Source organism: Streptomyces sp. NPDC046859 (assembly GCF_040645135.1).
In the GTDB taxonomy this organism is placed as follows: Bacteria; Actinomycetota; Actinomycetes; order Streptomycetales; family Streptomycetaceae; genus Streptomyces.
The window spans coordinates 111,941-167,072 of the sequence record NZ_JBEYXR010000013.1 but is presented as its reverse complement, the minus strand read 5'-3'; the positions used below and the strand labels follow the sequence as shown (position 1 = coordinate 167,072).

The following is a 55,132-nucleotide window of genomic DNA, read 5'->3' as shown; positions in this document are numbered from 1 at the left end:
TGGGCGCGGCAGGGCCCCGGCGGCTCTCTTCAGGGCCGCCCCTCAGCCGCCCTGGAGGGCCCGGAGGGGCTTGAGGGGCTTGAGGGGCTGGTGGGGCGATGCCGGGCCGGCGGGCCGTTCACGCCGCCTTGACGGAGCCACCTTCGCTCGGTACCCAGATCTCAGGGCCCTTTTCGGCTGGCCCCCGTGGAGGTGGCGTATGGCGGCATCGACCAGGCACGAGACGCGGGCCCTGCTCCGCGCGCACCTGTCGGCCGCCTCCTCCTACCGACATCTGACCCGGCACTGCCCGATCTGCCACCGGCTGCTGCGGCTGGCCCTCGACAGCGCGTCCGGCACCCCCGGGGCGTCCGACACGCCCGGTGCCCTCCGGCCGGCCGCGGACGAGGCGACCCCGGAGGAGACGCCGTCCCCGGCCTGACCACGACCGTCCTCAACTCCGGTCGCGCCAGCGGCTTCTGGAAGGTGTCACTCCCTTTAACGCACATACGCCAGAGGCAACAAGCACCCCGGCGTGTGACGGGTGTCACCGCATGAGTTTCCGGGAGCCCGCCACTTACACCCCGCCTACAAACGGTCAATTTAATATGTGCAATTGCACCAGGTTCCGTGGGTCGCGCCGGCCACCCGGTGCGACCGTCCGGGCCCGGCCGCACCGGCGATCCGACAGCGGTCCCCAGACTTCGACAAGGCCACGCACAGCCTCACGGACGGGCGCGCGAGGGCGCACAAAAAAGATCGCGCTGGACCCGGCGGAGTCCAGCGCGATCTACGACGCACCCTTGTTGCGTGCCTGAAGTGCTCTGACGGCTTGGGCGAGGGCTCTGTTGGGGCAGAACCCGCGTCGCTTGGAGCTAGGTCCGGGCGCTGCGGCGAGTTGGGGGAACCGCCGGTTTGCCCGGTTCTGCGAGAGTTCAGGCCTCGCTGCGCTGCTGCGGAATACCCGCGAGCAGAGCGCGGACCTCAGCCTCGCGGTAACGGCGGTGACCGCCGAGCGTACGGATGGAAGTGAGCTTCCCGGCCTTCGCCCACCGCGTGACCGCCTTGGGGTCGACGCGGAACATCGTGGCGACCTCAGCCGGGGTCAGCAGCGGCTCGGCATCAGGGGTGCGAGCGGTCATGAGCGGCCTCCTCGGGAGAACCGAACCTTCTCGGTTCTTTCCTCTAAATTCTGCACCTTGACCCGCGTTGCCCGAAATGGCGGACGCGAGTCGAGTCGGTTATAGGACGAACGGCTTGTCCTCGGCACTACAACTACACCATCTGTCCAGCCGCGTCGGCCAAACCGATGGAATTGCCCCTCCAGGTGTTCATCAGCGACGGAAGCCGATGGACCATGCCATAGCGGACAGTCACGCCACTGTGACGATCAGTCACAGTGGCGTGCAGGAGTCTCATGACCCCCCAAAGCGTGCAATGTCGAGACGGAGACCTCCCCGGACTCCTTGTCCTATTTTGGCACGAGGAGGGGTTAGGGACGCAAGAGCCGTGTACGTGCGGTCCGTCACGCTTGGACGAGTTGGCTGGATCCAGAGGTATACGCCCGGATCGCGCCTTACGTCCCTCGTTGACGAGACATCAGGTACCTCAGACCGAGCACGAAACCCCAAAACGGGCGGATCGTCAAACGCCAGTTCGTTACATACGGGATGCCACTCGTCACCCCGTGGCCTGAGCTGTGCGCTGGGTCACACTCCCCCGCGCGCGGGGGAGTTCAGTTGGCGGACCGCCGGTCCCGTACCGACCGCCAGCGCTCCACGAGACGCCCGTACGCCTCCCCGGCCGCCGCGCCGTCGCCCCGCCGCAGCGCCTCGATGCCCTCCGCCACGTCCGCGGCCGAGTGGTCGTCCTCCAGCTCACCGGCCGGCAGCGTGTGCACCAGGCCGCCGTAGTCCAGTTCCACCAGCGAACGCGGGTGGAACTCCTCCAGCCAGCGCCCCACGTCCAGCAGGCCGTCGAGGAGCGGGCCCTCGTCGATGCTCTCCTTCAGCGTCCGCAGGCCCCGCGCCACCCGGCGCCGCGCCTCCACCATCGGCGTCTGGTACCGCAGCATCGGGGGCACGTCGCCGGAGCCCTTGTCGAAGCGCCGCTCCCCGTCCGACACCAGGACGAACCAGTGCAGCGGCACCTGCCACGTCGAGGTACGGATCCACGGCCGCGCGTCCGGGTTGCGGGCCAGCCAGCGCTCGTAGTCCTGGGCCGCCTGCCGCCGTACGACCTCCGGCAGGACCGCGTCCAGCACCGGCTCGGGCAGCTCGTCGCCGATTTCCCCCAGCGCCTGCCAGCCGCGCAGCCGGGTGCGCCACGGGCACACGCACACCACCCCGTCCACCTCCAGCACGAAGGCGTCACTGCTCTCGTGGACGGGCACCGGCACGGGCGGCGTGGGCAGCAAGTCGGCCAGGGAGCGGCGCAGTTCGTCCTGGTACGAGGGACGGTCGGGGCGGCGGGCGTAACGGGCCCAGTGACCGCGTTCCGGCTCGGGGAAGGCGGCCAGTGGCTCGTACACCCTCAGGTACGTCGCATACGGGACGATCACCGAGGACACCTTGGGCACGCCTGCTCCCTCCCCCGCCGTCTGCCAGGAAAACCTGTGGACCCCGCCTGGGACGGAGCGGGAAATCCATGCAAATCGTCGCACGGCTGTACTCCGGGAGGAGGTGATCCCCCGCGCCGCGGGTTCACGGGGCGTCCGGAGGTCTAATCTCATGCTCGAGCACCCGCCACCGTCCCCCATCGCGCCACAAGCGCGGGGGACCGCGAGGGGGCTCCGCTCCGATCGCCGCCCGTACTCAGGAGTCACCACAGTGACCGACGTAACACACGGCGTCCTGCACACCCTGTTCCACTCGGACCAGGGGGGTCACGAGCAAGTTGTGCTCTGTCAGGACCGCGCCAGCGGCCTCAAGGCCGTCATCGCCATCCACTCCACCGCTCTGGGCCCCGCCCTCGGCGGTACGCGCTTCTACCCGTACGCGACCGAGGAGGAGGCCGTCGCCGACGCCCTGAACCTCGCGCGCGGGATGTCGTACAAGAACGCCATGGCCGGGCTCGACCACGGCGGCGGGAAGGCCGTGATCATCGGTGATCCGGCCCGGATCAAGACGGAGGAGCTGCTGCTGGCCTACGGCCGGTCCGTGGCCTCCCTGGGCGGCCGCTACGTCACCGCGTGCGACGTCGGCACCTATGTGGCCGACATGGATGTGGTGGCGCGCGAGAACCGCTGGACGACCGGGCGCTCCCCGGAGAACGGCGGCGCCGGCGACTCCTCGGTGCTCACCGCCTTCGGCGTCTACCAGGGCATGCGCGCCTCCGCGCAGCACCGCTGGGGCGACCCCTCGCTGCGGGACCGCACGGTCGGCGTCGCGGGCGTCGGCAAGGTGGGCCACATCCTGGTCGAGCACCTGGTGGCCGAGGGCGCCAAGGTCGTGATCACGGACGTGCGGGAGGAAGCCGTCGGCCGGATCGTCGCGGCCCACCCGGACTCGGTGAGGGCCGTCGCCGACACCGCGACCCTGATCCGCGTCGAGGACCTCGACATCTACGCGCCCTGCGCGCTCGGCGGGGCCCTGAACGACGACACCGTGCCGGTGCTGACCGCCGGGATCGTGTGCGGCGCCGCCAACAACCAGCTCGCCCATCCGGGTGTCGAGAAGGACCTCGCCGACCGCGGAATCCTCTACGCGCCCGACTACGTGGTGAACGCCGGCGGGGTCATCCAGGTCGCCGACGAGCTGCACGGGTTCGACTTCGACCGCTGCAAGGTGAAGGCGGCGAAGATCTTCGACACCACGCTGGCGATATTCGCACGTGCGAAGGATGACGGGATTCCGCCGGCGGCCGCGGCCGACCGGATCGCCGAGCAGCGGATCGCGGAGGCCGGCGCGGGCCGCTGATCCGGCGTACCCGGGAGGGCCGGGGTCCGCCGGCACGGCCACGGGCGGTACCCGCCGGTGGGCAGTTGGAGAGAACTCTCACTTCTACCGGCGGGTCGACCGCTCATAAGTGGTTAAAATCGCGGTTGACCAGCGAGGACAGGGCACCTCGAAGGTCCTGGGCAGACGCGCGTGCTGCGGGCGACGTACCGTATGGGCGCGGGCTCAGGTACCGTGGAAGCCCTACGGATCGGCCTCTCCATGGAGAGTCCGTTCCGGATCATGAACGCGTGTCAGACTCTGGGGCCGTCGAGCCCCGTCACCGAGGGGGTCGAGCCATGGGGCGCGGCCGGGCCAAGGCCAAGCAGACGAAGGTCGCCCGCCAGCTGAAGTACAACAGCGGTGGGACGGATCTTTCACGTCTGGCCAGTGAACTGGGCGCATCGACTTCGAGCCAGCCGCCGAACGGCGAGCCGTTCGAGGACGATGAGGACGACGAGGACGATCTTTACTCTCGGTACGCCGACCTCTACGAGGACGACGACGAGGACGAAGACGACGGTCCCTCTTCACAACACCGTCGCGGCGCTTGACCATGCACTGAGCACTCACCCGGTCGGTGGCTCTGCCACCGGCCGGGTTCTGTGCTGTCCTCGGGTCGGGACCGCTCAGACCGCGTAGTCGCCGACCAGCTCCGCGCCGGTCGGGTGCTCGCCGCGGTCCGTGATCTCGCCGGTCACCCATGCGTCGACGCCGCGGTCGCTCAGCGTGGCCAGGGCCGCGTCGACCGAGTCCGGCGGCACGATCGCCATCATGCCGACGCCCATGTTCAGCGTCTTCTCCAGCTCCAGGCGCTCGACCCGGCCGGTCCTGCCGACGAGGTCGAAGACGGGCGCCGGGGTCCAGGTGGACCGGTCGACGACCGCGTGGAGCCCGTCGGGGATCACCCGGGCCAGGTTGGCCGCCAGACCGCCACCGGTGATGTGGCTGAAGGCGTGCACCTCGGTGGTCCGGGTCAGCGCCAGGCAGTCCAGCGAGTAGATCTTCGTGGGCTCCAGCAGTTCCTCGCCGAGCGTGCGGCCGAACTCCTCGATCCGGGCGTCCAGCGCGAGACCGGCCTGGTCCAGCAGGACGTGCCGCACCAGCGAGTACCCGTTCGAGTGAAGGCCGGAAGCCGCCATGGCGATCACGGCGTCACCCTTACGGATGCGATCCGCGCCGAGCAGCCGGTCGGCCTCCACGACGCCCGTACCGGCGCCGGCGACGTCGAAGTCGTCCTCGCCCAGCAGGCCCGGGTGCTCGGCCGTCTCACCGCCGACCAGGGCGCACCCGGCCAGCACACAGCCCTCGGCGATGCCCTTGACGATCGAGGCGACCCGTTCGGGGTGGACCTTGCCGACGCAGATGTAGTCGGTCATGAACAGCGGCTCGGCGCCGCACACCACGATGTCGTCCATGACCATGGCGACCAGGTCGTGCCCGATCGTGTCGTAGACGCCCATCCGGCGCGCGATGTCGACCTTGGTGCCGACGCCGTCCGTGGCGGACGCGAGGAGGGGACGCTCGTACCGCTTGAGGGCGGAGGCGTCGAAGAGCCCGGCGAAGCCGCCGAGGCCGCCGAGGACCTCGGGGCGCTGGGCCTTCTTCACCCACTCCTTCATCAGCTCGACCGCGCGGTCGCCCGCCTCGATGTCGACGCCCGCCGCCGCGTAGGAAGCACCGCCGGTGGCCGTCGCCGGAGGCGACTGATCTGACACAGGAGACATTGCCTGGGATCTTTCGGTTGGGAACTACGGGGCTTACGGGCGACGGATCGCGTCGGCGGCAGCCGTGGCGGCCGTACCGGCCGCGAGCTCGGTCTCCAGGAGCTGCTTGCCGAGCAGCTCGGGGTCCGGGAGGTCCATCGGGTACTCGCCGTCGAAGCAGGCGCGGCACAGGTTCGGCTTGGCGATGGTGGTCGCCTCGATCATGCCGTCGATGGAGATGTACGACAGGGAGTCGGCGCCCAGGGACGTGCCGATCTCCTCGATCGTCATGCCGTTGGCGATGAGCTCGGCGCGGGTGGCGAAGTCGATGCCGAAGAAGCACGGCCACTTCACCGGCGGCGAGGAGATCCGGATGTGGACCTCGGCGGCGCCCGCCTCGCGGAGCATGCGGACCAGGGCGCGCTGGGTGTTGCCGCGCACGATCGAGTCGTCGACGACGACCAGGCGCTTGCCCTTGATGACTTCCTTGAGCGGGTTCAGCTTCAGGCGGATGCCGAGCTGGCGGATCGTCTGCGAGGGCTGGATGAAGGTCCGCCCGACGTAGGCGTTCTTCACCAGGCCCGCGCCGAACGGGATGCCGCTCGCCTCCGCGTAGCCGATGGCGGCCGGGGTGCCGGACTCCGGGGTCGCTATGACCAGGTCGGCCTCGACCGGGGCCTCCTTCGCCAGCCTGCGGCCCATCTCCACGCGGGAGAGGTACACGTTGCGGCCGGCGATGTCGGTGTCGGGACGGGCCAGGTACACGTACTCGAAGACACAGCCCTTGGGCTTCGCTTCCGCGAATCGGGAGGTGCGCAGGCCGTTCTCGTCGATGGCGACGAACTCGCCCGGCTCGATCTCGCGGACGTAGCTGGCGCCGACGATGTCGAGGGCCGCGCTCTCGGAGGCGGCGACCCAGCCGCGCTCCAGGCGGCCGAGGACCAGCGGGCGGATGCCCTGCGGGTCACGGGCGGCGTAGAGGGTGTGCTCGTCCATGAAGACGAGGCTGAAGGCGCCCTGCACCTGCGGAAGGACCTCGTGGGCCGCCTCCTCGATGGTGAGCGGCTTGCCGTCCTCGTCGACCTGGGCCGCGAGCAGCGCGGTCAGCAGGTCGGTGTCGTTGGTGGCCGCGACGCGCGGGGACCGGCCGCCCTCCTGCTTGGGCAGGTCGGCGACCATCTCGGCGAGCTGGGCGGTGTTGACGAGGTTGCCGTTGTGGCCGAGCGCGATGGAGCCGTGCCCGGTGGCACGGAACGTCGGCTGGGCGTTCTCCCACACGGAGGCGCCGGTGGTCGAGTAGCGGGCGTGTCCGACCGCGATGTGACCCTGGAGCGAACCGAGCGAGGTCTCGTCGAAGACCTGGGACACGAGGCCCATGTCCTTGAAGACGAGGATCTGGGAGCCGTTGCTGACCGCGATTCCCGCGGACTCCTGGCCCCGATGCTGGAGGGCGTAGAGCCCGAAGTACGTGAGCTTTGCGACCTCTTCGCCCGGAGCCCAGACACCGAAGACGCCACACGCGTCCTGGGGGCCTTTCTCGCCGGGGAGCAGATCGTGATTGAGTCGACCGTCACCACGTGGCACGCCCCCGAGTGTAGGCGAGGTCGACCACTGGTCCGAATTGGGGAATACCCCGCGTGACACCGCGGTAAAGGATCACTTGCCCGCGGTCGCGTGGACGGTCTCGCCGTTTTCGCTGGTCAGCGTGAGCGTGCGGTGATCGACGCGGTATTTCACCGTGCCGTCGAAGAGGCCCAGGAGCTTCTTCTCCGCCGTCATGAGTGAGGTGTCGCACATCATTCGGGTGGTGGACGCCGTGCCGAGCGTGATACTGCCGTCGCGGACCGTCGCGGCGGCCTTCACGCGGTTGCAGCCGAGACTTCCGCTGACCTGGCCGGTCTTCGCGTCGAAGGTGAGGTGGGCCCGGCCGTCGGCGTCCGGGCTGGTCACGGTCCACTCGGTGCCCTTGAGCGGGGCCGCCTCCTGCCGGGTGAGCGCCACGCGGTCGCCGTCCTTCGTGGTGAGGGTGAGCCTGTCACCGTCCTTCTCGGTGGTCAGGTCGCCGTCCGCGAGGGTACGGGCGAGGGTCTGCTCGAAGCCGGCCGGGACGCCGTCGCACGCCATCTCCGTCGACTGGACCTGCTCGAAGGCGACGTGGCCGTCGGCGAAGTCGGCCCGGGCGCCGAAGTCGTTGCAGCCGAGGTTGCCCTCGACCTTCCCGTCGCCGGAGACGCGCAGCCATGCGGTGTCCGGGGCGGCGTCCTTCTTCCCGTCCGTGGTGACCTGGTCGACGCCCCAGCGGGCGTCGGAGAGTGACGCCCGCGCCCCGGCGCCGACCGAGTCGCTCCCGGCGTCCTCGCTGCCGCAGGCGACGGCGAGGGGCAGGAGGGTCAGGGCGGCGAGAGCGGCCAGTCGCTGCCTGTTCGTACGGGGTGTGCCGAGAGTGTCCATGCCGGTGGGACGGGAGGGACGAAGGACCGGTTCCGCCCCTTCGTCCGCGGCCGAGGCTCCTGACTGGGCAGAGTCGGACGCCGTCCGTGACGCCACCCGAAGGAGACCCGCTCATGACGCTCGGCCCGCAACGCCGTCTGGCCCTCCTCGGGGGCGGGTTCTCCACCGACGACGACGGCGTCCTGGACGACTGGCTGCTCGGCCTGGTGGGCACGGCCCGGCCGAGAGTCTGCTTCGTGCCGACGGCGAGCGGCGACGCGCCCGGCTATGTCGAGCGCTTCCTCGCGGCGTTCGCCGACCGTCCAGCAGAGGCCGAGATCCTGCCCCTGTTCCGGCGCACGCTCGACGACGAGGCCCTGCGGACCTTCCTGCTGAGCCAGGACGTCGTGTACGTCGGCGGGGGCAAGACCGCGAACCTCCTGGCCGTATGGCGCGCGCACGGCGTGGACCGGCTGCTGCGTCAGGCGTACGACCGAGGTGTCCTGCTGTGCGGCATCAGCGCCGGGGCCAACTGCTGGGCCGAGGGCTCCCACACCGACTCCTTCGGGCCGCTGACCCACCTGGCCGACGGGCTGGGCCTGCTGCCCGGCTCGGTCTGCCCGCACTACGACGGTGAGCCGGGACGCCGGCCGTCCTACCGGGCGGCGGTGGCGGGCGGGACGCTGCCGCCGGGCTGGGCGGTGGAGGACGGCGTCGGCGCCCTCTTCACCGAGGGCCGGCTGACGGAGGCGGTGACGCGGACGCCCGGGGCCGGGCTGTACCGGGTGGAGCCGGACGGGGAGGGCGGGGCCACCGAGCACGTCGTGCCCTGCCGCCCCCTCCGCCGCGAAAGGCTCACCCCATGAGCGGCAGTAGTCCGCCCAGGTCGGCGCGTTCGCCGCTCGCGCTGACCTTGGCCTCCGCGAGGGCGTCCGTCCAGGTGAGGCGGCCGGTGGCCAGCCGGATCCAGGTCAGCGGGTCCGTCTCGACGACGTTGGGCGGGGTGCCCCGGGTGTGCCTCGGGCCCTCCACGCACTGCACGACGGCGTAGGGCGGGACGCGTACCTCGGTCGAACCGCCGGGCGCCTTCGCGGCGAGCGCGTCGGCCAGCAGCCGGGTGCAGGCAGCCAGGGCCAGGCGGTCGTAGGGGATGTCCAGGCCCGGCACGGCGGCGTTGAGGTCGTCGGTGTGGACGACGAGCTCGACGGTGCGGGTGACGAGGTAGTCGGCGAGGGGCAGGGCGCCGCTGCGGGTGTCGAGGAGCCGGTCGCCGGGCGCGGTGACGAGGCGCTCGGTGAGGCGTTCCTCGGTGCGGGCGTACAGCGCGTCGAGGTCGGGGTGGGCGGCGGCCAGCTCACGGGTGCCGTCGGCGATGTCCCCGGCGCGGGCGGCGGTGGCCGAGGGCCAGTCCAGCAGGGTGAGCCCGGCCTTCGGCGGTTCGTCCCGGTCGAGGTTCCGGCTGACGGTCTCCAGGGCCATGGTCACGTGGGCGGCCAGGTCCCGCACGGTCCAGCCGTCCAGCCGGGTCGGCAGGGCGAATTGCTCCGCGGTGAGCCCGCGGACGGCCTGCCGGACGTGCCCGAACTGGGCGAGCACGGCGGTGCGGATCTTGACGGGGTCATAGGTGCGCGCGCGCTTCTTGGCCGGGGGCATGGGGAGCAGCCTATGCGCGAGGTCACGGTCCGGATCGAAGTTCGACGACCTGGCTGCCGCACCGTCCACACCGCGAAGTTCGGCGAGGAGGTGCTCCCCGATCCGGCCGGTCGAGCGGGACATCGAGATCCTCGAGAACTGCGAGGGCTGAACGCGGAAGGCCCCGTCCGTTCGGTCGAACGGACGGGGCCTTCGTGCGGTACGGCCGGCTACGCCAGCAGCGCCGGGATGGTCGCCTCGTGCGTCTCGCGCAGCTCGGACAGGGTGAGCGTGAACTCGCCCTGCAGCTCCACCGCGTCGCCGTCCACGACACCGATGCGGGTGGCCGGCAGGCCCCGCGCGCCGCACATGTCCGTGAAGCGGAGCTCCTCCGAGCGCGGGACGGCCACGACGGCGCGGCCGGCCGACTCGGAGAACAGGAAGGTGAAGGCGTCCAGGCCGTCGGGGACGATCAGGCGGGCGCCCTTGTCCCCGAGCAGCGCCGACTCGACGACCGCCTGGATCAGACCGCCGTCGGACAGGTCGTGCGCGGAGTCGACCATGCCGTCGCGGGAGGCGGAGATCAGGATCTCGGCGAGCAGCCGCTCGCGCTCCAGGTCGACCTGGGGCGGCAGTCCGCCGAGGTGGTCGTGGACGACCTGGGACCAGGCCGAGCCGCCGAACTCCTCACGCGTGTCGCCGAGGAGGTAGAGCAGCTGCCCCTCCTCCTGGAAGGCGACCGGGGTGCGGCGGGCCACGTCGTCGATCACGCCGAGCACGGCGACGACCGGCGTCGGGTGGATGGCCGCCTCGCCCGTCTGGTTGTAGAGCGAGACGTTGCCGCCCGTGACCGGCGTGCCGAGCTGCCGGCAGGCGTCCGCCAGACCGCGTACGGCCTCCGCGAACTGCCACATCACCGCGGGGTCCTCGGGCGAGCCGAAGTTCAGGCAGTCGGAGACCGCGAGCGGCTTGGCGCCGGTCGTCGCCACGTTGCGGTACGCCTCGGAGAGGGCCAGCTGGGCACCGTGGTACGGGTCCAGCTTGGCGTACCGGCCGTTGCCGTCGGTCGCGAGGGCGACGCCGAGGCCGGTCTCCTCGTCGATGCGGATCATGCCGGAGTCCTCGGGCTGGGCGAGGACGGTGTTGCCCTGCACGAAGTGGTCGTACTGGGACGTGATCCACTTCTTGCTGGCCTGGTTCGGGGAGCCGACCAGCTTCAGGACCTGGTCCTTCAGCTCCTCCGAGGTCGACGGGCGGGGCAGCTTGTTCGCGTCGTCGGCCTGCAGCTCGTCCTGCCAGGACGGGCGGGCGTACGGGCGCTCGTAGACCGGGCCCTCGTGCGCGACCGTGCGGGGGTCGACGTCGACGATCTTGCCGCCGTGCCAGTAGATCTCCAGGCGGTCGCCGTCGGTGACCTCACCGATGACGGTGGCGATGACGTCCCACTTGTCGCAGATCTCGAGGAAGCGCTCGACCTTCGCGGGCTCCACGACCGCGCACATGCGCTCCTGCGACTCGCTCATGAGGATCTCCTCGGGCGAGAGCGTGGAGTCGCGCAGCGGTACGTCGTCGAGGGTGACGCGCATGCCGCCGGAGCCGTTGGAGGCCAGCTCGGACGTGGCGCAGGACAGGCCCGCCGCGCCGAGGTCCTGGATGCCGACGACCAGCTTCTCCTTGAAGGCCTCCAGGGTGCACTCGATGAGGAGCTTCTCCTGGAAGGGGTCGCCGACCTGGACGGCGGGACGCTTGGACGGCTTGGCGTCGTCGAAGGTCTCGGAGGCGAGGATCGAGGCACCGCCGATGCCGTCGCCGCCGGTCCGGGCGCCGTACAGGATGACCTTGTTGCCCGCGCCGGACGCCTTGGCGAGGTGAATGTCCTCGTGCCGCATGACGCCGATGGCACCGGCGTTGACCAGCGGGTTGCCCTGGTAGCAGGCGTCGAAGACGACCTCGCCGCCGATGTTGGGCAGGCCGAGGCAGTTGCCGTAGCCGCCGATGCCGGCGACCACGCCGGGCAGCACGCGCTTGGTGTCGGGGTGGTCGGCGGCGCCGAAGCGCAGCGGGTCCACGACCGCGACCGGACGGGCGCCCATCGCGATGATGTCGCGGACGATGCCGCCGACACCGGTGGCCGCGCCCTGATAGGGCTCGACGTACGACGGGTGGTTGTGCGACTCGACCTTGAAGGTGACCGCGTAGCCCTGGCCGACGTCCACCACACCGGCGTTCTCGCCGATGCCGACGAGGAGGGCGTCGGACTCGGGGGCCTTCTCGCCGAACTGGCGCAGGTGCACCTTGGAGGACTTGTACGAGCAGTGCTCGGACCACATGACGGAGTACATGGCGAGCTCGGCGCCGGTGGGGCGCCGGCCGAGGATCTCGACGATCCGCTCGTACTCGTCCTTCTTCAGGCCGAGTTCGGCCCAGGGCAGCTCGACGTCGGGGGTCGCGGCCGCGTGCTCGACCGTGTCCAGAGGCGTCCGGCTCATGCGTTGACCAGCTTCTTGAGGATCGAGGTGAAGAAGGGGAGGCCGTCGGTGCGGCCGGTGCCGATGAGCGACTCCACGGCGTGCTCCGGGTGCGGCATCAGGCCCACGACGTTGCCGGCCTCGTTGCTGATGCCGGCGATGTCGTTGAGCGAGCCGTTGGGGTTGAAGTCCAGGTAGCGGAACGCGACCCGGCCCTCGGCCTCCAGCTTGTCCAGCGTGTACTGGTCGGCCACATAGCGGCCGTCCATGTTCTTCAGCGGGATGTGGATCTCCTGGCCGGCCGTGTAGTCGGTCGTCCAGGCCGTCCCGGCGTTCTCCACGCGCAGCTTCTGATCGCGGCAGATGAAGTGCAGGTGGTCGTTGCCGAGCATGCCGCCGGGCAGCAGGTGCGCCTCGGTGAGGATCTGGAAGCCGTTGCAGATGCCGAGGACCGGAAGGCCGCCCTTGGCCTGCTCGATGACGGTGTCCATCACCGGCGAGAAGCGGGCGATGGCCCCGGCGCGCAGATAGTCGCCGTAGGAGAAACCACCGCACAGCACCACGGCGTCGACCTGCTTGAGGTCTTTGTCCTTGTGCCACAGGGCGACCGGTTCGGCGCCCGCGAGGCGGATCGCGCGCTGGGTGTCCCGGTCGTCGAGAGAACCCGGGAAAGTGACGACGCCAATACGAGCGGTCACTTCGCGGCCTCCGCGACTTCCTCGACGCGGACCGTGAAGTCCTCGATCACGGTGTTGGCGAGGAAGGATTCCGCAAGATCGTGGATGCGGGCGAGCGCGGCATCGTCGACCGGTCCGTCAACTTCCAGTTCGAAACGCTTTCCCTGACGTACGTCCGAGATGCCTTCGAAACCCAGTCGCGGCAGTGCGCGCTGCACCGCCTGGCCCTGGGGGTCGAGGATCTCCGGCTTGAGCATGACGTCGACTACGACGCGTGCCACGTGCACTCCCGGTGGTGTGGTGCTGAGCAGGTTCCTGCAAGGTGCTTTCAGACTACCCGCACAAAATTTCTACGCGCGTCGACTTGTAGGAAGCTACGTGACCGTGCTCACGACGCCCGCCCGGCGGGCCACGCCGTGAAAAGTTCCGGAAAAGATCCCGGATCGACACCCGATGCCTATTGCGCGCGACGGTCTCCCCCCACCACGCTTCCACCGAAGTCGCTCCGCTCCTTCTTGCTTTTGGACACGCGGAAGGATTTAGTCGAGCTTCACATTGCATTGTCGGGCACGGTACAAATGAATTGTCAGCGTGCCGTACGAAGGGACCGATATTCGTGGCGCAGAAGGTCGTGGTCACTCTCTTTGACGACATCGACGGCTCAGAAGCGGCGGAAACGATCGCCTTCGGACTCGACGGCAAGTCGTACGAGATCGACCTGAATGAAGCCAATGCCAGCAAACTGCGTAAGGTGCTCGCGCCCTACGTGGAGGCCGGCCGCAAGCGGTCGAGGTCGGGCAAGGCGTTCAAGCAGACGGAGGTCGCCCCCGACCCGGCGGCCGTCCGTGCCTGGGCCCAGGCCAACAAGATGGAGGTGCCGGCCCGCGGCCGTATCCCCAAGAAGGTCTACGAGGCGTTCGCCTCCGCGCAGTGAGCCGGTCCGCGGGACGGGCCTCCGGGCCCGGCCGGCGGACCCTCGGGGCGGTGTGCCGGGACCGGTGCGACAACCGACTTGCGCTACCCCCCTGCTGATCAGCTAATGTCTGGAGCACGCCAGCGGGCGGGACCGAAGAAGTCCAGCTCGCCGAGCATGCGGGTGTAGTTCAGTAGCAGAACATCCCCCTTCCAGGGGGAAGGCGCAGTGTGCAATTCCTGTCACCCGCTCTGCACCGCCGTACCGACCATCCTTGTGGATCAGGTAGGCTGGTGCCCGCGCCGATCGGTGAGAGCCGGTCGGAGGCAATGCGGACGTAGCTCAGTTGGTAGAGCGCAACCTTGCCAAGGTTGAGGTCGCGAGTTCGAGCCTCGTCGTCCGCTCGGGAATGAGACCCCGGTCCTGACGGACCGGGGTCTTTTCGTTGCGCCCGTGCGCCCCCACCCTTCTGACATTTGTCATGCCGAGTGATGACAGCGCGCACTGCCGGCCGCCCGCGACCGGCGGAAGGCTGAAGGGCATGGACAACGACGAACACGAGCACGTGATCGAGGTCACCGGCCTGCGGCGTGTCTACGGGGGCGGGTTCGAGGCGGTGCGCGGAGTCTCGTTCTCCGTGCGCCGCGGAGAGGTCTTCGCCCTGCTCGGCACCAACGGCGCCGGCAAGACGTCGACCGTGGAACTGCTCGAAGGGCTCGCCCGGCCCGCCGGCGGCCAGGTGCGCGTCCTCGGCCACGACCCCTGCGCCGACCGGGCCGTGGTCCGTCCGCGGACCGGCGTGATGCTGCAGGAGGGCGGCTTCCCGTCCGAGCTGACCGTCGCCGAGACCGCCCGGATGTGGGCCGGCTGCGTCAGCGGGGCCCGGCCCGAGCGCGAGGTCCTGGAGCGCGTCGGGCTGTCGGGGAAGGCCGGCGTGCGGGTCAAGCAGCTGTCCGGCGGTGAGCGGCGGCGCCTGGACCTGGCGCTCGCCCTGCTCGGGGACCCCGAGGTGCTCTTCCTGGACGAGCCGACCACCGGACTCGACGCCGAAGGGCGCCAGGCCACCTGGCAGTTGGTCCGCGAGCTGCGCGACGCCGGGACGACGGTCCTGCTGACCACGCACTACCTGGAGGAGGCGGAGGACCTCGCGGACCGGCTCGCCATCCTGCACGAGGGCCGGATCGCGGCCACCGGCACCCCGGCCGAGGTCACCGCGGCCCAGCCGTCGCGGATCTCCTTCCGGCTGCCCGACGGCTACTTCCTGGGCGACCTGCCGCCGCTCGGCGAACTCGGCGTGATCGGGCACGACGTCGACGGACGCGTCGTCCGGCTGCGCACCCGCGAGCTGCAGCGGACGGCCACCGGGCTGCTGGTCTGGGCCGAGAGGGCCGGGCTGGAACTGCGGGGACTCGACGTGCGGTCGGCCTCGCTGGAGGAGGCGTTCCTGGCGATCGCCCGCGAGACGTCCGCGGCCCAGCAGGGGGCCCGCGGGGAGAAGGAACAGGAGTACGCGGCATGAGCGACGCGATCACCACCCCCGCCGGACGGATGAAGGCGCTCGCCCGCGCCGAGCTGACGCTGCTCGGCCGGAGCAGGGGGACCCTCGTCGCCGCCCTGTTCGTGCCGCTGGTGCTGCCGTTCAGCGTGTGGTCGGCGACCAAGGACATGGACCTGGAGGAGGCCGGCCTGACCCCCGGCACCGTCGTCCTGCCCGCCGCCATCGGCTTCTCCCTGCTCTTCGCCGTGTACGGGGCGCTCGTCGGCGTCTTCACCGCCCGCCGCGAGGAACTCGTCCTCAAGCGGCTGCGCACCGGCGAGCTGCGGGACGCCGAGATCCTCGCCGGGTCCGCCCTGCCCGCGGTCGTCACCGGACTCGTGCAGTCCCTGCTGCTGGCGGCCGGCTGCATGATCCTCCTCGACGTCCCGCCGCCGCCCGCGCCCTATCTGGCCGTCCCCGCGCTGCTGGCCGGACTCGTCTTGTGCGCCGCGCTGGCGGCGGTCACCTCGGCGTTCACCCGCACCACCGAGAGCGCCCAGGTCACCACGCTCCCCGTGATGCTGGTCTCGATGCTCGGCTCGGGCATGGCCGTACCGCTGGAGGTCCTGCCCGACCGGCTGGCCTCGATGTGCGAACTGCTGCCGCTGACACCGGTGATCACTCTCGTCCGGGGCGGCTGGACCGGCGAGCTGTCCGCGTACGAGGCCCTCGGTGCCGCGACCACGGCGCTGGCCTGGACGGTCCTCGCCGTGTTTGCTGTACGGCGGTGGTTCCGGTGGGAACCGCGGCGCTGACGAAGGGGGTACGGAGGCATGCGCGGACCCGGCAGATGGTGGCGGGGGAAGAGCACCCCGGCGAAGGTGGAGACGTACACCCGGGGGTCGTTCCACTTCTTCGCGTTGATCGAGGTCGCCGGGGCCGGGGCGCCGATGCTCCACCGGGTCGACGGCGCGGCCGACGCGTGGCTGCTGCTCCTGATCTGCGCGCACGCGGCGCTCTGCCTGCTGACCGTGTCGCACGCCGTGGACTGGGTGCGCGGGCAGCGTGAGCAGCCGCTCCGGCTGATGTACGGGCTCGGCGCCGCCACCGCCGCGATCGCCGTCGCGACCCTCGCGGTCTCCGAGTACGGCCCGGACGACGAAGGCCTCGACGCGGCCGTGGGCAGCGTCTTCGGCGTCACCATGATCTTCGGGGTGGGCATCATCGCCCTCGGGATACGCGGGCGCAGGCAGGTGTACGCGCTCGTCGCGGGCTTCGCCGCCGGGTCCGGGACGGTCGTGCTCGCGATGACCGGGATTCCGCTCGAAGCGCTGGTCATCGCGGTGATCGTGCTGCTGGGCAGCGGCTTCCTCGCCTTCACCGCCGTGTTCTCCGTCTGGCTGCTGCGGGCCGTCTTCGAGCTGGACGACGCCCGCGAGACCCGGGCCCGGCTCGCGGTCGCCGAGGAGCGGCTGCGCTTCGGGCGCGATCTGCACGACGTGATGGGGCGCAACCTGGCCGTCATCGCCCTGAAGAGCGAGCTGGCCGTGCAACTGGCGCGGCGCGGGCGGGCCGAGGCCGTCGAGCAGATGATCGAGGTGCAGCGGATCGCGCGGGAGTCCCAGCGCGAGGTCCGCGATGTCGTACGGGGCTACCGCGAGGCCGACCTCGGCGTCGAACTCGCCGGGGCCCAGGGGGTGCTGGCGGCCGCCGGGATCACCTGCGAGGTGACCGGTGAGACGGACGGGCTGCCCGCGGACGTGCAGTCGGCGCTCGCCTGGGTCGTGCGGGAGGCCACCACGAACGTGCTGCGGCACGGGGACGCCGAGCGGTGCGCCGTGGGAGTGCGCAGGACGGAGGGACGGGTGGTGCTGACGGTGGAGAACGACGGGGCCGCCGCGGCCTCCGACGGGGGCGGGGGCTCCGGGCTCGCCGGGCTGCGGGAGCGGCTCGCCGCCGTGGACGGCACGCTGGAGGCCGGCCGGGTCGGCGAGGGGGCGTTCCGGCTGGTGGCGGACGTGCCGCTGGCCGAGGCCGGGGCGCGGGAGGTCGTCGCGTGAGCGAGCCGGTACGGCTGCTGCTGGCCGACGACGAGCATCTGATCCGCGGCGCGCTCGCCACGCTGCTCTCCCTGGAGGACGACCTGGTGATCGTCGCCGAGGCGGCCAGCGGGCCCGAGGCGCTCGCCATGGCCCGGGCCCACCGGCCCGACGTGGCGGTCCTGGACCTGCAGATGCCGGGAGCCGACGGTGTGAAGGTCGCCACAGCCCTGCGGGCCGAACTGCCCGGGTGCCGGGTGCTGATCGTGACCAGCCACGGGCGCCCCGGACATCTGAAGCGGGCCCTTGAGGCGGGTGTGCGCGGATTCGTCCCGAAGACGGTCAGCGCCCAGCGGCTGGCGGAGATCATCCGGACCGTGCACGGCGGAAACCGGTACGTCGACCCGGAGTTGGCGGCCGACGCCATCGCCGCCGGGGACTCCCCGCTGACCGCGCGGGAGGCGGAGGTGCTGGAACTCGCCGCCGACGGCGCGCCCGTCGCGGAGATCGCGCAGCGCGCCGCCCTGTCCCAGGGGACCGTGCGGAACTATCTGTCCTCCGCCGTCTCGAAGCTGGGCGCGGAGAACCGGCACGCGGCGGTGCGCCTCGCACGCGCCCGCGGTTGGGTATAGTGGGTCCCGCGCCACGGCGCATGCGAACGTAGCTCAGTTGGTAGAGCGCAACCTTGCCAAGGTTGAGGTCGCGAGTTCGAACCTCGTCGTTCGCTCCAGAGCAAAGGCCCCGGTCATCGAACGGGGCCTTTGGCGTGGGGCGTTCCCTGGGCCTGGGGCGGGGCCGCGGCTGCGGCGCCGAGGAGGCGGGCCGGCGCGGCCCGCCTACGGCCGGTCCGGTCGTCTACTGGCGGCCGGGCTGCGCCTGCTGCCTGCGGCTGGGCCTCCGGCCGGGGCGGCAGTGGTCAGGGCGGCCGAAGGCGGCGACGAGACCGTGCCGACGGTCGTCGTCGCCGGGCGGCCGCACACCCGTCCGGATCCCCTTCGGGTGCGCGAGCGGCCCGCCCTCCCGGACCGGGGCTGAGCGCCGGTCAGCTCCAGCTCATGCCCGTCAGACGCTCGTACGCCTCCACGTACTTGGCGCGGGTCGCGTCCACGACGTCCTGCGGCAGCGGCGGCGGGGGCTGCTCGCTCGCCCGGTCCCAGCCGGAGGCCGGCGAGGTCAGCCAGTCCCGCACGAACTGCTTGTCGTACGACGGCTGCGCGCGGCCCGGCTCCCACTGCTCGGCCGGCCAGAAGCGCGAGGAGTCCGGGGTGAGGACCTCGTCGGCGATGACCAGGGTGTCCCCGTCGAAGCCGAACTCGAACTTGGTGTCCGCGAGGATGATGCCGCGCTCGCGGGCGATGTCCCGGCCGCGCGCGTACACGGCGAGGGTCGCCTGCCGCAGCCGGGCGGCGGTGTCCGCGCCGACCTGGCGGGCGACCTCCTCGTAGGAGACGTTCTCGTCGTGCTCGCCGACGGCGGCCTTGGTGGCCGGGGTGAAGATCGGTGCCGGCAGTTCCGAGCCGTCGGCCAGGCCCTCGGGGAGGGCCAGCCCGCAGACCGTCCGGGTGTCGTTGTACTCGGCGAGCCCGGAGCCGGTGAGGTAGCCGCGGGCCACGGCCTCGACCGGGACCATCCGCAGGGACTTGCAGACGAGGGTGCGGCCCGCCCAGTCGGCGGGAGCGCCGTCGGGCACATCGGTGCTCAGGACGTGGTGGGGGACCAGGTCGGCGAGCTGGTCGAACCACCACAGGGAGAGCCGGGTGAGGATGCGGCCCTTGTCCGGGATCTCGGTGGGCAGCACCCAGTCGTAGGCGGACAGGCGATCGCTGGCGACCATCACGAGGTCACCGGCCTCGTTCTGGTACAGCTCGCGCACCTTGCCGGTGTGCAGGTGCACCAGGCCCGGAACCTGAAGCGGCTCGGGCTTTTCTACGAATCCGGACACGGTTCCTCCCCGTAAGTCTGTCCCATGCGTCGATTGTCCCGTACGGGACGTCGGCCGTGGACCGGGGGTGGGGCGGGTGGAGCGCCGGGGCCCTGCCGCGTGAGCTCAGTCACGCTTGCAGATGCGGTCCAGGAGGTTGGCGGTGGCGCGCTGGACCCGGGGATCGACATGGCCCGGGCGGTCGAGCGCCGGGGACCAGGCGAAGGTGCCGGAGGCGAAGACCAGAGCGCCGGAGTGCGCGCGGTACAGCGAGGTCTCCTGGTGGCGCAGCACCCCCTCGCGGTCGGTGTACGGGGAGTGCGCCAGCAGGATGCGCTCCTCGTGGCCGGGCAGCGGGGTGCGGGGGAAGTACCGGTCGGCCTCGCCTGCCACCAGGCCCGGGATCTCGTCGCCCTCGTGGGCGCCGGTGGCCTCCCACAGCCAGTGGTCGGCGTTGCGGACGATCAACGGGTGCGGCTCGGGGACCTGCCCGGCGTACTGGATGCCGATGAGCTCCTGCTCGGGGCGGTCGATCTCCCGCCAGAGGACCGGACGCCCCGGGCCCCTGCGCTTGCGGCAGGTGAGCAGGCGGCCGGGGACGCCGGACGGGGACGGGCCCAGCTCCACCTGCCAGTACATGGAGTTGGCGGAGAGGAACACCAGGGACGTGCCGTTCTCCCGGGCGAGCTCGATCGTGCGGCGCATGTTCACCGACCAGTACTCGTCGTGGCCGGGGAAGACCAGGCCCCGGTACCGGGTCGGGTCGACGTGGCCGCCGTGCAGGTCGCGGGCGTCGGCGTAGGCGATGTCGTAGCCGTAGCGCTCGGCCCAGCGGATGAAGTCGTAGGCGTGGCCGACGTGCAGGGGCAGGCCTGCGCCCGCGTACGGACGGTCGAAGGAGACGGTGGTGGCGGCGTCGTCCTCGCCGAGCAGCCGGCCGTCCTCGTCCCAGGCGTGGTAGAGGCTGGCGCCGAGGCGGCCGTCCTCCGGGTAGAGGTTGTACGCCTGCCAGGTGACGTCGGGCAGCAGCAGGAGCAGGTCCGCCGGGTGGTTGTCGCGGACGGTGAACGGGATGTGGGAGCGGTAGCCGTCGTGGGTGGTGAGGACGGCGACATAGGCGCCGTTGCTCCAGTAGCTGGGGACCTGGAGGCGCCAGGACAGCCACCAGTGGTGGCAGGAGACGGTGCGGTCGGCGGTGAGCGGCGCGGGCTGCACGATGCCCGACAGCCGGGGGCTCGTGGTGATCTTGGCGGCGCCGTCCCCGCCGTAGTGGCCGATGCGGTAGATGTCGACGGCGAACTCCTGGGGCGGGTCGACCGTGATGTGGAAGTCGACGGCCTCGCCGGGCGCGACCGCCCCGGTGGAGGTGAATCCCTTGATCTGCCGGTGGACGTCGTCCGCGGAGCGGGGTCCCGCGCTGCGGGGCGCGGGGACCCTCGGGGTGCCGGACGTCGGGGGGTGGGCCTGGCCGTCGACGTACCAGGGGACCACCTGGCCGGTGTCGTCGAAGTACGTCACGTTGCCTCGCAGCCAGGGGACCGGGCCCTGGCCGAAGGGGTCCGTCACGGCGTGTGCGAGAGCTCCCGACTCCCAGCGGCGGATCTGCTCCGACCCCATGGCCGTACCCTCCCTTGTCCCGCGGTCGCACATCGAGCGTCGTGTCGGGCCCTGGCGCGCCGGGCGCACGCCGTGCCGGTGGTGCACGTCATGTTCTCGGTGCGGGGTGGTGCGCGTCGTGCTCGTCCCGTGCCGGTGGTGCCTGTCGTACGCCTGATGCGCTTGCCCGGTGGTGCCGCCGTGCGGCAGGGCTTCACCGGCTGTCGTGGCGTAAGCCCTTGCCATATGCGCTATCGATCCCAGCACATCACATTGCGCTCGCTTCCTGTCACTATTCGTTGCGAATTGGCCGAAAGTGGAACCGGGGGCTCCGACTGAGTTCCGTCGCCCCGGGCGCGCGGCCGGGGTGTCCGCCGCGTCCTCGCCCGTCAGACCAGGCGCACCGGCTTCTCGGGGCGTATCCCCGACTCCACGAGCCAGGCGCGCAAGGGCGCCGGATCGCCGTCCTGGATGAGGCGCAGGACACGGGGGGTCAGGTCGGCGGCGCGTTCGCCGTTGATGAGCAGGGCGGGCCCGTCGAGCCAGTCCAGACCGGGTGTCGCGCCCGCGGTGTCCATGGCCGCGCAGCAGACCATCGCGGTCACGTGGTCGGTGAGCAGCTCGCGGGAGCTGCGGGGCGGCTGGAGCGGGAAGAGCGGGAGCGTGCCGATGTCCAGCAGTGAGGTGTCGGGCGTGAGCGCCGCCGGCTTTCCTACCGACGCCGCGGCCTCCTCCCGGGCCAGCTCGGCGGTGATCCCGGCGGCCAGCGCCGAACTCCGCTCGGTCTCCTGGTCCTCGTAGGGGTCCAGGTCGTCGGCGGGGGCGGGGGGCGGAACGGGATCGGGTGCGGTGTCGGCGGCGGGGTGGGCGGGCGTCTGTGGGTTGTCGAGGGCGTCCGCGGGCGGGGCGGGCGCTTCCGTGGCCGGGGCCGGCGGGTGGGTGGCGGGAAGGGGGTGCCCGGTCTGCGGGGCCTCGGGCCGCGAGGCGTCCCGCGGGGCCGTCAGGTGGTCCAGGACCCGGGAGAGGGTGGGGCCGTCCGAGCCGGAGGGTGCGTCGCCCGGGCCGCGGCGGACGCCGAGGGCGTCGAGGACGCGGTGCAGGCGGGCCGCGTCCGTACGCCAGGCCCGGTCCACGACCTCCTCCGGATACTCCTGCCAGCCCACCGGCGACCAGTCCGGGCCGGTCTCGGCCGGTCCTCCGTGGAACAGGCGGGCGGCCAGCAGGGAGACGGCCTCGTCGACCGTGCCGGGCTCCTCGAGGAGGTCGCAGGCGGGGCGCTCGCCCAGCCGGGAGGCGAACCCCTCCGCCAGCCGGTCCCGCCGGGAGAGCTCGGTGAGGGCGGCGACCACACCCGCGTCCAGCCGGGAGGGCCAGCGGCCCATCCGCCAGGCCGGCAGCGCGACCCGCGTCAGCAGCCGGTCCCAGCCCGCGTAGGCCAGGCCGACCTGCTCCTGGGCCACGATCCGCAGACCGTAGTCCACAGCCTGTGCACGCTCGGCGGCCGCCGCGGCCACCCCGCGCTCCATCTCGGCCGCGTGCTCCCGGCAGCTTCGCAGCAGGAGGCGTGCCACCCAGCCGAGGCCCACGCACACCGCCCGCGACCCGGGACAGCGGCCGCGCGTGGCGGCGACGGCCACGGCGGCGTCCAGCCCGCGGACGAAGCGCCGGGCCTGGGCTATGTCCGGGTGCGCCGAGGGCCCGGTGCCGGCGACGACCGGGGCGAGCACGGCCCGCAGCTCCCCGACCCGCATCCACCACAGGAACGGGGAGCCGATGACGAGGACCGGCGCGGCCGGCGTACGGCGGTGGGCGCCGCGCCCGCCGCCGCGCAGGCCGTTGAGCCCGTCGTCCGTCTGCTCCTCGGGCGGGGGCGGGCCGTGGGACGGATGGGTGCGGTCCTCCAGCCAGCTGTCGCAGTCCGGGGTGAGCGCTATCGCGGACGGGGCGGGGACGCCGAGCCGGTCGGCGAGGTCGCGCACCAGCCGGTAGAGGTCCGGGGCCTGCCCCTCGCCGATCGTCACGGTGGGGGTCACGGCGGGACGGGCGCGGGCGACGACCAGCGCGACGAGACCGGCGGCGAGCAGCACCAGGGCGGCGAACGGGGTGACCGCCCAGCGCACGGCATGCCATCCGGGGCCGACGAGGTGCCCGGTGGACGGTCCGGCGAGCAGCACCACGGCGAACGCCGCGGGCAGCAGGGCGACGGCGAGCGCACGGCTGCGGACGCGCAGCACCGCCAGGGCGCGGGCACGCGCGGCCTGGGCCCCCGCTTCCATCCCCATCCCGGTCACGGCCGGACCTCACCCCCTCCGTGCTGTCCTGGTCGACGGAACTGTCCTGGCTCTGCTCACTCCCCCACTGTGGCACCCGCCACCGACATCGCAATGCCGGTGGGCCAAGTGCCGGAACGCTTGCGCGGCACCCTAGTTGGGGCGTCGACCCACGTCAGTCGCTTGGGTCATCGCTCACTCGATGGAATGGCTTTGGGGAAAGGTGGATGACGGACAGCGAGGATCAGCCCTCTGATCCCGGCACTGGTCCGGCCCTGGTCCCGGTACCGCTCCCGGCATGCGCCGGGCCCCGGATCCTGAGACGGATCCGGGGCCCGGTCGGTTGGCTCGCGGGAGCGGCTACGCGTCGGCGGCGGCCTTCGCGGCGATGTCCGTACGGTACTGGGAGCCGTCCAGCCCGATCCGGCCCACCGCCCGGTAGGCGCGGGTCCGGGCCTCGGCGAGGTCCCCGCCGGTCGCGGTGACGGACAGCACACGGCCACCGGCGCTCACGACCGCCTCGCCGTCGCGCCGGGTGCCGGCGTGCAGCACGTAGGCGTGCGGGGCGTCCTGGGCGGCCACCTCGTCGAGGCCGCTGATCGGGTCGCCGGTGCGGGGGGTGCCCGGGTAGTTGTGAGAGGCGACGACCACGGTGACCGCGGCGTCGTCGCTCCAGCGCAGCGGCTCCAGGTCGACCAGGTGGCCCTTGGCGGAGGCGAGCAGGACACCGGCCAGCGGGGTCTTCAGCCGGGCCAGGACGACCTGTGTCTCCGGGTCGCCGAAGCGGGCGTTGAACTCGATCACGCGCACGCCCCGCGAGGTGATCGCGAGTCCGGCGTAGAGCAGCCCGGAGAACGGGGTGCCGCGGCGGCGCATCTCGTCGACGGTCGGCTGGAGGACCGTCTCCAGGACCTCCTCGACCAGCTTCGGGTCCGCCCACGGCAGCGGCGAGTACGCGCCCATGCCGCCGGTGTTCGGGCCCTCGTCGCCGTCCAGGGCGCGCTTGAAGTCCTGGGCGGGCTGGAGCGGCACCACGGTCCGGCCGTCGGTGATGGCGAAGAGGGAGACCTCGGGGCCGTCCAGGTACTCCTCGATGACGACGCGCTCGCAGGCGTTGGCGTGCGCGCGGGCCGCGTCGAAGTCGGCGGTCACGACGACGCCCTTGCCGGCCGCCAGACCGTCGTCCTTGACGACGTACGGGGCGCCGAAGGCGTCCAGGGCCTCGTCGACCTCGGCGGGGGTGGCGCAGACGTAGGAGCGGGCCGTGGGGACGCCGGCCGAGGCCATCACGTCCTTGGCGAACGCCTTGGAGCCCTCGAGCTGCGCGGCCTCCTTGGAGGGGCCGAACACCGGGATGCCGGCCTCGCGCACGGCGTCGGCGACCCCCGCGACGAGGGGGGCCTCCGGTCCGACGACCACGAGGTCGGCGCCGAGCCGTTCGGCCAGCGCGGAGACGGCCTCGCCGTCGAGGGCGTCGACCTGGTGCAGTTCGGCGACCTCGGCGATGCCGGCGTTGCCGGGGGCGCAGTGCAGCGCGGTGACGTCGGGGTCGAGGGACAGGGAGCGGCACAGGGCGTGTTCGCGGGCGCCGCTACCGATGACGAGGACCTTCACGGGGTCAGCCTAACGGCCTTCTTGTGCGGGACGCCGAGCGGCCGGGGCCGGAGGACCTGTGCGTTCCTCCAAAACCGGCCCGGCGAAACCGGGCCGGGGACGGCCTACTCGTTCGTGATCTCCTCGACGACCGTCGCGCCCAGCTCGCGCACGATCAGCTCGCGGCCGGACAGCGCCGACTCGTTGAGGTCGGGGTCGTCGTCCTCCGGGATGTCGTCCTCCAGGGAGACGGAGGGCGGTTCCGGAGCGCTGGGCCGCGGGGCAGGGGCGGGGGCCGGTGCCGACGGGGCCGCCGGTGCCGCGGACGGTGCGGGGGCCGGGCGCGGGGCGGCCTGACCGCCGTAGCCGCCGGGGGCCGGGGCGGCGCCGCCTCCGCCGAAGCCGGGGGGAGCGCCCGGAGCCGGGGGCGCCGAGCCGCCGCCCGACGGGTCGACGATCGCCTCGATCTTCCACTGCACGTGGAACTGCTCGGCCAGCGCCTGCCGCAGCACGTCCTCGCTGCCGCTGCTCGCGAAGTTGTCGCGCGCGCCGGCGTTGACGAAGCCGAGCTGGAGGGTGGTGCCGTCGAAGCCGGCGACCTGGGCGTTCTGGCTGAGCAGGATCCAGGTGAAACGGCGGCGGTTCTTGACCGCCTCCAGGATGTTCGGCCAAAGCTGGCGGGGGTCCAGGCCACCGCTCGGGGGCGCGTGGTCGGGCGCCGCCTCCCCGCCTCCCGCGGCGGGGGCGGGCGTCGACGCGGGTGCGGGTGCGGACGCGGGTGCGGGTGCGGACGCGGGTGCGCCGGCACGGGGTGCCGGGGCACCGCCGCCCGCCGGGGCCGCCGTCGGCCAGCCGCCGGGCCGCCGGCCGCCGCCCGCGGGGGCGGCGGTGGGCCAGGCGCCGGGAGCGGGAGCGGCGGGCGCCTGCGGGGGCGCGGGCGGCGTCTGGGGCGGCCGGGCGGTCTGCGGGGCCGGAGCGGCGGGCGCCGGAGCCGCGGCGGCGGGCGCGCTCTCCGCGGCCGGCGCGGCCGGTGCCTCCGGGGCGGGGGTGCCCGGAGGCCGTACGGCGGCACGGGCGGCGGCGAGCCCCCCGCCGGACGGCACCGGAGGGGCGGCCTGCGGCGGCGCGGGGGCGGCGTGGGCCCCGGGGCCGGGGGCGTATCCCATGGCGGGGGCGGTGGCGCCCGCGGAGAAGCCGACGCCCCGCTCCAGCCGGTCGAGCCGGGCCATGACGGACCGCTCGTCGCCGTAGGTGGCGGGCAGGAGCACGCGCGCGCAGATCAGTTCGAGCTGGAGCCGGGGCGAGGTGGCGCCGCGCATCTCGGTCAGCCCCTCGTTGACCAGGTCGGCGGCGCGGCTGAGCTCGGCGGCGCCGAAGGTGCCGGCCTGGGCCTGCATCCGCTCCAGGACGTCGGCCGGGGCGTCGATGAGCCCCTTCTCGACGGCGTCGGGCACGGCGGCCAGGATCACGAGGTCCCGCAGCCGCTCCAGCAGGTCGGCGACGAACCGCCGCGGGTCGTTGCCGCCCTCGATGACACGGTCCACGACCTCGAAGGCGGCCGCGCCGTCACCGGTCGCGAAGGCCTCCACGACGGAGTCGAGCAGCGATCCGTCGGTGTACCCGAGGAGGGAGGTGGCCATGGCATACGTCACACCCTCCTCCCGGACCCCGGCGAGGAGCTGGTCCATCACGGACATGGAGTCACGTACGGACCCCTGGCCGGCGCGGACGACGAGCGGAAGAACACCCTCCTCGACGGGGATGCCCTCCCGGCGGCAGACATCGGCGAGGTACTCCCGCAGGGTGCCCGGCGGGACGAGCCGGAACGGGTAGTGGTGGGTCCGCGAGCGGATGGTCCCGATGACCTTCTCGGGCTCGGTCGTCGCGAAGATGAACTTCAGGTGCTCCGGCGGCTCCTCGACGACCTTCAGCAGGGCGTTGAAGCCGGCCGACGTGACCATGTGGGCCTCGTCGATGATGTAGATCTTGTAACGGCTGGAGGCCGGTCCGAAGAAGGCCTTCTCGCGCAGCTCACGGGCGTCGTCCACACCACCGTGCGAAGCCGCGTCGATCTCGATGACGTCGATGGAGCCCGGGCCGTTGCGGGCGAGGTCCTGGCAGGACTGGCACGTGCCGCAGGGGGTCGGGGTGGGGCCCTGCTCGCAGTTCAGACAGCGGGCGAGGATCCGGGCGCTGGTCGTCTTGCCGCATCCGCGGGGGCCGCTGAACAGGTACGCGTGATTGACCCGGTTGTTCCGCAGCGCCTGCTGCAACGGGTCGGTGACATGCTCCTGCCCGATGACCTCGGCGAACGACTCCGGGCGATAGCGGCGGTACAGCGCGAGAGACGACACGCCTACGAGGTTATAGGCGCCCGCTGACAACGGGTCCCGCCCCCGGAGCACGAGAACGCCCCTCACGCACCCGCCAGAGCCAACCTACCCTTGCTGCCTTCCGGCCCTGGGGGAGTTCAGTCAGATAGCGCCGCGTGAGGGGCTTCCCAGAGAGTACCCGATGTCAGCGGGTCGGAACGAGTTCGCGAGCACTCCTCTCGGTCATGTAATGTTTCCGGCGGAGGATTCGCCTAGAGGCCTAGGGCGCACGCTTGGAAAGCGTGTTGGGGGCAACCCCTCACGAGTTCGAATCTCGTATCCTCCGCCAGTGCCTCACCGGGCACGATGTCGAAGGGCCCCACCGTTCGCGGTGGGGCCCTTCGACGTTGTCCGGGCGCCCCTGCATTCGGGGTGGCGTCGGTCACATGTGGGCCGTCCATCGGGTGATTCCCGGTGGGGTGGCGGGGCCGTCGGCGGGGCGGGGGGCGAGGCCGGCGCCATGGTGTGGGTTCCGGTCGTCGCCTTCGTACGGAGCCCTCGTGGAACAGCAACCCCACCCTTCCCGCGGCGCGACGGGCCCGAGGCGTGCCGCGGCCCTGCTGCTGATCCCTGTGGCCGTGGGCCTCGGCGTCTGGTTCGTGGGGCGGGGACTGACGCCCGATCCGGAGAGCAGCCTGTTCGGGGCCCAGTACGGCGACGCCATGGAGCTCAAGGCCCGGCTGGGGACCGCCCTCCTGGGGCTCGCGCTCGTCCAGCTCCTGCTCGCCGCCCGGATGTACGGCCTGCTGCCCGGGTCGAGACCGGCCCCGCGCGCGGTGTCCCTCGTCCACCGGCTGACCGGGCTGCTCGCCTTCCTGCTCTCGGTGCCCATCGCCTATCAGTGCCTGAGCGCCTACGGCGTCGTGCTGACATCGCCGCGGGTGGCGATCCACTCGATCACCGGCTGCGTCCTGTACGGCGCGTTCGCCGCGAAGGTCGTCGTGGTGCGCAGCCACCGGTTCCCGGGATGGACGCTGCCGCTCGTCGGCGGTCTGCTCTTCTGCGCGATCGCCCTGCTCTGGTACACCGCCGCGCTGTGGCAGCTCAACGGGTTCCGGACGCCGGGGCTGACGTAACGCGGGCGGTCAGTGGCCGCCGGTCCGGGACGAAGGCTTCTTGGTGATCTCCTTGCCGGCCGAGCCTTGGCGCAGGCGTCGGCGTGCGGGTCCACGAGGATCGCCTCGGAGATGCCGTAGGGCTTCCCGCTCGCAGGACGCGCGCCACACGAGTCCCGGTGGACAGCGAAGCCGACCGCCCGGCCACGGCGAGCGCTCCGGGCCGTTGCCGGGGCCGTCGTGTCAGGCCGGCTCGGGCTGCGGTTCCGGGCGCAGGGCCGGGGTGGGCCTCGGGTCCCAGGTGCGGGTCGTCCGGAGGTAGCCGTAGATCACCGAGCCCATCGCCGCGAGCAGGAGCGGGCCGTACAGCCAGGGGTGGCGTGCCATCTCCAGCGGCAGGAAGCGGTACGACAGCAGCAGGGCCGTGAACACCAGGGAGCCGTGGACGACCAGGCGGGCGCCCGCCCGGTCCCAGCCGCGGGACATCGCGCGCAGGGCCCCCTCGATGGTGAGGGTGAAGACCACTCCGGCCACGAGGTCGACGCCGTAGTGGTAGCCGAAGCCGAGGGTGGCGCCGAGGGTGGCGACCAGCCAGAACGTGCCCGCGTAGCGCAGGAGGCGCGGTCCCTGGCGGGAGTGGAGGAAGATCGCGGTGGCCCATGCCGTGTGCAGGCTGGGCATGCAGTTGCGCGGGGTGATCCCGTCGAACGGCATCGGGAGCGGGGCGGCGAGCGCCGGTGCCGTCCGGGGCCAGATGTCGGCCGTCGCCCAGTGGCCGCCGTCCGGGCCGTAGGCGAAGACCGGGCCGACCACCGGGAAGATCATGTAGATGCCGGGGCCGAGCAGGCCGATCACGAGGAACGTGCGCACCAGGTGGTGGCTCGGGAAACGGCGCTCGGCCGCCACGTGGCGCAGTTGGTAGAGCGCGACGAGGACCGCGGCGACCGCGAGCTGGACGTAGACGTAGTCGAGCACATGGGCGCCGACCGGCCCGGTGGCGTCGACGATCCGGCCGACGACCCAGGAGGGGTTGCCGAGCGCCCTGTCGGCGGTGGCCACATACTGGTCGAGGACCTGCGGCTGGGTCTTCGACGTGATCAGCAGCCAGGTGTCACCGGTCTTGCGGCCGGCCACCAGGAGCAGGGCCAGTCCGACACCCTTGAGGAGCAGGAGGCGTTCGGCGCCGGTGCGGCGGGTGACGGCGACGACCGCGCAGCCCAGGACGACGCAGAGCGCGCCGTTGCCGAAGGGGTGCCCCTCACCGAGGGCCGGGAGTGTGCCGGTGGCCCAGCGCACGGCGAGGACCACGAGGTCGATGCCGAGGGCGGCGCCGGCCGCGACGAGGCGTTCCCGCCGGGTGAGGACGACCATCATCAGGCCCATGCCGGCGTACAGCAGGAAGCCGGATTTCGGCGGGAACGCGATCTCGCGGACCTGGTTGGTGAGGGGGCCCGGCTCACCGTAGTGGCGGGCGGCCACCTCCAGTGCGATCAGGAAGCCGAGGGCGACCACGCCCACGGCGGACCACACCAGCGCCCGCTGCCGGCTGCCTGTTCGCGCGAACGTCTGCGATGTCTCGGATATCAATTGTCTCGGCCGATGTGTAAGGGGCGGTCGTCAGCACCCGTTCGTGAGTTCGAGCATGGTATCGGAGCGGGGCACGGGGGATTTTTGCGCTGCGCGAACCCCCCGGCGACGAAGACGCGAAAGGCGGCCGGCACGTTGCCGCCCGCCCGAAGTCACCCGAAGTCGCCGCGTCGGCCGGTCATGGCTGGGCGACCTCCAGTGGCTGTTCCGCCCAGATCGTCTTGCCCTTGGCGGCCTGACGGGTGCCCCAGCGCCGGGTGAGCTGTGCCACCAGCAGCAGCCCCCGGCCGCCCTCGTCGTAGGTGCGGGCCCGGCGCAGATGGGGCACCGTGCTGCCGCCGTCGGACACCTCGCAGATGAGGGAGTTCTCGTGGGCCAGATGGATCAGGCGCAGCTGGACGGGCGGCTGGGCGTGCCGGATGGCGTTGGTGACCAGTTCGCTGACGACGAGTTCCGTGACGAACGCGGCCTCCTCCAGGCCCCACGCGTCGAGCTGGGCGAGCGTGTCCTTGCGGGTCTGGGCCACGGCGGACGGGGTGGACGGAACCTGCCACGTGGCGACCTGGGAGGCGTCCAGCGCGCGCGTGCGGGCGACGAGCAGGGCGACGTCGTCGGGCGGCCTGGGCGGCAGCAGGTTGGTGAGGATCCGGTCGCACAGGGCGTCCAGGGTGGGTTCGGCGCCGGTCAGCAGACGGCTCAGCCGGCCGACGCCCGCGTCCGCGTCCCCGTCCGCGTCCCCGACCCCGTCCGCGTCCCCGCTCCCGTCCCTGTCCCCGTCCCCGGGACGGGACCAGCCGCCGGGTGTGATCAGGCCGTCGGTGTAGAGGGCGAGGAGGCTGCCCTCGGGCAGCTCGATCTCGGCGCCCTCGAAGGGCAGGCCGCCCACGCCCAGCGGTGGTCCGGGCGGCAGGTCGACCCGTTCGGCGGCGCCACCGGGAGCGACCACCACCGGCGGCGGATGCCCGGCGCGGGCCAGGGAACAGTGCCGGGAGATCGGGTCGTACACGGCGTACAGGCAGGTCGCGCCGACCTCTCCCCCGCACTCGGGGTGGCGTTCGCGCGTCCGGCCGCCCTCCCGTTCGGTGGACAGCCGGGACACCAGGTCGTCGAGGTGGGTGAGCAGTTCGTCCGGTGCCAGGTCGATGTCGGCGAGGGTGCGCACCGCCGTCCGCAGCCGGCCCATGGTGGCGGAGGCGTGGATGCCGTGCCCGACGACGTCCCCGACGACCAGGGCCACCCGCGCCCCGGACAGCGGGATCACGTCGAACCAGTCGCCGCCGACCCCGGTCTGCGCGCCCGCCGGGAGGTAGCGGGTGGCGACCTCCACCGCCGCCTGCTCCGGCAGCCGCTGCGGCAGCAGGCTGCGCTGCAGGGTGACCGACCGGTCGCGTTCGCGGGCGTAGCGGCGGGCGTTGTCCATGCAGACGGCCGCCCGGGCCGCCAGCTCCTCGGCCAGCACCACGTCGTCCTGCTGGAAGATCTCGGGGTGGCGGTGACGGGCGAGGACGGCGACACCCAGCGTGGTGCCGCGCGCCGTCAACGGCACCGTCATCACCGAGTGGATGCCGAACTCCCGGACCCGGGCGGCCCGGACCGGGTCGTGCGCCACGAGCGCGGTGATCGCCGGATGGGTCATCTCGTACACCGCCGCCCGGCCGGAGCGCAGCGTCTCGACCTGCGCGGAGCCCTCCGTGTACCGGTCCAGGGCGCCCAGCGCGGAGACCGCCTCCGGTACACCCGGGGTCACCGACTGGTGGGCGGCCCGGAGCAGTTCGAGCGGGCCGGGCGGCGGACCGCCGCGCCGGGACGTGTCCGGCGGGTCGTCGACGGCGGTCAGCAGGTCGACGGAGGCGAAGTCGGCCAGCTCGGGGACGGCGACGTCGGCCAGTTCCTGGGCGGTGCGCATCACGTCGAGGGTGGTGCCGATGCGCCGGCCCGCCTCGGCGATCAACTGGAGCCGCTTCCGGGCCCAGTGCTGTTCGGTCATGTCGTGGGCGGTGAGGCAGACGCCCCGGACGGTTCCGGCGGCGTCCCGCAGCGGGGACATCAGCAGCGACCAGGCGTCCGCCCGGGTCCCGTCCGCGGCGGGCAGGAAGTCCTCGTCCGCCTGGGTCTCCCCGGTGCGCAGCACCCGGGCCATGCTCTCCTCCGCGCGCCGGCCGGCCGGTCCGTCCACGATCTCCTCGACGCGCAGCCCCAGCATGTCGGCCTCGCTGAGGGCGACGGCCCGTTCCATGGCCCGGTTGGCCCGGCGCAGCCGCAGCCGGGTGTCGTACAGGGCCGTGGCGCAGCAGGGGGACTGGGTGAAGCTCCAGCTCACGAACGGCTCGTCGCGCCGCTCGGGCGGTGACTGGCGGGCGGTCAGGGCGCAGACGCAGAACCACTCGCGCGGCCCGTTCTCCCGGGTCCGGTGGTGTGCCAGGACCTTGACGGCGAGCGTACGGCCGTCGCGGTGCCGGAGGCCGACCGTGCCGTGCCAGCGCCGCAGGCGGGGGAACGGGGGCAGGTCCCACCCGCTCGGCGGCTCGGCCAGCAGACCGGCCGCCGGACGGCCCACGACCTCGCGGGCCGGGTGCCCGAGGAGCCGCTCGGCGCCCGCGTTCCAGCCGGTGACGGTGCCGTGTTCGTCGACGGTGACCCGGGCGGTGAGGTCCGCGCCGACCAGGTCGTCGAGGTCGGCCGTGGCCCGGGCGCCGGCGGCGGGCTCGTGCATGATCGCTCATCTCGCTCTCGGAGGGATCGCGGCCGGCCCGCACCCCGCCGCCCCGTGCTCCGCCGCCCTCGGCGCGCCGTGCCTCGTCATCGGCGCGATCCCGTGGTGGCGCCGGGAGCGGCGGTCTGGCAGCCGGGGCACCACACGGTCGTCCGGCCGGCCACACGGGCCCGGCGCAGCGGGGCGTGGCAGCGCGGGCAGTGCGGGTCGGGGGTGTCCCGGCGGCCCGTCAGCCAGGAGGGGCGCGGCGGGACGCGTCCGGTGGGGACCGCGGCGCGCAGGGTGCGCCGCATCTGGCGGTAGAGGCCCCGGCGGTCGGCGCCGGTCAGGTCGCTCGCCGGGCGGGCGGGGCTCAGCCGGGCCCGCCACAGGATCTCGTCGGCCAGCAGGTTGCCGAGACCGGCCACCGCGGACTGGTCGAGCAGCACGCCCTTGACGGCGCCCCGGCGCCCGCGCAGGACCTCCTCGAACCGCTCGCGGTCCACGTCCAGCGCGTCGGGGCCCTGCCCGGCCAGCAGGCGGGCGACGGCGGAGTCGTCCTCGGCGAGCCACAGGCCCCGGAGCTTGCGCTGGTCGCGGTAGCGGAGGCTCCGGTCGCCGGACAGGGCGAACAGCACGCGGTCGTGGGGGGCCACCGGGTCGTCCGGCCCGGCGCACACGAGGGAGCCGGTCATGCCGAAGTGCAGGGCCAGGGTGGGACCGCCGGTGCGGGCGAGCAGCCACTTGCCGTGCCGCTCGGCCCGGGTGATCCGCCGCCCCTCCAGCGCCTCGCTCAGCCGCCGCGCGCTCACGCCGTGCAGCACGCCGGGGTCGCGCACCTCGATCCGGCGCACGGTCCGGTCCTGCGCGCAGGCCCGGAGCACGCCCCGGAAACCCTCGACGTCCGGCAGTTCGGGCATGACGGACGGCCTTCCTCGGCTGAATGCCGTACTTCTTATCGTGTGCCCGTTTCCTCCGGCCTCTCACCTTCGGGCCGTCCCTAGGGCCTTTCGTTTGGATCATCCCGGCGTCGCGGGGCCTGGCACGCGCATCTGACCCCGCTCGGGCACGTCACCATGTCCCGTCGGCCACAGCCGGGCTGATCCGAACGAAAGCCCCTAGTGGACGGTCACCGTCCGCGTCTCGGTGATCTGGTCCACGTCCGAGGTGCGCACGGTCACCTTCATCTCCCAGGTCCCGGCGACGGGCAGGTTGAGGAAGCTGTTGCCCCAGTAGCCGCCCTTGTCGGTGAGCCCGGCGTCGAGCGGGCCGATGTCCTGGCCGGGGTGGGTGAAGGTGATGCGCAGTTCGGGGACGGCGGAGATGCCGCCGTCGGGGCCGTAGACGACCGCCTCGATCGAGTTGTCGCCGACGCGGGCGGGGTCGATGGTGATCTGTGCCGTGCCGCGTCCACCGGGCGTACCGACGTCGAAGGGCACATCGGTGACGGAGGCGCCGAGGACCGCGGGCGCCGCGGTGGCCGCCTCCGCCTCGGCCCGGCCCGGAAGTGTGCTGGTCAGGAGCGTGGTGACGGCCAGTACGGCCGCGCCGACGGCGACCTCGGTGAGCACGGAGCGGCGCAGCGCCCGGCGGTGCGCGGGATCGGGCTCCTCCTCTGCGGAGGAGTGCGAGCCGGCGGGCTCCGGCGGTGAGGGCGGTGCACCGGCCGGCGGTCCGCCCACGGCCGCCGCCACCTTGGTGCGCACGGCCGCCGCGGCGGGGGCCGGCGTCTCCGCCCGGTCGGCGGGCCCGTCAACGGACGGCCTCCCCAGGGCGGGCGCCGTCTGCAGGGCCGTCCAGCGGCGGGACACGGCCGCCGCCGCGAGGAGCACGACGACCGCCATCAGCTTGATGGCCAGGAGCCTGCCGTACGTCGTGTCGGTGAGCGCGTCCCAGCCGCCGAGGCCGCGCCAGGACTGGTAGACGCCGGTCACGACGAGGACGGTGACGGACGCGAACGCCACGCGGGAGAAGCGGCGCACCGCCTCCGCGGACAGGGCGGCCCGGTGGAGGGCGCCGAGCAGGGCCGCCAGACCGCCCAGCCAGACGGCCGTGGCGAGCAGGTGCAGCGCCGAGGAGGTCATGGCCACCGGCACCTGGAGGCCGGCGGAGGCGTGCTCCCCGGCCGCCCAGGTCGCCGCGAGACCGGCCGCGAGGGCTGCGCCGGTCCAGCCGTACCGCCGGCGCCCGCGGGAAATGCGCAGCAGGTAGGCGCCGGCGGCCAGGAGGAGGGCCAGCCGGGTCAGCAGGACGATGCCGGGCCGGCCGGTGAGGGTGCGGCCCGCGGCGTCGGCGTCGAACGCCCCGAGCGGGCCCTCGCCCGTCTCGTACGGGGCGCGCAGCACCAGCAGGACGAGCGTGGCCGCGAGGAGCGTCCACCAGGACGTCCGCAACAGCCGGTCGTGGACCGGGACGTGGGGCGGACGGCAGATCGCGACGAAGGCGGCGGTGCCGATGAGCAGGGCGACGGAGAGGTAGGCGAGGTAGCGGGCGATGGTGTGCAGGGCCTTGGTCACCGGGTCCTCGGTGGGGCCGGTGACCGCGGCGGCGGTCGCGGTGACGGTGGCCTTGCCGACGGAGAAGGTGAACGCGCCGGACACCGGGTGGCTGTCGGCCGACACCACCCGCCAGGCCACCGTGTAGGTGCCCTGCGCCAGCCCGGCGGGGAGGGTCACCCGGGCGGTGTCGGCGCCGTCCGGGCCGTGCTCCGGCTCACCCGTGCGCAGCCGGCGGCCCTCCGGGTCGAGGACGCGGAAGGAGTCGTCGAGCAGGGCGACGGACTCGGTGAAGGTCAGGGTGAGTTGCCGGGGTGCCGACTTCAGGACGGCGCCGTCGTCGGGGTCGCTGCCGCGCAGCGCGGCGTGCGCGGCAGCGGGCCCCGTGCCGCCGAGGAGGAGCAGGACCAGCAGCGGGCCCAGCAGGAGCAGCCGCCGCAGCCCCCGGCGTCCCGGTCGTCCGTCCGCACACCTCACGCCGTATCTCCGTCTTCGGTCCGCATCGCCTGCGCGTACATACGGACGCGGCGGGCTCCGTGCTCACCAGCCGGGCCGTGCGGTCACCCCGCCGTCCACCACGAGGTCGTGCCCGGTGATCCAGGACGCCAGGTCCGAGGCCAGGAACACGCAGGCGTCACCCACGTCCCGCGGCCGCCCGAGCCGTCCCAGGGGCGCCGCCGCCCGCCATCGTGCCACCCCGTCCGGCCACGCCTCCTCCAGGCCCTCCCGATGCACGAGGCCGGGCGAGACCGTGTTGACGCGGACGCCGTGCGGGCCGTACTCCTGGGCGGCCGTGCGGGCGTGGGCCACCACCGCCGCCTTCGAGGCGCCGTAGTGGGCGTGCAGCGGGGCCGGGCGGGTCGCCTCGACGGAGGCGACGTGGGTGACCGAACCGCCGCCGGGCCCCATGACCTCCGCCGCGGCCCGCGTGCAGGCGAAGACGCCGGACAGGTTGGTGTCCACCACCGCCCGCCAGTCGGCCGCGGTCATCGCCGCCAGGTCCCGGGTGGGCTGCACGCCCGCGTTGTTCACGAGGGCGGTCAGGCCGCCGCCCCATTCGGCGGCCTCGGCGACCAGCCGCCGGCACGCGTCCTCGTCGGTCAGGTCGGCCGTCAGGACGACGGCCCGGCCGCCCGCCTCCCGGATGCGCCCGGCGAGCCGGTCCGCCGCCTCCCGCGAAGTGCGGCAGTGCAGGGCGACCGCCGCGCCCTCCTCGGCGAACCGGGCCGCGATGCCCTGGCCGATGCCGCCGCCCGCGCCCGTCACGAGGGCGACCTGTCCGTCGAGGAGCCGGCTCATGGACGGCACAGTTCCGCGATCCGGGCGGCCTCGTGGGGATAGCGCGCCGTGAGGTGCGCCGGCTCGCCGTGCTCGTAGTCCGCGTAGGTGAAGCCGGGGGCCATGGTGCAGCCGAAGAAGGCCCAGGAGCCCCCGGCCGCCACCCGGGCCCCCATCCAGGTGCTGGCCGGCACGGTGAGCTGGAGGTGCTGGCCGCGCGCCACGCCGTGGCCCAGGACGGCGGTGCGGGACGTGCCGTCGGGGGCGAGGAGCAGCATCTCCAGGGGGTCCCCGAGGTAGAAGTGCCAGACCTCGTCGGACGGCAGGCGGTGCAGGGCCGAGTAGTCGTCCGCGGTGAGCAGGACGACGATCGCGGTGCCCTGCGGCCGCCCGTCGGGCCGTTCGGGTCCGGCCCAGGTACGGCGGAACAGCCCGCCCTCACGCGGGATCGGCTCCAGGCGGTAGTGCGCGACGAGTTCCTCGGGCGTCATTCCCCACAAGCTACCTCCCGGGCGAGGAAGGCGAGTTGGGCTTCCTTGCGCGGGAGGTACACGTCCGGCAGGTCCACCTCGGGCAGCACGACGGCCGGTCCGGCGGTGAAGCCCTGCCTGAGGAAGCGGGCCACGGCCTTCTCGTTGCGCACGTCGGGGTCGACGACCACCCGCGAGCGGCCCAGGGTGCGGAAGAGGTACGCCGCGACGACGGTGAGCAGCGCTGAGGTCCAGCCGGGCCGTTCGCCGCCCGGGCCGGCGGGGGCGAGCAGCAGGTGCAGGCCGATGTCGCCGGGCCGGACGTCGTAGCACTCGCCGACCCGGTCGGCGCCGGGCTCGTAGGTCTGGAGCAGCGCGACCGGGTCGCCGTCGCGCTCCATGAGGAGGGCGTGGTGGGTGTCGAGGGTGGCCATGTGGGCGTAGATCCCGGCCACCTGCTCCTGCGTCAGGCCGTTCATGCCCCAGAAGACGGCGCGTTCCCCGCTCGCCCAGGTGTGCACGGTCCCGGCGTCGGCGTGCGGGTCGAGGGGGCGGACGGTGACGGTGCCGAAGCCGCCGACGGTCTGCTCGTGGACGGGGGCGGCGGTGGGCCGGTCAGACATCGGTCTCCTTCTCGAACGCGGTGAAGTCGGTGACGATCGGGACCAGCTCGCCGCGCAGCCACAGCGGGAGCTGGTCGCGGTGGTGGGGCGAGCCGGGGACACCGGACGCCCCCAGCGGGACGACCCAGCGGCCGGCCTCGCGGTCGGCCAGGTCCCAGACGTAGCGGGCGGCGGGGCCGCGCGCGCTCAGGTCGGTGAGTCCGGGGACGGCGGACGTGCACAGCACGCAGTCGTGGTCGCCGGACAGGCCGGGTTCCTCCGACGCCGGGTCGGGCAGGGCCCGCCAGGGGGCGAGCCGGTGGGTGCCGCCCCAGGTGGGCGCGGTCGCGGCAGCGTCCTCGGCGACCTCCTCGACGGCCGCCCGCACCAGCTCGGCGCGGTCAATGCCGTACAGGTCGTCGGCGCGCAGCAGGTGTTCGAGGGCGAAGGCGACGCGGGGCAGCAGGGCCAGCCAGGGGAGCAGGATGTCGGGGTAGGCGGGCGGGACGGTCAGCGCGGCGAAGGCGGGGTGCGCGGCGAGCCGGCGGACGACGGCGCCGCGGACCCGGGCGTAGAGGGCGGCGTCCGCGCTGTCCGCGTCCATCCGGCGGTCCCAGTCGAGGAGTGTGTGGCGGACGCGCTCGGCGGCGGGGCCGAGGGGGCCGAGCCCGGCCAGGAGGTCCAGGAGGGGGGCCGCCGAAGCCAGCCGGGTGTCCATGTGGATCGCCGGCATGTCGGCGGCAGACCAGTGCTCCTTCTCCGCCAGCAGGGCCGTGATGCGGTCGGCGCGGTGGGGCGCGGCGAACTCGACGCCGAGGGGCGTGGCGAGGCCGCGCTGGTTGGCCATGGCGGCGACGCCGTCGGTGAGGCCGCCGCGGGGTGTCTCGTGCCAGCCCCGCCACTCGTGACCGGGTTCCCAGGCGGGCACCGGGTGGAGGCGGTTGGCCGAGGAGCGCACGGGCACCTTGCCGGCGACGCGGTGCAGCAGGCCGCCCTCGGTGTCGGCGGCCTGGACCACGTTGACGGGTTCCGTCCACGCGTCGAGGGCGCGGTCGACGTCGGCGACCCGGCGGGCCCGCAGCAGGGGAAGGAGGGCGCCGAAGCCGAGGTCGCCGGTGACGCGGGGTGGGTGGCGCAGGGCGAGGGCGAGGGGCGGGTCCTCCGCGTCACCGGCCGGGGACGGGTCCGTGATCCCGTCGGGCAGCCCCTCCGGGCCGCCGGCGATCACCGGTCCCCGGGCGGTCTCGATCACCTCGACCTCGACCGGGTCCTCCCCCGCGACCTCGACGGTCTCGGTGTGCCGGGTGGCGCGCCGCCACACGCCGTCCGGGTCCAGCGCCTCGACGCCCGCCCCGGTCCGCCGCAGCCGTTCGCGGTACAGGTCCTGGTAGTCGGCCATGGCGTTGGTGATGGCCCAGGCGACGGAGCCGGTGTGCCCGAAGTGGGCGACGCCGGGCACACCGGGGACGGCGAGGCCGACGACGTCGAACTCGGGGCAGAACAGGTGGATCTGCTGGTAGACGCCGGGCTCCTCGATGAAGCGGTGCGGGTCGCCGGCGATGATCGCCCGCCCGGTCAGGGTCCGTTCGCCGCTCACGAGCCAGCCGTTGCTGCCGGAGGTGCCCGGCCCGTCCGTGGCGAACAGGCCGACCGCGCCGGCGCCGAGGTGCCGCCGGACCTGATCGCGCCAGAGCTTGGCGGGGAAGCCCGCGAACAGCAGGTGGACGCCCAGCCAGATCCCGAACGGCGTCCAGGGCTCCCAGCGCCCGGGGGCCGCCCCGGTCCTCGCGAACTCCGGTGCCCGGCGGGCGCCTTCGGCGAGCCCCTCGTTCACCCCGTCGACGTACGCCCGTACCCAGCGCGCGGTCCCGGGGTCCCGCCGCTCCAGTGCGGCGAAGCAGCGTCTGGCCGTGTCGTCGAGGCGGACGCGTCTCACCAGGACGTCCCAGGAGAGGGACTCGGCGCCGAGGAAGGACGCGGAGGTGCCGCGCGCCCGGTGCCGTTCCACCTCGAGCTGCCAGGCCCGGTCGAGGGCGGTGACCCGGCCCTGGGCGCGGGCGAGTTCGTCCACCCCGTCCGCCCGCAGATGCGGAATGCCCCAGGCGTCGCGGAAGATCTCGCCGGCCATCAGCACCCCTCCTTGTTTTAGGTTAGCCTTGCCTAAGTCGTCAGTGCCGGAATGGTACGGGAACGGGGGAGCGGGACATGGGGCAGGGGCACGGCTGGGAGGGCGCGGTCCTGAGGCTGCTGCGCGCCAAGGACTTCACGTGCACGGTGACGGCCGCCGAGGCCGTCACCGCCCACTACCGCCGGGTGCACCTCACGGACGGCGGCATGCTCGCGGCGACCGGCGTCCACCCCACGATGTGGGTCCGGCTGTGGTTCGACGACGCGGGCAAGCCGCATCAGCGCGCCTACACCCTGGTCGACCCGGACCCGGCGGCCGGCACCTTCAGCCTGGAGTTCGCCCTGCACGAGGGCGTCGCCAGCGACTGGGCCCGCGCCGCCAAGCCGGGCGACACCGTCGAGGCGACCGTGCACGGCACCGGCTTCACCGACCCCGACCCGGCGCCCTCGCACCTCTTCGCCGTCGCCGACGCCGCCTCCCTGCCCGCCCTCAACTCCCTCGTCGGCACGCTCGGCGGGGCTCCGGCCACCGTATGGTTCGAGGGCGAGCGCGACGGCCTGCCCTTCCGCACGGACCCGGCCCGCCACGACGTACGGGCCCTGCCGAGGCGCGCCGCGGGCGCCCACCTGGTCACCGCGGTGAAGGAGGCCCTGCCCGGCCTGCTCCGGGACACCCCGGACCCGTACGTCTGGATCGCCTGCGACACGGTGACGACCCGCGCCCTGACCGCGTACGTCCGCAAGGAGCTCGGGCTGCCCAAGCAGCGCGTGAACGCGCTGGGTTACTGGCGCCCCTGACCGGTCGGCCCCGCCCCCGCGCGCGGCCCGGCGGCCCGCGCGGCATGATCGGGGCATGGACGTCACCCTGCATCTCTCCCAGGACCCGGAGGCCGACGCGCTCCTCGGCCGCAGCCCGCTCGCCGCGCTGGTCGGCATGCTGCTGGACCAGCAGGTGCCGATGGAGTGGGCGTTCAAGGGGCCGCGCACGATCGCGGACCGGCTCGGCACGGACGACCTCGACGCGCACGACATCGCCGCCCAGGACCCCGAGGCGTTCGTGGCCCTGCTCTCCGAGAAGCCGGCCGTGCACCGCTACCCGGGCTCCATGGCCAAGCGGATCCAGCAGCTGTCCCAGTACCTGGTGGAGCACTACGACGGCGAGGCCGAGCTCGTCTGGAAGGGCGTCGACGACGGCCGTGAACTGCTGCGCCGGCTCCAGGAGCTGCCCGGGTTCGGCAGGCAGAAGGCGCAGATCTTCCTCGCCCTGCTCGGCAAGCAGTTCGGCGTGCGGCCGCAGGGATGGCGGGAGGCCGCCGGCGCCTACGGCGAGACCGAGTCCTTCCGGTCCGTCGCCGACATCACCGGGCCGGAGTCACTGGCCAAGGTGCGGGCGCACAAGCAGGAGATGAAGGCGGCGGCGAAGGCGGCCAAGGCGTCCCGTGCCTGACACCCCGTAGCCCGTGCGGGGGGTTCTGGCGCCCGGCGCGATGAAGACCGGACGGCTCCGGGGGACATGATCTTGCGTGAGCACCGCACGCAGGGGATCGCGCAGCCGGATCTGGCTGCGGGTCGTCGTGCTGCTGCTCGCGCTGCTGGTGCCGGGAGCGCACGCCCAGGCACACGCCCTGCCGGTGGCCGTGGCGGCGGGGGCCGAGGCCGTCGAGCACGACGTCCTCGACGCCGCCGTACGGCCGGCGGCCCGCTCCGGACGCCGCGCGGGCACCCGCCTCGCGGTACGGCCCCGCACGGGCCCGCGCCGTCAGCCGCCCTCCGCCCCCGTCACCCGCCGGGTGGGCCGTCCGGCCGCCGCCCCGAGCGTCCCGCCCCTGCTGCGCACCGTCGTCCTGCGCTGCTGACCCGTCCCCGTAAGGAGGCCCGTCAGCACGACAGGAGGAGCACAGCCATGCCCGCCGACCCCTACGCCGTCCTGCGCGCCCTGCTGCGCGCGGAGGCGGCGCGCACCGCCCCGAAGCCCGCGGACCGGAAGAAGGAGCCGCCGCGTCCCCGCGAGGACCGCAAGCGCGGCTGAGACCGGCGCGGCGGGGGCGGGCTTCTCCGGGTCACCGCCTCCGCCGCGCCGTCCCGAAGAGGGACCGGGTGATCTCCCGGCCGATCTGGGTGCCGACCGACCGGGCCAGGGACTTGAACATGCCGCTGCTGACGACCTGCTCGACGACCGAGGGCTCCTCGCCCTCCTCCGCCCTGCCGCGGGACGAGGTGCCGCGCCCGCCCTTGCCCGCCCCGGTGATCTCGTCCGGTCCCTTCCCCGGCCGCCCCTCCCCGGTGCCACGCCGCCGCTCCCCGGTGATCTCGTCCGGCCCCTTGCCGCCCCGGGGCTCCTGGAGCCTCTCGTACGCGGACTCCCTGTCCACAGCCTGTGCATACCGCTCGTGCACCGCGGACCCTTCCACGGCCCGGTCCAGCGCCTCCGCCCCGATCGGGCCCATCAGCGACTCGGGGGCTCGCAGCCGGGTCGCGGCGACGGGGGTCGGGGCGCCCTTCTCGCTCAGGACGGTCACCACGGCCTCCCCGGTGCCCAGGACGGTGAGCAGTTCCTCCAGGTCGTACGGCGAGTCAGGGAACGTCCTCACCGTGGCCCTGAGCGCCTTCTGATCGTCGGGGGTGAAGGCGCGCAGCGCGTGCTGGACGCGGTTGCCGAGCTGCCCGAGCACCTCGGCCGGTACGTCCTTCGGGGTCTGGGTCACGAAGAAGACCCCGACTCCTTTCGAGCGAATGAGCCGCACGGTCCGGGTGATGGCGTCCAGGAACGCCTTGGACGCCCCGTCGAACAGCAGGTGCGCCTCGTCGAAGAAGAACACCAGCTTCGGCCGGTCGACGTCCCCGACCTCGGGCAGATCGTGGAAGAGGTCGGCGAGCAGCCACATCAGGAAGGTCGAGAACAACCGGGGCCGGTCCTGGACGGCGGACAGTTCGAGGACCGACACCAGGCCCCGCCCGTCCGGCGCCGTCCGCAGCAGCTCGGCCGTGTCGAACTCCGGCTCCCCGAAGAAGTCGCCCATGCCCTCCGCCTCGAAGGCGGTCAGGGAGCGCAGGATCACCCCGGCGGTGGCGGTCGACAGGCCGCCGATGTTCTTCAGCTCCGCCTTGCCCTCGTCGGAGGTGAGAAAGGCGACGACCGCCCGCAGGTCCTTGAGGTCGACCAGCTCCAGGCCCTTGGTGTCGGCGTAGTGGAAGATCAGGCCGAGCGACTGCTCCTGGGTCTGGTTGAGCTGGAGGACCTTGGACAGCAGCACCGGGCCGAAGCTGGTGATCGTGGCGCGCACCGGGACGCCGTGCCCGATGCCGCCCAGCGCGAGGAACTCGGCGGGGAAGCCGGTGCCGGTCCACGGCTGGTGCACCTCGGCGGCCCGGGAGCGCACCCTGTCGTTCGGCTGCCCCGGCGCCGCGATCCCGGACAGGTCGCCCTTGACGTCGGCGAGGAAGACGGGGACGCCCTGCGCGGACAGTTGTTCGGCGATCAGCTGGAGGGTCTTGGTCTTGCCGGTGCCGGTGGCGCCCGCGACCAGGCCGTGCCGGTTGAGCATGGACAACGGCACCCTGATCCGGGCGTCCGGCAGGGAGGTCCCGTCCCACAGCAGGGCGCCGAGGTCGAGGGCGGGGCCGGGGAAGGCGTATCCGGCGGCGATCTCCAGGGCCTCCTGAGGAAGCGCGGGGGCGCCGGTCCGGGACCCCGGCGCCGGGGGCGCCGCCCCGGTCCCGGGAGTGGTCTCACGGTCGCTCATGTCCGCTCTTCCCTACAGCCTTCGCCGTTTCGTCATGTTCTGCCCGATCTTTTCCACCGTCGCACTCCGCCGCCATGGCTGCGCCCGGAACGTCTCGACCGGTAGGCTTTCCGTGTGATCTTCAAGCGCATCGGAAACGGCCGGCCGTACCCCGACCACGGCCGGGAGAGCACCCGGCAGTGGGCGGACGTCGCTCCGCGCCCGGTCCGCCTCGATCAGCTCGTCACGACCAAGGGCCAACTCGACCTGGAGACCCTGCTCGCCGAGGACTCCACGTTCTACGGCGACCTCTTCGCGCACGTCGTGAAGTGGCAGGGCGACCTGTATCTCGAGGACGGCCTGCACCGCGCGGTCCGCGCGGCACTCCAGCAGCGCCAGGTGCTGCACGCGAGAGTGCTGGAACTGGACTGAGTCCGGGCCGACGCGGCCGGGCCTGGTCCCATTGACCCTTTCGGGTTGGACCGTGCGGCTGCGAATGATCATCTAGTAGGCATTGCCGCCCGGGCGCACTACGCTGCGCCCATGAGCATGCTGACTCCCCCCGGCATGGGTGGCCAGTACCGGATCAAGGGGGGCAAGTACCCACGGATGCGGCGTCGTCGGGCGCGCGGCAGGCTCGTCCTGCTCGGTGTGGCCTCGCTCGCCGGCCTCGGCCTGGTCGGCTGGGGCACGCTCCAGCTCGTCGACGTCTTCACGGGCGGCGGGGGCAAGGCCTCCGCCGCCGGCGTGAACGGCTGCGCGACGAAGGCGACGGCCTCGCCGTCCGCCGCGCCGAAGCCGCCGAAGCCGGGCACGATCACCGTCAACGTCCTCAACGCCACAACGCGCAGCGGGCTGGCGAAGAAGACCGCGGACGAGCTGAAGAAGCGCGGCTTCAAGATCGGCGACGTGGGCAACGCGAGCAAGGAGTACGACAAGAAGGTCAAGGGCATCGGGCTGCTGCTCGGCCCGGCCTCCTCGCTGAACACCTCGCTGCCGGTCCTCGCGAGCCAGCTGACCGCCGCCGAGCGCCGCACCGACGCGGCCCGCAAGGGCACCGCCGTGGACCTGATCATCGGCGACAAGTTCAAGGAGCTGACGAAGAGGGCGGACGCCGACAAGGCCCTGGCCGCGGTGGCCGAGCCCGAGCCGACGCCCGCCTCGTCGAGGAAGGGGTGCTGAGGGGCGCCGCAGCGCCTACTCGGCGGCGCCGTACAGGCGGTCGCCCGCGTCGCCCAGTCCGGGCACGATGTACCCGCTCTCGTTCAGGTGGTCGTCCACGGCGGCCGTCACCACGGTCACCGGGGTGCCCGCCAGCTCCCGCTCCATCAGCTCCACGCCCTCGGGCGCGGCGAGGAGCACCACGGCGGTCACGTCGTCGGCGCCGCGCTTGATCAGCTCCTGGATCGCGGCGACCAGGGTGCCGCCGGTGGCCAGCATCGGGTCCAGGACGTACACCTGACGCCCGGAGAGGTCCTCGGGCATCCGCGAGGCGTACGTGGACGCCTGGAGCGTCTCCTCGTCGCGGATCATGCCCAGGAAGCCCACCTCGGCGGTCGGCAGCAGCCGGACCATGCCGTCCAGCATGCCGAGTCCGGCCCGCAGGATCGGCACCACCAGCGGGCGCGGGTGGGAGAGCTTCACACCGGTGGTCTCGGTGACGGGGGTCGAGATGTCGACCGCTTCGGTCCGCACGTCCCGCGTGGCCTCGTAGGCGAGCAGGGTGACCAGTTCGTCGGCGAGCCGCCGGAAGGTCGCGGAGTCGGTGCGCCGGTCGCGCAGCGTGGTGAGCTTGTGGGCGACCAGGGGGTGGTCGACGACGTGGAGACGCATGCCCACAACAGTAACCGGGCCCGGTATGCCCGGCGCCCCCACACACGGCAAGCCGTCGACCCGCCATTCACTCCCGCGCTGGCATCAAACCGCCCGTCCGAGGGAAAGTGGGAAGGACGCAACCCGGGGGTGGTGAGCCGATGCCGAACGCCGAGTCGCCGGCGGACCGCGCGCAGGACGCGCCGGAGACGAACGACGCCGCCCGACGCCGGCGGCGCGCCCAGTTCCTGCGGGAACTCGCCGAGGCCCGCGCGCTGCGCGACCGGGTCCAGCCGCGCCGGGTCAAGGCGGCCCGGCTGCGCCACGCCATGCGTATGCGCACGTTCCGCTGGTAGCCCGGGCGCCGGGACACCGGCCGCGCCGGGTGCAGTTGGCGTCGGGGCGTGCCGGAACGCGCGGGAAATCCGCGTACGATCCGCAGGTGGCGGCAACGAGTGCGCTGGTGAGTCCTTCGCGGACGCGGTCGCGGCCCCCTCGGGCCACGGCGATCGAAACAGCCGGACACAGGGAGCCGAAGACGTCCCCTGGACGCCTTGTTTCTGCCACGATTCCGAGTGGGTGGGGCTCGGACCCCCGAGCCGCCCCGCCCGTAACCTCCGCCGGGGGGACCCCCAACCGGCACGCCTCAGACCAGTGGGAGAGTCACGGTGTACTTCGCCGCACTGCTCGCGCGCACCGAAGACGGGTGGGAAGCGAGCGACACAGAGCTCGACGATGTGGAGACCCTGTCGGATCTGGCCGACCTGGCCCGTGAAGCCTCGCCCGACGACGACACGGTGCTGGTCCTCATCGAGCAGGAGGACGCCTGGTTCGGCGTCGTCCGCGTCGACGGCGAGGAAGACCCTCGCATCTACGTGTCCGACGCCGCCGCGGCCGCCCGCAGCAGCTACGGCGAGATCCTGCTCACCGACGAAGTGCTCGGCAGGGAGCCCGGCGACGACGGCGCCGACCTGGACTCCCTCGACCTCGACGGCACGGAGGAGCCCGACGGCGACTCCGACGACGAGGAGGGCGGGGGCGGGGACGCGGTCCCGCACAGCCCGGTCGGCGACAGCGAGATCCTCGACGACCTGGGCGTCGGCGAGAAGGAGCTGAAGTCCCTGGACGCCGAGGACGCCCTCGGCTCGATCGCCGAGGCGCTGGGTGCCTCGGAGGTCCTGGAGACCGTCCGCTGACCTCGTCCGACCCCGTACGCGACCGCTGGCGGGCGGCGATGAGGCTCGCCCTGGAGGAGGCCGAGGAGGCCGTCCGGGGCGGGGACGTCCCCGTCGGCGCCGTCGTGCTGTCCGCCGACGGGACCCGGGTGCTCGGCGCCGGGCACAACGAGCGGGAGGCGACCGGGGATCCGACCGCGCACGCCGAGGTGCTGGCCATCCGGCGGGCCGCCGCGGAGCTCGGCGAGTGGCGGCTGACCGGGTGCACGCTGGTGGTCACCCTGGAGCCGTGCACGATGTGCGCGGGCGCCCTCGTGCAGTCCCGGGTGGACCGGGTCGTGTACGGCGCCCGCGACGACAAGGCCGGCGCGGCGGGCTCCCTGTGGGACGTCGTCCGCGACCGGAGGCTCAACCACCGGCCCGAGGTGATCGAGGGCGTCCTCGCCGAGGAGTGCGCGCGCCTGCTCACGGAGTTCTTCCGGGCCCGGTGACCCGGGCCGCTTATCGATTTCGAAGCACGGCCCGGCGTGCTGTAAGGTCTCCCTCGGTAGCGTGTCCGAGCGGCCGAAGGAGCTCGCCTCGAAAGCGAGTGTGGCGCAAGTCACCGAGGGTTCAAATCCCTCCGCTACCGCTCTGCAAGGGCCTCGTCGCGAGACGGGGCCCTTCGTGCTGTTGATCTCCGTGGAGGCGTGGCGGCTACACTCACCGCCGGAAACACGGGGCTCTTTGCGGCTCTTTCGACGCGCTGGGCACAGCAGCCATGGCAGACACAGCAGCCACAGGGGAGGCCGCGATGGCGGTGAATGGCAAGAAGATCGCCGTCTACCTGGTCGTGGTGTTCGCGCTCTATGTGATCATCACCGATCCGGCGAAGGCCGCCGACTACGTCCAGGTCGGGTTCGAGGGCATCTCGGACGCCGCCCAGGCCGTCGGGGAGTTCATGACCTGGATCGCCGACGGAGGAGACTCATGATCCGCCATCTCGTCCTGTTCAAGCTCGACGAGGGCGTCGAGCGCGACGACCCCCGCGTGGTGGAGGGCGTCGCGGCCTTCCGCTCGCTGGAGGGCAAGATCCCCGAGATCCGGCACTGGGAGCTCGGCTGGAACCTCAGCGACCGCCCCATCGCCTACGACTTCGCCATCAACTCCGCCTTCGAGGACCCGGCCGCCCTGCGCGCCTATGTGGACCACCCCGAGCACCAGGCGGGCGTCGCCCTGTGGCGGGAGTTCAGCACCTGGGTGATCGCCGACTACGAATTCTGAGGCGCGGCGCCCCCGGGCGCCCCCTCCCTTCCCGAGCCCCCCGCCCCCCGGCGGGGGGCTTTCGCGTGTCCACCGCGGTGACGGGCCCTCAACACGGGATTATGCGGTACTTGAACACAATGAACTGTCTTGTGATGCTATGACCGCTTTTGACGGATGAGTTGATGGATCACGAGGTGGAGTTGACCGTGCCGGCCAGTACTGCACCTCAAGCCCCGACGCAGGAGGAAACCCCCGCGTCCCCGCCGCGCAGCCGTGGCGCCGACACCCGGGCGCTCACCCAGGTCCTCTTCGGGGAGCTGAAGGAGCTCCAGCCGGGCACGCCGGAGCACAACCGCGTGCGCGCGGCGCTCATCGAGGCGAACCTGCCGCTCGTGCGCTACGCGGCCGCCCGCTTCCGCTCCCGCAACGAGCCGATGGAGGACGTGATCCAGGTCGGCACCATCGGCCTCATCAACGCCATCGACCGCTTCGACCCCGACCGGGGGGTGCAGTTCCCCACCTTCGCGATGCCGACGGTGGTCGGCGAGATCAAGCGGTACTTCCGTGACAACGTGCGCACGGTCCATGTGCCGCGCCGGCTGCACGAGCTGTGGGTCCAGGTCAACAGCGCCACCGAGGACCTCACGACCGCCTTCGGGCGCACCCCTACCACCGCCGAGATCGCCGAGCGGCTGCGCATCACCGAGGACGAGGTCCTGTCCTGCATCGAGGCCGGACGGTCGTACCACGCCACCTCGCTGGAGGCCGCCCAGGAGGGCGACGGGCTGCCCGGACTGCTGGACCGGCTCGGCTACGAGGACCCCGCCCTGGACGGCGTGGAGCACCGGGACCTGGTCCGCCATCTCCTCGTGCAACTGCCGGAACGCGAACAGAGAATCCTGCTGCTGCGCTACTACAGCAATCTCACCCAGTCGCAGATCAGTGCGGAACTCGGGGTTTCCCAGATGCACGTCTCGAGGCTACTCGCGCGTAGCTTCCAGCGGCTCCGCTCGGCAAACCGGATCGACGCATAACCGCAAGCACGAGCGAGCCATAACCCGCGCGAGCGAATCGCTCACCAGGGCGGATGCCGACAGTTGAGACCCGAAATGTCGTCAGACCCCTTGTACGCAGGGCTGATTCCGATCTCACATGTCGACATGTCACTACAGCGTGTTGCCGACATGTGACATTCTTCCGCTAGCGCGTTTGCCGCGGCTTCGGCTCCGGTATTCAGGTGAAGGCTGGCGTTCCTCGTTCGGAGCGTTCGCCACGACCGTCCCGCGACCCAGAGGGGGTGGCATGTCCGCAGACCAGGGCAGCTCGAAGGTGCTCACGCTCATGAAGAGCGAGTCGCCCGACGCCGCGCTCGACGTTTCGGCTCTCGAGGCCGTTCCGGCCCCGGCTCTTCCGGCATCCGACATCACAGCCGTCCCGGCTTCGGCGGACATCGACACCCGCACCCTGTCCCGCTCCCTGTTCCTGCGGCTCGCCGCGCTGGACGAGAACAGCCCCGAGCGCGCGTACGTCCGGGACACCCTGATCGAACTGAACCTCCCGCTCGTGCGCTACGCGGCGGCCCGCTTCCGCTCGCGCAACGAGCCGATGGAGGACATCGTCCAGGTCGGCACCATCGGCCTGATCAAGGCGATCGACCGCTTCGACTGCGAGCGGGGCGTGGAGTTCCCGACCTTCGCGATGCCGACGGTGGTCGGGGAGATCAAGCGGTTCTTCCGCGACACGTCCTGGTCGGTGCGCGTCCCGCGCCGCCTCCAGGAGCTGCGCCTGGCGCTGACCAAGGCCAGCGACGAGCTGTCCCAGAAGCTGGACCGCTCGCCGACGGTCACCGAACTCGCCGCCGTGCTGGGCGTGTCCGAGGAGGACGTCGTCGACGGCCTCGCGGTGGGCAACGCCTACACCGCCTCCTCGCTGGACTCGCCGGCCCCGGAGGACGACGGCGGGGAGGGCTCGCTCGCCGACCGGCTCGGCTACGAGGACACCGCGCTGGAGGGCGTCGAGTACCGGGAGTCGCTGAAGCCGCTGCTGGCCAAGCTGCCGCCCCGCGAGCGGCGCATCATCATGCTGCGCTTCTTCGCCAACATGACCCAGTCGCAGATCGGCGAGGAGGTCGGCATCTCCCAGATGCACGTCTCCCGGCTGCTCACCCGGACCCTGGCCCAGCTGCGCGAGGGCCTCATCTCCGACTGACCCTTCACATCTGACGGGGCGCCAGCCGCCGTGGCCCGATGCTCCGCGCGACGTGGACGACCTCGACACCCGGCCGTCGGTGCGCCCTGATGGGCGCGTCGGCGGCCGTCGTCTGTCTCGGGGCCGTCCTGGCCTCGTGCGGAGGCGGTCCGGGCGGTGAGGGGTTCGTCGCGACGGGGCCCGCGGGCGGCCCGCCCCACGCCCAGACGGCCGGACCGACCGGCGCGGTGACGCTGGTGCCGCTGCCCTCCGGGCGGCCGAGCGGCGCGGAGAGCGGCCCTGCCGGGCGGCCGGGTCGGGGGCGCGTCCCGTCCGCGAGCGTGGATCAGGCGGCCGTGGGCGCCACGATGGACGCGGGGGCGCGCGCGACGGACGGTCAGGGTCCGGTGCCGTCCGGGACGTCGGGCCCCGCGACCCCCTCGGCGGGCGCACCGGCGGGCTCCACGCCCCCGGTCTCCACCTCGCCGGCGCGGCTCGTCGTGGGCGAGCCGGCGGACCGGCGCTGGTGCGAGAAGGTGACCCTCGCCCTCCACAACGCGAGCGGCGAGGCCGTGCGCTCGGGCACCGTCACCTTCGGCAGCCATGTCATCGGGGTGCTCGGCGTCGACCGGTCCACCGTGGAGTCGACGCACGGCCTCCCGGTGCCGATCGGGGCCGGTACGCGCACCGAGCGGACCTGGACGGTGTGCGTCGACGCCTGGCGGGTGCCGCTCGGCATGCACGTCGAGACGCGGGACGTCTCCGTCCGGTGGAAGTAGGGCGGTACGCCGTCGGCCCGGGGGTGACTCCTTCGACCCGCGGTACGCCGTCGGCCCGCGGTACTCCTTCGATCCGCGGCGCTCCGTCGCCTCGGGGGACTACTTCAGCGCGAGCCAGGCCACCGCGGCGACGATCACGACGGCGGCGATCACGCCGACGATCAGACCGACGCGGGGGCCGGAGGAGGCCTGCTGCCGTCCGCCGCCCTGTGGACCCTCGTCGACGAACGCGCGGAACATCTGGGTGCTGCCTGCGGGGTCGTGGGAGCCCTGGGGGCTCTGGGTGTTAGCCATGGCCCGAGACCCTAGCGAATGTGCCGGTGAGGCCCAAGTGGGGGACACCGCTCCGCATACAGGTCCACACACCCCACTCCACCTGCACATTCACGGTCGCAACACTTGCCTTTGCCAACTTTTTGCGGCCCCACCCCTCGATTTGTTTGCCTGCAGCAACCAAGCACTGTCTATAGTTGCCCAGAGCAACAAACGCGGGAGGTGTGATGGCCGAAACGGCACAGTACGAGGAGCTGGCCCGCCAGTTCAGTGCCTTCGGAGCCGTGAAGAGGGAGATGGGACGCACCCTGCCGTCCGACTGCCCCTCCGGATCCGCCGCCGTACTCACGTTGCTGGTCCGTCACGGAGAGATGCGCATGAGCAAGCTCGCCGAGCTGCTCGCCGTGGACATGTCGGTCACGAGCCGGCATGTCGCCCACGTGGCCGAGCGCGGCTGGATCGAGCGCTCCCCCGACCCGGCGGACAAGCGAAGCCGCATCCTGCGTCTCACCCCCAGTGGCGAGGAACGGGTGCGGGACATGTCCCGCCGGACCACCCGGCTGCTCGAGGAGCGCCTGAGCGACTGGTCCGACGACGACATCGCCGCGCTCATCCGGCTCATGGCCCGGCTGAGGGCCAGTTTCGACGACTGCCGTACACCCGCGATCACCCAGTAGGAGAAGGAAGTTCATGGCAACGACCACACCAGCCGGTGTGCGGGCCCACGCCAGGCATTCGGGAGCCCCGACCGGAGCTCCCATGTCCCACCGGCAGATCATGGAGGCCCTGACCGGGCTGCTGCTCGGCATGTTCGTCGCGATCCTGTCGTCGACGATCGTCTCCAACGCCCTGCCCGACATCATCAAGGACCTCGGCGGCGGTCAGAGCGCCTACACCTGGGTGGTGACCGCGTCGCTGCTGGCGATGACCGCGTCCACACCGCTGTGGGGCAAGCTCGCCGACCTGTTCTCCAAGAAGCTGCTGATACAGCTGGCCCTGGTGGTGTTCGTGGCCGGCTCCGCGCTGGCCGGTCTGTCGCAGAACCCGGCCATGCTGATCACGTTCCGCGTGGTCCAGGGCATCGGCATGGGCGGTCTGTCCTCGCTGGCCCAGATCATCCTCGCGGCGATGATCTCGCCGCGCGAGCGCGGCCGGTACAACGGCTACCTCGGGGCCACCTTCGCCACCGCGATGGTCGGCGGCCCGCTGATCGGCGGCGTCATCACCGACACCGACTGGCTCGGCTGGCGCTGGTGCTTCTACGTCGGCGTGCCCTTCGCCGTCGTCGCCCTGATCGTGCTGCAGCGCACGCTGCACCTGCCCGTCGTCAAGCGGAAGGTCAAGGTCGACTGGGCCGGCGCGCTCTTCATCACCGCCGCGGTCTGCCTGCTGCTCATCTGGGTGACCTTCGCCGGTGACAAGTACGACTGGATGTCCTGGCAGACCGGTGCGATGACCGGTGGCGCGCTCGTGCTGCTGCTGATCTTCGTGTTCGTCGAGTCCAGGGCGAGCGAGCCGATCGTCCCGCTGCGGCTGTTCCGCAACCGCACCATCACCCTCGCGTCGCTGGCCTCGCTGTTCGTCGGTGTCGCGATGTTCGCGGGCACGATCTTCTTCAGCCAGTACTTCCAGCTGGCCCGGGACGAGTCGCCGACCATGTCGGGCGTCCTGACCATCCCGATGATCCTCGGCCTGTTCGTCTCCTCGACGGTCTCCGGCCAGGTCATCACCCGCACCGGCCGCTGGAAGGCCTGGCTGCTGGGCGGCGGTGTGCTGGTCACGGCGGGCCTCGGACTGCTCGGCACCATCCGCTACGACACCGCGTACTGGCACGTCGCGATCTTCATGGCGCTGCTGGGTCTCGGCGTCGGCATGATGATGCAGAACCTGGTCCTCGCCACGCAGAACCAGGTCGACCCGAGCGACCTGGGCGCCGCGAGCTCCGTCGTGAACTTCTTCCGGTCCCTCGGCGGTGCCATGGGCGTCTCGGCGCTCGGCGCGGTCCTCAGCCACCGGATCACCCACTACGTCCAGGACGGTCTGACCGAGCTCGGTGTGCGGGGCTCCTCCTCCGGCCACGGTGAGATCCCCGACCTGGACTCCCTGCCCGCGCCGGTCCGCGCGGTCGTCGAGGGCGCGTACGGCCACGGTGTCGCCGACGTCTTCCTGTACTCGGCGCCGATCGCCCTGCTGGCCCTCCTGTTCGCCGTCTTCATCAAGGAGGTCCCCCTGAAGACCAAGGGAGCTCTGGCCCAGGCCGCCGAGGACGAGAACCCGGCCCCGGCCGAGACCCCGGTCGCCGCTGTCACCCCCGAGACCGCCCCGGAGCGGCCCGCGGTCACCGCGCAGGCCGAGACCGCCCCCACCGCCACCCAGGCCCTCGCGGCCGTGGCCACCGTGGCCGACGCCGAGGCGAACGGGGGCGCCGCCTCCGGCGGGGTCCCGGTGCGCGGCTTCGTCCGCGGCGCCGAGAGCGCGCCGGTCCCGCAGGCCGCCGTCACGCTGATCTCCCTGGCCGGACGGCAGCTGGGCCGGTCGGTCGCGCAGGCCGACGGCGCCTACGCGGTGGACGCGCCGGGCGCGGGCTCGTACGTCCTGATCGCCTCCGCCGACGGCTTCCAGCCGCAGGCCTCCACGATCGTCGTCGACGGCGACGGGCCGGTGGCCTACGACATCCTGCTCAGCGGCACCAGCGGCCTGAGCGGTGTCGTGCGCGCCGCGCAGGGCGCGGAGCCGGTCACCGGCGCCATGGTGATCGTGACCGATGTGCGCGGGGACCTGCTGGCCACCGCCACCACGGGGGAGCAGGGCGAGTTCGGCTTCGCCGAGCTGGTGCCCGGGGCCGTGACCGTCGCGGTCAACGCCGACGGCTACCGGCCGCGCGCCCTGCCCGTAGAGGTCGCCGGCACCGGGGTCACCCGGATCGAGGTCGAGCTGGAGGCCGGTGCCCAGGTCCAGGGCGTCGTCCGGGCGCCGCACGGCCCGCTGGCCGACGCCCGCGTGACGCTGGTCGACGCGGCCGGCAACGTCGTCGGCACGGCGACGACCGGGGCGGACGGGGCGTACGCCTTCAGCGACCTGGACGGCGGCGAGTACACGGTCATCGCCACGGGCTACCCGCCGGTCGCGACGGCGCTGACGGTCACCGGCCGCGGCACCGACGACCACGACATCGAGCTCGCCCACCCCGGCGAGTGACCGATCCCGGCCCGTGGTGGCGAGCACGCTCCGAGCGGAGGCGTGCCGCCGCCACGGGCCGGTTCTCTTCGACACCTCTGAGGAGTACGTGAGATGGGACTGACCGCGAGGGTCCGCACGCGGGACGGATGGGCCGTGCCGCACGCGGTCGTCACGGTGACGGACATGGCCGGGGCGCAGGTGCTGCGGCTGGAGGCCGACCCGGAGGGCGCGGTCCGCGACGCGAACCCGCTGGCGCCGGGGGCGTACACCGTCGTCGTCACCGCCGTCGGCTACGCGCCGGCCGCCGCGAGCGCGCTCGTGACCGCGAGCGGTCGGGCGGAGGTCGGCACGGTCACGCTGGCCCGCCAGGGCGGCACGGAACTGCCTCCGCCCGGCCCGTGGACCGTCGACCCGGCGCACTCCACGGTCGCCGCGGTCGCGCAGCACCTGGGGATCTCCAGCGTGCACGGCCGGTTCACGCGGTTCTCCGGCGCCGTCGAGATCGCGCCGGACGACGTCACCAAGTCCCGCGTGGAGGCGGTGATCGAGGCCGCCTCGATCGACACCGGCAACGGCATGCGCGACGGGCACCTGCGGTCGCCGGACTTCCTTGACGTCGAGCGGCACCCGCGGATCGTCTACCGCTCGACGGGCGTCACGGCGGCCACCGGCACCGACCGCTGGACCGTGCACGGCGAGCTGGAGATGCGCGGGGTCGTACGTCCCGTGGACCTGGACCTGGCCTACCTCGGCACCGGCGCCGACCCGTGGGGCGGCACCCGCGCCGCGTTCCGGGCGACGGCCGAACTGCACCGGGACGACTTCGCCATGAACTACAACCAGGTCGTGCAGGCGGGCATCGCCGCGATCGGCACGACGCTGAGGGTGGAGCTCGACATCCAGGCCGTCCAGGGCGAGACACTCCCGGAAGCCTGACCACAGCAGGGACAGGCCCGACGGGCCGAAGCCCCCTAGGCTCGTCGCATGGCACCGAACATCGCGACCAACACCCACGTCTCCCTCGAAGAGTTGCTCGATTTCGTACGGCCCCGGCACCGGGCGCTGCTGCTGACCCGCCGGTCCGACGGCGGCCCGCAGGCCAGTCCGCTGACCTGCGGGGTGGACGACTCGGGACGGATCGTGGTCTCCACGTACCCGGAGCGGGCCAAGACGCGCAACGCCAAGCGGGACCCGCGGGTGAGCCTGGTCGTGCTCAGCGACGACTGGAACGGCCCCTGGGTGCAGATCGACGGGACCGCGGAGGTCGTCGACGCGCCGGACTCCGTGGAACCGCTCGTCGAGTACTACCGGAACATCGCCGGGGAGCACCCGGACTGGGACGAGTACCGGGCGGCGATGGTGAAGCAGGGCAAGTCGATCATCCGGGTCACCCCCGAGCGGTGGGGCCCGGTGGCGACGGGCGGTTTCCCGGCGCGGCTGGTCGA

Annotated in this window: 53 protein-coding genes, 5 tRNA genes, 1 other RNA gene and 1 pseudogene (1 of these 60 only partly in view); 34 read left to right on the top strand and 26 right to left on the bottom strand. The window is 72.8% G+C overall.

Annotated elements, in window-relative coordinates:
• The first annotated feature begins 199 nt into the window (after positions 1 to 199).
• A complete protein-coding gene (locus ABZ899_RS20960; RefSeq protein ID WP_361348136.1) occupies positions 200 to 421 on the top strand; it encodes a DUF6274 family protein in 222 nt (73 codons plus the stop codon).
• Positions 422 to 914: 493 nt separating this feature from the next.
• On the opposite strand, the gene bldC is transcribed toward ABZ899_RS20960, so the two are convergent.
• Entirely contained in the window at positions 915 to 1,121 is a 207-nt protein-coding gene (bldC, locus tag ABZ899_RS20955) for a developmental transcriptional regulator BldC (RefSeq protein ID WP_086732921.1), read from the bottom strand.
• A 593-nt stretch (positions 1,122 to 1,714) separates the two neighbouring features.
• Positions 1,715 to 2,557, bottom strand: coding sequence for a hypothetical protein (locus tag ABZ899_RS20950; protein ID WP_361348133.1), 843 nt, complete (start codon positions 2,555 to 2,557; stop codon positions 1,715 to 1,717).
• A 250-nt stretch (positions 2,558 to 2,807) separates the two neighbouring features.
• On the opposite strand from ABZ899_RS20950, the gene ABZ899_RS20945 reads away from it, so the two are divergent.
• Positions 2,808 to 3,896, top strand: coding sequence for a Glu/Leu/Phe/Val dehydrogenase dimerization domain-containing protein (locus ABZ899_RS20945; protein WP_361348130.1), 1,089 nt, complete (start codon positions 2,808 to 2,810; stop codon positions 3,894 to 3,896).
• A gap of 317 nt (positions 3,897 to 4,213) precedes the next feature.
• Positions 4,214 to 4,468 carry a DUF3073 domain-containing protein gene (locus ABZ899_RS20940; RefSeq protein WP_062673355.1) on the top strand — a complete coding sequence of 85 codons (255 nt, stop codon included), beginning with the start codon at positions 4,214 to 4,216 and terminating at the stop codon, positions 4,466 to 4,468.
• A gap of 75 nt (positions 4,469 to 4,543) precedes the next feature.
• Here ABZ899_RS20940 and purM read toward each other — a convergent pair whose 3' ends face one another.
• The 3 genes from purM to ABZ899_RS20925 form a co-directional block, all read right to left on the bottom strand.
• Complete coding sequence (purM, locus tag ABZ899_RS20935) at positions 4,544 to 5,632, bottom strand: phosphoribosylformylglycinamidine cyclo-ligase (RefSeq protein ID WP_361348127.1); 1,089 nt, start codon at positions 5,630 to 5,632, stop codon at positions 4,544 to 4,546.
• A 42-nt stretch (positions 5,633 to 5,674) separates the two neighbouring features.
• A complete protein-coding gene (gene purF / locus ABZ899_RS20930; protein WP_361348125.1) occupies positions 5,675 to 7,204 on the bottom strand; it encodes an amidophosphoribosyltransferase in 1,530 nt (509 codons plus the stop codon).
• Between the two features lie 72 nt (positions 7,205 to 7,276).
• Entirely contained in the window at positions 7,277 to 8,071 is a 795-nt protein-coding gene (locus tag ABZ899_RS20925) for an META domain-containing protein (RefSeq protein ID WP_361348122.1), read from the bottom strand.
• A 113-nt stretch (positions 8,072 to 8,184) separates the two neighbouring features.
• Here ABZ899_RS20925 and ABZ899_RS20920 point away from each other — a divergent pair, with 113 nt between their 5' ends.
• A complete protein-coding gene (locus ABZ899_RS20920) occupies positions 8,185 to 8,916 on the top strand; it encodes a peptidase E (RefSeq protein ID WP_361348120.1) in 732 nt (243 codons plus the stop codon).
• On the opposite strand, the gene ABZ899_RS20915 is transcribed toward ABZ899_RS20920, so the two are convergent.
• The 4 genes from ABZ899_RS20915 to purS form a co-directional block, all read right to left on the bottom strand.
• A complete protein-coding gene (locus tag ABZ899_RS20915; RefSeq protein WP_361348243.1) occupies positions 8,906 to 9,703 on the bottom strand; it encodes a sterol carrier family protein in 798 nt (265 codons plus the stop codon). The genes ABZ899_RS20920 and ABZ899_RS20915 overlap by 11 nt on opposite strands.
• Positions 9,704 to 9,912: 209 nt before the next feature.
• Positions 9,913 to 12,171 (bottom strand): phosphoribosylformylglycinamidine synthase subunit PurL, encoded by a 2,259-nt coding sequence (gene purL, locus ABZ899_RS20910; RefSeq protein WP_361348118.1) that lies wholly within the window; start codon positions 12,169 to 12,171, stop codon positions 9,913 to 9,915.
• Entirely contained in the window at positions 12,168 to 12,848 is a 681-nt protein-coding gene (purQ, locus tag ABZ899_RS20905; RefSeq protein ID WP_361348116.1) for a phosphoribosylformylglycinamidine synthase subunit PurQ, read from the bottom strand. Before purQ ends, purL begins: the two co-directional genes overlap by 4 nt.
• Complete coding sequence (gene purS, locus ABZ899_RS20900; RefSeq protein ID WP_055624957.1) at positions 12,845 to 13,108, bottom strand: phosphoribosylformylglycinamidine synthase subunit PurS; 264 nt, start codon at positions 13,106 to 13,108, stop codon at positions 12,845 to 12,847. Before purS ends, purQ begins: the two co-directional genes overlap by 4 nt.
• A 335-nt stretch (positions 13,109 to 13,443) precedes the next feature.
• Here purS and ABZ899_RS20895 point away from each other — a divergent pair, with 335 nt between their 5' ends.
• The 9 genes and pseudogenes from ABZ899_RS20895 to ABZ899_RS20855 form a co-directional block, all read left to right on the top strand.
• On the top strand, positions 13,444 to 13,761 hold the full coding sequence (locus ABZ899_RS20895) for an Lsr2 family protein (protein ID WP_062673371.1): 318 nt from the start codon (positions 13,444 to 13,446) through the stop codon (positions 13,759 to 13,761).
• A gap of 158 nt (positions 13,762 to 13,919) precedes the next feature.
• Positions 13,920 to 13,991, top strand: a tRNA-Gly gene (locus tag ABZ899_RS20890).
• Between the two features lie 80 nt (positions 13,992 to 14,071).
• Positions 14,072 to 14,144 (top strand) — tRNA-Gly (locus tag ABZ899_RS20885).
• A 137-nt stretch (positions 14,145 to 14,281) separates the two neighbouring features.
• On the top strand, positions 14,282 to 15,259 hold the full coding sequence (locus ABZ899_RS20880; protein ID WP_361348112.1) for an ABC transporter ATP-binding protein: 978 nt from the start codon (positions 14,282 to 14,284) through the stop codon (positions 15,257 to 15,259).
• Positions 15,256 to 16,032, top strand: coding sequence for an ABC transporter permease (locus ABZ899_RS20875; protein ID WP_361348110.1), 777 nt, complete (start codon positions 15,256 to 15,258; stop codon positions 16,030 to 16,032). Before ABZ899_RS20880 ends, ABZ899_RS20875 begins: the two co-directional genes overlap by 4 nt.
• A gap of 18 nt (positions 16,033 to 16,050) precedes the next feature.
• Positions 16,051 to 17,277: a histidine kinase gene (locus ABZ899_RS20870; RefSeq protein ID WP_361348107.1), complete on the top strand. Its 1,227-nt coding sequence runs from the start codon at positions 16,051 to 16,053 to the stop codon at positions 17,275 to 17,277.
• Positions 17,274 to 17,888 (top strand): response regulator transcription factor, encoded by a 615-nt coding sequence (locus ABZ899_RS20865; protein ID WP_361348104.1) that lies wholly within the window; start codon positions 17,274 to 17,276, stop codon positions 17,886 to 17,888. The genes ABZ899_RS20870 and ABZ899_RS20865 overlap by 4 nt, the downstream gene beginning before the upstream one ends.
• A gap of 22 nt (positions 17,889 to 17,910) precedes the next feature.
• Positions 17,911 to 17,986 (top strand) — tRNA-Gly (locus ABZ899_RS20860).
• Between the two features lie 117 nt (positions 17,987 to 18,103).
• A pseudogene (locus ABZ899_RS20855) lies at positions 18,104 to 18,291 on the top strand (hypothetical protein); the annotation flags it as partial.
• A gap of 7 nt (positions 18,292 to 18,298) precedes the next feature.
• Here the strand turns inward: ABZ899_RS20855 and ABZ899_RS20850 are convergent.
• The 6 genes from ABZ899_RS20850 to ffs form a co-directional block, all read right to left on the bottom strand.
• The gene (locus tag ABZ899_RS20850) at positions 18,299 to 19,198 is read right to left on the bottom strand and encodes a phosphoribosylaminoimidazolesuccinocarboxamide synthase (protein ID WP_361348101.1); all 900 of its coding nucleotides are present in this window, start codon (positions 19,196 to 19,198) and stop codon (positions 18,299 to 18,301) included.
• 105 nt (positions 19,199 to 19,303) lie between these two features.
• Positions 19,304 to 20,794: a N,N-dimethylformamidase beta subunit family domain-containing protein gene (locus tag ABZ899_RS20845; protein WP_361348098.1), complete on the bottom strand. Its 1,491-nt coding sequence runs from the start codon at positions 20,792 to 20,794 to the stop codon at positions 19,304 to 19,306.
• 368 nt (positions 20,795 to 21,162) lie between these two features.
• Positions 21,163 to 23,064, bottom strand: coding sequence for a hypothetical protein (locus tag ABZ899_RS20840; RefSeq protein ID WP_361348096.1), 1,902 nt, complete (start codon positions 23,062 to 23,064; stop codon positions 21,163 to 21,165).
• 339 nt (positions 23,065 to 23,403) lie between these two features.
• Positions 23,404 to 24,657, bottom strand: a complete 1,254-nt coding sequence (purD, locus tag ABZ899_RS20835) for a phosphoribosylamine--glycine ligase (protein ID WP_361348093.1) — start codon at positions 24,655 to 24,657, stop codon at positions 23,404 to 23,406.
• A gap of 104 nt (positions 24,658 to 24,761) precedes the next feature.
• The gene (locus tag ABZ899_RS20830; RefSeq protein ID WP_361348090.1) at positions 24,762 to 26,990 is read right to left on the bottom strand and encodes a DNA polymerase III subunit gamma and tau; all 2,229 of its coding nucleotides are present in this window, start codon (positions 26,988 to 26,990) and stop codon (positions 24,762 to 24,764) included.
• 51 nt (positions 26,991 to 27,041) lie between these two features.
• An RNA gene (gene ffs, locus ABZ899_RS20825) (signal recognition particle sRNA small type) lies at positions 27,042 to 27,136 on the bottom strand.
• Between the two features lie 73 nt (positions 27,137 to 27,209).
• Here ffs and ABZ899_RS20820 point away from each other — a divergent pair.
• Positions 27,210 to 27,297 (top strand) — tRNA-Ser (locus tag ABZ899_RS20820).
• A 211-nt stretch (positions 27,298 to 27,508) separates the two neighbouring features.
• Complete coding sequence (locus tag ABZ899_RS20815; protein ID WP_361348088.1) at positions 27,509 to 28,084, top strand: DUF6529 family protein; 576 nt, start codon at positions 27,509 to 27,511, stop codon at positions 28,082 to 28,084.
• A 222-nt stretch (positions 28,085 to 28,306) separates the two neighbouring features.
• Here the strand turns inward: ABZ899_RS20815 and ABZ899_RS20810 are convergent, their stop codons facing one another.
• The 8 genes from ABZ899_RS20810 to ABZ899_RS20775 form a co-directional block, all read right to left on the bottom strand.
• Positions 28,307 to 29,596, bottom strand: a complete 1,290-nt coding sequence (locus ABZ899_RS20810; RefSeq protein ID WP_361348240.1) for a phosphatase PAP2 family protein — start codon at positions 29,594 to 29,596, stop codon at positions 28,307 to 28,309.
• Between the two features lie 232 nt (positions 29,597 to 29,828).
• The gene (locus tag ABZ899_RS20805; protein ID WP_361348085.1) at positions 29,829 to 32,363 is read right to left on the bottom strand and encodes a SpoIIE family protein phosphatase; all 2,535 of its coding nucleotides are present in this window, start codon (positions 32,361 to 32,363) and stop codon (positions 29,829 to 29,831) included.
• 86 nt (positions 32,364 to 32,449) lie between these two features.
• On the bottom strand, positions 32,450 to 33,262 hold the full coding sequence (locus tag ABZ899_RS20800; protein WP_361348083.1) for a DNA-formamidopyrimidine glycosylase family protein: 813 nt from the start codon (positions 33,260 to 33,262) through the stop codon (positions 32,450 to 32,452).
• 198 nt (positions 33,263 to 33,460) lie between these two features.
• Positions 33,461 to 35,314, bottom strand: coding sequence for a copper resistance protein CopC (locus tag ABZ899_RS20795; protein ID WP_361348080.1), 1,854 nt, complete (start codon positions 35,312 to 35,314; stop codon positions 33,461 to 33,463).
• A gap of 63 nt (positions 35,315 to 35,377) precedes the next feature.
• Complete coding sequence (locus ABZ899_RS20790; protein ID WP_361348077.1) at positions 35,378 to 36,136, bottom strand: glucose 1-dehydrogenase; 759 nt, start codon at positions 36,134 to 36,136, stop codon at positions 35,378 to 35,380.
• The gene (locus ABZ899_RS20785; RefSeq protein WP_361348074.1) at positions 36,133 to 36,606 is read right to left on the bottom strand and encodes a cupin domain-containing protein; all 474 of its coding nucleotides are present in this window, start codon (positions 36,604 to 36,606) and stop codon (positions 36,133 to 36,135) included. Before ABZ899_RS20785 ends, ABZ899_RS20790 begins: the two co-directional genes overlap by 4 nt.
• Positions 36,603 to 37,208, bottom strand: coding sequence for a GNAT family N-acetyltransferase (locus ABZ899_RS20780; RefSeq protein ID WP_361348071.1), 606 nt, complete (start codon positions 37,206 to 37,208; stop codon positions 36,603 to 36,605). Before ABZ899_RS20780 ends, ABZ899_RS20785 begins: the two co-directional genes overlap by 4 nt.
• Entirely contained in the window at positions 37,201 to 39,315 is a 2,115-nt protein-coding gene (locus ABZ899_RS20775; RefSeq protein ID WP_361348068.1) for a penicillin acylase family protein, read from the bottom strand. The genes ABZ899_RS20780 and ABZ899_RS20775 overlap by 8 nt, the downstream gene beginning before the upstream one ends.
• A 77-nt stretch (positions 39,316 to 39,392) precedes the next feature.
• On the opposite strand from ABZ899_RS20775, the gene ABZ899_RS20770 reads away from it, so the two are divergent.
• From ABZ899_RS20770 to ABZ899_RS20755, 4 genes are all read left to right on the top strand, one after another.
• Complete coding sequence (locus ABZ899_RS20770; protein ID WP_361348066.1) at positions 39,393 to 40,112, top strand: siderophore-interacting protein; 720 nt, start codon at positions 39,393 to 39,395, stop codon at positions 40,110 to 40,112.
• 55 nt (positions 40,113 to 40,167) lie between these two features.
• Entirely contained in the window at positions 40,168 to 40,761 is a 594-nt protein-coding gene (locus tag ABZ899_RS20765) for an HhH-GPD-type base excision DNA repair protein (RefSeq protein ID WP_361348064.1), read from the top strand.
• A 76-nt stretch (positions 40,762 to 40,837) separates the two neighbouring features.
• Positions 40,838 to 41,170, top strand: coding sequence for a hypothetical protein (locus tag ABZ899_RS20760; protein ID WP_361348062.1), 333 nt, complete (start codon positions 40,838 to 40,840; stop codon positions 41,168 to 41,170).
• A 47-nt stretch (positions 41,171 to 41,217) separates the two neighbouring features.
• Entirely contained in the window at positions 41,218 to 41,343 is a 126-nt protein-coding gene (locus ABZ899_RS20755) for a hypothetical protein (protein ID WP_361348059.1), read from the top strand.
• Positions 41,344 to 41,374: 31 nt separating this feature from the next.
• On the opposite strand, the gene ABZ899_RS20750 is transcribed toward ABZ899_RS20755, so the two are convergent.
• Entirely contained in the window at positions 41,375 to 43,057 is a 1,683-nt protein-coding gene (locus tag ABZ899_RS20750) for a helicase HerA-like domain-containing protein (protein ID WP_361348056.1), read from the bottom strand.
• A 114-nt stretch (positions 43,058 to 43,171) separates the two neighbouring features.
• Here ABZ899_RS20750 and ABZ899_RS20745 point away from each other — a divergent pair, with 114 nt between their 5' ends.
• Both ABZ899_RS20745 and ABZ899_RS20740 read left to right on the top strand, forming a co-directional pair.
• On the top strand, positions 43,172 to 43,468 hold the full coding sequence (locus ABZ899_RS20745; protein ID WP_003999914.1) for a type II toxin-antitoxin system VapB family antitoxin: 297 nt from the start codon (positions 43,172 to 43,174) through the stop codon (positions 43,466 to 43,468).
• Between the two features lie 111 nt (positions 43,469 to 43,579).
• A complete protein-coding gene (locus ABZ899_RS20740; protein ID WP_361348053.1) occupies positions 43,580 to 44,218 on the top strand; it encodes a LytR C-terminal domain-containing protein in 639 nt (212 codons plus the stop codon).
• 15 nt (positions 44,219 to 44,233) lie between these two features.
• Here the strand turns inward: ABZ899_RS20740 and upp are convergent, their stop codons facing one another.
• Positions 44,234 to 44,869 carry a uracil phosphoribosyltransferase gene (upp, locus tag ABZ899_RS20735; protein WP_361348050.1) on the bottom strand — a complete coding sequence of 212 codons (636 nt, stop codon included), beginning with the start codon at positions 44,867 to 44,869 and terminating at the stop codon, positions 44,234 to 44,236.
• 140 nt (positions 44,870 to 45,009) lie between these two features.
• Between upp and ABZ899_RS20730 the strand changes: the two genes are divergently transcribed.
• The 9 genes from ABZ899_RS20730 to ABZ899_RS20690 all read left to right on the top strand — a co-directional run bounded on the left by ABZ899_RS20730 (position 45,010) and on the right by ABZ899_RS20690 (position 50,234).
• Positions 45,010 to 45,204: a hypothetical protein gene (locus tag ABZ899_RS20730; RefSeq protein WP_361348047.1), complete on the top strand. Its 195-nt coding sequence runs from the start codon at positions 45,010 to 45,012 to the stop codon at positions 45,202 to 45,204.
• Between the two features lie 312 nt (positions 45,205 to 45,516).
• Entirely contained in the window at positions 45,517 to 46,044 is a 528-nt protein-coding gene (locus ABZ899_RS20725; RefSeq protein WP_361348044.1) for a hypothetical protein, read from the top strand.
• A gap of 38 nt (positions 46,045 to 46,082) precedes the next feature.
• The gene (gene tadA, locus ABZ899_RS20720; protein ID WP_361348041.1) at positions 46,083 to 46,514 is read left to right on the top strand and encodes a tRNA adenosine(34) deaminase TadA; all 432 of its coding nucleotides are present in this window, start codon (positions 46,083 to 46,085) and stop codon (positions 46,512 to 46,514) included.
• Between the two features lie 55 nt (positions 46,515 to 46,569).
• A tRNA-Ser gene (locus tag ABZ899_RS20715) sits at positions 46,570 to 46,654 on the top strand.
• A gap of 162 nt (positions 46,655 to 46,816) precedes the next feature.
• Positions 46,817 to 46,996, top strand: coding sequence for a hypothetical protein (locus ABZ899_RS20710; RefSeq protein ID WP_361348038.1), 180 nt, complete (start codon positions 46,817 to 46,819; stop codon positions 46,994 to 46,996).
• Positions 46,993 to 47,286 (top strand): Dabb family protein, encoded by a 294-nt coding sequence (locus ABZ899_RS20705; protein WP_361348035.1) that lies wholly within the window; start codon positions 46,993 to 46,995, stop codon positions 47,284 to 47,286. Before ABZ899_RS20710 ends, ABZ899_RS20705 begins: the two co-directional genes overlap by 4 nt.
• Positions 47,287 to 47,450: 164 nt before the next feature.
• Positions 47,451 to 48,302, top strand: a complete 852-nt coding sequence (locus tag ABZ899_RS20700) for an RNA polymerase sigma factor SigF (protein ID WP_361348033.1) — start codon at positions 47,451 to 47,453, stop codon at positions 48,300 to 48,302.
• Positions 48,303 to 48,570: 268 nt separating this feature from the next.
• Positions 48,571 to 49,476 (top strand): RNA polymerase sigma factor SigF, encoded by a 906-nt coding sequence (locus ABZ899_RS20695; RefSeq protein WP_062665734.1) that lies wholly within the window; start codon positions 48,571 to 48,573, stop codon positions 49,474 to 49,476.
• Between the two features lie 38 nt (positions 49,477 to 49,514).
• Positions 49,515 to 50,234, top strand: coding sequence for a hypothetical protein (locus tag ABZ899_RS20690; protein WP_361348030.1), 720 nt, complete (start codon positions 49,515 to 49,517; stop codon positions 50,232 to 50,234).
• A gap of 99 nt (positions 50,235 to 50,333) precedes the next feature.
• On the opposite strand, the gene ABZ899_RS20685 is transcribed toward ABZ899_RS20690, so the two are convergent.
• Positions 50,334 to 50,528, bottom strand: coding sequence for a hypothetical protein (locus ABZ899_RS20685; RefSeq protein WP_361348028.1), 195 nt, complete (start codon positions 50,526 to 50,528; stop codon positions 50,334 to 50,336).
• A gap of 206 nt (positions 50,529 to 50,734) precedes the next feature.
• On the opposite strand from ABZ899_RS20685, the gene ABZ899_RS20680 reads away from it, so the two are divergent.
• The 4 genes from ABZ899_RS20680 to ABZ899_RS20665 all read left to right on the top strand — a co-directional run.
• The gene (locus ABZ899_RS20680; RefSeq protein ID WP_361348025.1) at positions 50,735 to 51,184 is read left to right on the top strand and encodes a MarR family transcriptional regulator; all 450 of its coding nucleotides are present in this window, start codon (positions 50,735 to 50,737) and stop codon (positions 51,182 to 51,184) included.
• Between the two features lie 13 nt (positions 51,185 to 51,197).
• On the top strand, positions 51,198 to 53,705 hold the full coding sequence (locus ABZ899_RS20675) for an MFS transporter (RefSeq protein WP_361348022.1): 2,508 nt from the start codon (positions 51,198 to 51,200) through the stop codon (positions 53,703 to 53,705).
• 93 nt (positions 53,706 to 53,798) lie between these two features.
• Positions 53,799 to 54,623 carry a YceI family protein gene (locus ABZ899_RS20670; RefSeq protein ID WP_361348019.1) on the top strand — a complete coding sequence of 275 codons (825 nt, stop codon included), beginning with the start codon at positions 53,799 to 53,801 and terminating at the stop codon, positions 54,621 to 54,623.
• Positions 54,624 to 54,671: 48 nt separating this feature from the next.
• Positions 54,672 to 55,132: the 5' portion of a PPOX class F420-dependent oxidoreductase gene (locus ABZ899_RS20665; protein ID WP_361348016.1), read on the top strand. Its footprint extends 10 nt past the window's final position; 461 of the gene's 471 nt are visible here — the first part of the coding sequence; it begins with the start codon at positions 54,672 to 54,674; its stop codon lies beyond the right edge, outside the window.

What these genes read in the sequence shown, in the direction of transcription:
- ABZ899_RS20960 (WP_361348136.1), top strand. Translation starts at nt 200, where the DNA reads ATGGCGGCATCGACCAGGCACGAGACGCGGGCCCTGCTCCGCGCGCAC.
- upp (WP_361348050.1), bottom strand. Translation starts at nt 44,869, where the DNA reads ATGCGTCTCCACGTCGTCGACCACCCCCTGGTCGCCCACAAGCTCACC.
- ABZ899_RS20710 (WP_361348038.1), top strand. Translation starts at nt 46,817, where the DNA reads ATGGCGGTGAATGGCAAGAAGATCGCCGTCTACCTGGTCGTGGTGTTC.
- bldC (WP_086732921.1), bottom strand. Translation starts at nt 1,121, where the DNA reads ATGACCGCTCGCACCCCTGATGCCGAGCCGCTGCTGACCCCGGCTGAG.
- ABZ899_RS20880 (WP_361348112.1), top strand. Translation starts at nt 14,282, where the DNA reads ATGGACAACGACGAACACGAGCACGTGATCGAGGTCACCGGCCTGCGG.
- ABZ899_RS20805 (WP_361348085.1), bottom strand. Translation starts at nt 32,363, where the DNA reads ATGCACGAGCCCGCCGCCGGCGCCCGGGCCACGGCCGACCTCGACGAC.
- ABZ899_RS20700 (WP_361348033.1), top strand. Translation starts at nt 47,451, where the DNA reads ATGGATCACGAGGTGGAGTTGACCGTGCCGGCCAGTACTGCACCTCAA.
- ABZ899_RS20940 (WP_062673355.1), top strand. Translation starts at nt 4,214, where the DNA reads ATGGGGCGCGGCCGGGCCAAGGCCAAGCAGACGAAGGTCGCCCGCCAG.
- ABZ899_RS20705 (WP_361348035.1), top strand. Translation starts at nt 46,993, where the DNA reads ATGATCCGCCATCTCGTCCTGTTCAAGCTCGACGAGGGCGTCGAGCGC.
- ABZ899_RS20685 (WP_361348028.1), bottom strand. Translation starts at nt 50,528, where the DNA reads ATGGCTAACACCCAGAGCCCCCAGGGCTCCCACGACCCCGCAGGCAGC.
- ABZ899_RS20915 (WP_361348243.1), bottom strand. Translation starts at nt 9,703, where the DNA reads ATGCCCCCGGCCAAGAAGCGCGCGCGCACCTATGACCCCGTCAAGATC.
- ABZ899_RS20775 (WP_361348068.1), bottom strand. Translation starts at nt 39,315, where the DNA reads ATGGCCGGCGAGATCTTCCGCGACGCCTGGGGCATTCCGCATCTGCGG.
- ABZ899_RS20845 (WP_361348098.1), bottom strand. Translation starts at nt 20,794, where the DNA reads ATGGGGTCGGAGCAGATCCGCCGCTGGGAGTCGGGAGCTCTCGCACAC.
- ABZ899_RS20920 (WP_361348120.1), top strand. Translation starts at nt 8,185, where the DNA reads ATGACGCTCGGCCCGCAACGCCGTCTGGCCCTCCTCGGGGGCGGGTTC.
- ABZ899_RS20750 (WP_361348056.1), bottom strand. Translation starts at nt 43,057, where the DNA reads ATGAGCGACCGTGAGACCACTCCCGGGACCGGGGCGGCGCCCCCGGCG.
- ABZ899_RS20670 (WP_361348019.1), top strand. Translation starts at nt 53,799, where the DNA reads ATGGGACTGACCGCGAGGGTCCGCACGCGGGACGGATGGGCCGTGCCG.
- purL (WP_361348118.1), bottom strand. Translation starts at nt 12,171, where the DNA reads ATGAGCCGGACGCCTCTGGACACGGTCGAGCACGCGGCCGCGACCCCC.
- ABZ899_RS20755 (WP_361348059.1), top strand. Translation starts at nt 41,218, where the DNA reads ATGCCCGCCGACCCCTACGCCGTCCTGCGCGCCCTGCTGCGCGCGGAG.
- ABZ899_RS20690 (WP_361348030.1), top strand. Translation starts at nt 49,515, where the DNA reads ATGCTCCGCGCGACGTGGACGACCTCGACACCCGGCCGTCGGTGCGCC.
- ABZ899_RS20925 (WP_361348122.1), bottom strand. Translation starts at nt 8,071, where the DNA reads ATGGACACTCTCGGCACACCCCGTACGAACAGGCAGCGACTGGCCGCT.
- ABZ899_RS20790 (WP_361348077.1), bottom strand. Translation starts at nt 36,136, where the DNA reads ATGAGCCGGCTCCTCGACGGACAGGTCGCCCTCGTGACGGGCGCGGGC.
- ABZ899_RS20740 (WP_361348053.1), top strand. Translation starts at nt 43,580, where the DNA reads ATGAGCATGCTGACTCCCCCCGGCATGGGTGGCCAGTACCGGATCAAG.
- ABZ899_RS20800 (WP_361348083.1), bottom strand. Translation starts at nt 33,262, where the DNA reads ATGCCCGAACTGCCGGACGTCGAGGGTTTCCGGGGCGTGCTCCGGGCC.
- tadA (WP_361348041.1), top strand. Translation starts at nt 46,083, where the DNA reads ATGAGGCTCGCCCTGGAGGAGGCCGAGGAGGCCGTCCGGGGCGGGGAC.
- ABZ899_RS20680 (WP_361348025.1), top strand. Translation starts at nt 50,735, where the DNA reads ATGGCCGAAACGGCACAGTACGAGGAGCTGGCCCGCCAGTTCAGTGCC.
- ABZ899_RS20785 (WP_361348074.1), bottom strand. Translation starts at nt 36,606, where the DNA reads ATGACGCCCGAGGAACTCGTCGCGCACTACCGCCTGGAGCCGATCCCG.
- ABZ899_RS20695 (WP_062665734.1), top strand. Translation starts at nt 48,571, where the DNA reads ATGTCCGCAGACCAGGGCAGCTCGAAGGTGCTCACGCTCATGAAGAGC.
- ABZ899_RS20770 (WP_361348066.1), top strand. Translation starts at nt 39,393, where the DNA reads ATGGGGCAGGGGCACGGCTGGGAGGGCGCGGTCCTGAGGCTGCTGCGC.
- ABZ899_RS20870 (WP_361348107.1), top strand. Translation starts at nt 16,051, where the DNA reads ATGCGCGGACCCGGCAGATGGTGGCGGGGGAAGAGCACCCCGGCGAAG.
- ABZ899_RS20675 (WP_361348022.1), top strand. Translation starts at nt 51,198, where the DNA reads ATGGCAACGACCACACCAGCCGGTGTGCGGGCCCACGCCAGGCATTCG.
- ABZ899_RS20780 (WP_361348071.1), bottom strand. Translation starts at nt 37,208, where the DNA reads ATGTCTGACCGGCCCACCGCCGCCCCCGTCCACGAGCAGACCGTCGGC.
- ABZ899_RS20875 (WP_361348110.1), top strand. Translation starts at nt 15,256, where the DNA reads ATGAGCGACGCGATCACCACCCCCGCCGGACGGATGAAGGCGCTCGCC.
- ABZ899_RS20765 (WP_361348064.1), top strand. Translation starts at nt 40,168, where the DNA reads ATGGACGTCACCCTGCATCTCTCCCAGGACCCGGAGGCCGACGCGCTC.
- ABZ899_RS20730 (WP_361348047.1), top strand. Translation starts at nt 45,010, where the DNA reads ATGCCGAACGCCGAGTCGCCGGCGGACCGCGCGCAGGACGCGCCGGAG.